This window comes from Vibrio sp. M250220 (assembly GCF_036533795.1).
In the GTDB taxonomy this organism is placed as follows: Bacteria; Pseudomonadota; Gammaproteobacteria; order Enterobacterales; family Vibrionaceae; genus Vibrio.
This window is the reverse complement of record NZ_JATABI010000016.1, coordinates 1-57,482: the sequence shown is the minus strand read 5'-3', so window position 1 is coordinate 57,482 and position 57,482 is coordinate 1. Positions and strand designations below refer to the sequence as shown.

The 57,482-nt window shown below is 46.1% G+C and carries 54 protein-coding genes, 2 pseudogenes and 1 riboswitch (1 of these 57 running past the window's edge); of the genes and pseudogenes, 21 read left to right on the top strand and 35 right to left on the bottom strand.

What is annotated here, in order from left to right; translation table 11 throughout:
- On the bottom strand, positions 1-762 hold the start of the coding sequence (gene speA / locus QTN94_RS08215; RefSeq protein WP_331418257.1) for an arginine decarboxylase. It extends 1,206 nt beyond the left edge of the window; only the first 762 of its 1,968 coding nucleotides appear in the window; the start codon lies at positions 760-762; the stop codon falls past the left edge of the window.
- Between the two features lie 229 nt (positions 763-991).
- Between speA and QTN94_RS08210 the strand changes: the two genes are divergently transcribed.
- On the top strand, positions 992-1,513 hold the full coding sequence (locus QTN94_RS08210) for a DUF2058 domain-containing protein (RefSeq protein WP_138971152.1): 522 nt from the start codon (positions 992-994) through the stop codon (positions 1,511-1,513).
- 84 nt (positions 1,514-1,597) lie between these two features.
- Here QTN94_RS08210 and cspE read toward each other — a convergent pair whose 3' ends face one another.
- The 18 genes from cspE to QTN94_RS08120 form a co-directional block, all read right to left on the bottom strand.
- A complete protein-coding gene (gene cspE / locus QTN94_RS08205) occupies positions 1,598-1,810 on the bottom strand; it encodes a transcription antiterminator/RNA stability regulator CspE (protein ID WP_138971153.1) in 213 nt (70 codons plus the stop codon).
- A 323-nt stretch (positions 1,811-2,133) separates the two neighbouring features.
- On the bottom strand, positions 2,134-3,357 hold the full coding sequence (locus QTN94_RS08200) for a beta-ketoacyl-ACP synthase (protein ID WP_331417248.1): 1,224 nt from the start codon (positions 3,355-3,357) through the stop codon (positions 2,134-2,136).
- The gene (locus tag QTN94_RS08195; protein WP_331427411.1) at positions 3,354-4,079 is read right to left on the bottom strand and encodes a 3-ketoacyl-ACP reductase FabG2; all 726 of its coding nucleotides are present in this window, start codon (positions 4,077-4,079) and stop codon (positions 3,354-3,356) included. Before QTN94_RS08195 ends, QTN94_RS08200 begins: the two co-directional genes overlap by 4 nt.
- Positions 4,076-4,540: a hotdog family protein gene (locus tag QTN94_RS08190; protein WP_331427410.1), complete on the bottom strand. Its 465-nt coding sequence runs from the start codon at positions 4,538-4,540 to the stop codon at positions 4,076-4,078. Before QTN94_RS08190 ends, QTN94_RS08195 begins: the two co-directional genes overlap by 4 nt.
- Complete coding sequence (locus QTN94_RS08185; protein WP_331427409.1) at positions 4,533-5,720, bottom strand: beta-ketoacyl-[acyl-carrier-protein] synthase family protein; 1,188 nt, start codon at positions 5,718-5,720, stop codon at positions 4,533-4,535. The genes QTN94_RS08190 and QTN94_RS08185 overlap by 8 nt, the downstream gene beginning before the upstream one ends.
- Before the next feature lie 5 nt (positions 5,721-5,725).
- A complete protein-coding gene (locus QTN94_RS08180) occupies positions 5,726-6,346 on the bottom strand; it encodes a DUF3261 domain-containing protein (RefSeq protein WP_331427408.1) in 621 nt (206 codons plus the stop codon).
- Positions 6,343-8,688: an MMPL family transporter gene (locus tag QTN94_RS08175; RefSeq protein ID WP_331427407.1), complete on the bottom strand. Its 2,346-nt coding sequence runs from the start codon at positions 8,686-8,688 to the stop codon at positions 6,343-6,345. Before QTN94_RS08175 ends, QTN94_RS08180 begins: the two co-directional genes overlap by 4 nt.
- On the bottom strand, positions 8,660-9,268 hold the full coding sequence (locus tag QTN94_RS08170) for a LolA family protein (protein WP_331427406.1): 609 nt from the start codon (positions 9,266-9,268) through the stop codon (positions 8,660-8,662). The genes QTN94_RS08175 and QTN94_RS08170 overlap by 29 nt, the downstream gene beginning before the upstream one ends.
- A complete protein-coding gene (locus QTN94_RS08165; RefSeq protein ID WP_331427405.1) occupies positions 9,265-9,714 on the bottom strand; it encodes an acyl-CoA thioesterase in 450 nt (149 codons plus the stop codon). The genes QTN94_RS08170 and QTN94_RS08165 overlap by 4 nt, the downstream gene beginning before the upstream one ends.
- Positions 9,714-11,267, bottom strand: a complete 1,554-nt coding sequence (locus tag QTN94_RS08160) for an HAL/PAL/TAL family ammonia-lyase (protein ID WP_331427404.1) — start codon at positions 11,265-11,267, stop codon at positions 9,714-9,716. The genes QTN94_RS08165 and QTN94_RS08160 overlap by 1 nt, the downstream gene beginning before the upstream one ends.
- Positions 11,248-12,960, bottom strand: coding sequence for a glycosyltransferase family 2 protein (locus QTN94_RS08155; RefSeq protein ID WP_331427403.1), 1,713 nt, complete (start codon positions 12,958-12,960; stop codon positions 11,248-11,250). The genes QTN94_RS08160 and QTN94_RS08155 overlap by 20 nt, the downstream gene beginning before the upstream one ends.
- A 1-nt stretch (position 12,961) precedes the next feature.
- Positions 12,962-13,321, bottom strand: a complete 360-nt coding sequence (locus QTN94_RS08150) for an ApeI family dehydratase (RefSeq protein ID WP_331427402.1) — start codon at positions 13,319-13,321, stop codon at positions 12,962-12,964.
- Between the two features lie 15 nt (positions 13,322-13,336).
- Positions 13,337-14,719 carry an AMP-binding protein gene (locus QTN94_RS08145; protein WP_331427401.1) on the bottom strand — a complete coding sequence of 461 codons (1,383 nt, stop codon included), beginning with the start codon at positions 14,717-14,719 and terminating at the stop codon, positions 13,337-13,339.
- A gap of 5 nt (positions 14,720-14,724) precedes the next feature.
- Positions 14,725-15,285, bottom strand: coding sequence for a hypothetical protein (locus QTN94_RS08140; protein WP_331427400.1), 561 nt, complete (start codon positions 15,283-15,285; stop codon positions 14,725-14,727).
- A complete protein-coding gene (locus tag QTN94_RS08135) occupies positions 15,285-15,542 on the bottom strand; it encodes an acyl carrier protein (RefSeq protein ID WP_269375223.1) in 258 nt (85 codons plus the stop codon). The genes QTN94_RS08140 and QTN94_RS08135 overlap by 1 nt, the downstream gene beginning before the upstream one ends.
- Positions 15,543-15,557: 15 nt before the next feature.
- The gene (locus QTN94_RS08130) at positions 15,558-15,818 is read right to left on the bottom strand and encodes a phosphopantetheine-binding protein (RefSeq protein ID WP_006879085.1); all 261 of its coding nucleotides are present in this window, start codon (positions 15,816-15,818) and stop codon (positions 15,558-15,560) included.
- Between the two features lie 6 nt (positions 15,819-15,824).
- The gene (locus QTN94_RS08125) at positions 15,825-16,598 is read right to left on the bottom strand and encodes a lysophospholipid acyltransferase family protein (protein WP_331427399.1); all 774 of its coding nucleotides are present in this window, start codon (positions 16,596-16,598) and stop codon (positions 15,825-15,827) included.
- The gene (locus tag QTN94_RS08120) at positions 16,595-17,323 is read right to left on the bottom strand and encodes a beta-ketoacyl synthase chain length factor (RefSeq protein WP_331427398.1); all 729 of its coding nucleotides are present in this window, start codon (positions 17,321-17,323) and stop codon (positions 16,595-16,597) included. Before QTN94_RS08120 ends, QTN94_RS08125 begins: the two co-directional genes overlap by 4 nt.
- 70 nt (positions 17,324-17,393) lie before the next feature.
- Here QTN94_RS08120 and QTN94_RS08115 point away from each other — a divergent pair, with 70 nt between their 5' ends.
- The 4 genes from QTN94_RS08115 (at position 17,394) to QTN94_RS08100 (ending at position 20,502) form a co-directional block, all read left to right on the top strand.
- Positions 17,394-17,786, top strand: coding sequence for a hypothetical protein (locus QTN94_RS08115; protein WP_331427397.1), 393 nt, complete (start codon positions 17,394-17,396; stop codon positions 17,784-17,786).
- 29 nt (positions 17,787-17,815) lie between these two features.
- Positions 17,816-18,883, top strand: coding sequence for a class I SAM-dependent methyltransferase (locus QTN94_RS08110; protein WP_331417233.1), 1,068 nt, complete (start codon positions 17,816-17,818; stop codon positions 18,881-18,883).
- 37 nt (positions 18,884-18,920) lie between these two features.
- Positions 18,921-20,168, top strand: a complete 1,248-nt coding sequence (locus tag QTN94_RS08105; protein WP_331427412.1) for an NAD(P)/FAD-dependent oxidoreductase — start codon at positions 18,921-18,923, stop codon at positions 20,166-20,168.
- Positions 20,169-20,250: 82 nt separating this feature from the next.
- On the top strand, positions 20,251-20,502 hold the full coding sequence (locus tag QTN94_RS08100; RefSeq protein ID WP_138971154.1) for a DUF3081 domain-containing protein: 252 nt from the start codon (positions 20,251-20,253) through the stop codon (positions 20,500-20,502).
- 44 nt (positions 20,503-20,546) lie between these two features.
- Here QTN94_RS08100 and QTN94_RS08095 read toward each other — a convergent pair whose 3' ends face one another.
- Entirely contained in the window at positions 20,547-20,906 is a 360-nt protein-coding gene (locus tag QTN94_RS08095; RefSeq protein WP_138971155.1) for a DUF413 domain-containing protein, read from the bottom strand.
- A gap of 197 nt (positions 20,907-21,103) precedes the next feature.
- Here QTN94_RS08095 and QTN94_RS08090 point away from each other — a divergent pair, with 197 nt between their 5' ends.
- Complete coding sequence (locus QTN94_RS08090) at positions 21,104-21,997, top strand: LysR family transcriptional regulator (protein ID WP_138971156.1); 894 nt, start codon at positions 21,104-21,106, stop codon at positions 21,995-21,997.
- Between the two features lie 91 nt (positions 21,998-22,088).
- Here QTN94_RS08090 and QTN94_RS08085 read toward each other — a convergent pair whose 3' ends face one another.
- The gene (locus QTN94_RS08085; RefSeq protein WP_138971157.1) at positions 22,089-22,292 is read right to left on the bottom strand and encodes a hypothetical protein; all 204 of its coding nucleotides are present in this window, start codon (positions 22,290-22,292) and stop codon (positions 22,089-22,091) included.
- Between the two features lie 147 nt (positions 22,293-22,439).
- Between QTN94_RS08085 and QTN94_RS08080 the strand changes: the two genes are divergently transcribed.
- From QTN94_RS08080 to QTN94_RS08070, 3 genes are read left to right on the top strand one after another with little or no spacing between them, the layout of a single operon-like run.
- Positions 22,440-23,807 carry a DNA-3-methyladenine glycosylase 2 family protein gene (locus QTN94_RS08080; RefSeq protein ID WP_443088786.1) on the top strand — a complete coding sequence of 456 codons (1,368 nt, stop codon included), beginning with the start codon at positions 22,440-22,442 and terminating at the stop codon, positions 23,805-23,807.
- Positions 23,804-24,280, top strand: coding sequence for a methylated-DNA--[protein]-cysteine S-methyltransferase (locus QTN94_RS08075; protein WP_331427395.1), 477 nt, complete (start codon positions 23,804-23,806; stop codon positions 24,278-24,280). Before QTN94_RS08080 ends, QTN94_RS08075 begins: the two co-directional genes overlap by 4 nt.
- Positions 24,281-24,284: 4 nt before the next feature.
- Positions 24,285-24,689 (top strand): hypothetical protein, encoded by a 405-nt coding sequence (locus tag QTN94_RS08070; protein WP_331427394.1) that lies wholly within the window; start codon positions 24,285-24,287, stop codon positions 24,687-24,689.
- Here the strand turns inward: QTN94_RS08070 and nhaD are convergent.
- Together nhaD and QTN94_RS08060 are read right to left on the bottom strand one after the other, a co-directional pair.
- Complete coding sequence (gene nhaD, locus QTN94_RS08065) at positions 24,682-26,118, bottom strand: sodium:proton antiporter NhaD (protein ID WP_331427393.1); 1,437 nt, start codon at positions 26,116-26,118, stop codon at positions 24,682-24,684. The two genes, QTN94_RS08070 and nhaD, sit on opposite strands and share 8 nt — an antisense overlap.
- 272 nt (positions 26,119-26,390) lie before the next feature.
- Positions 26,391-27,086: pseudogene (locus QTN94_RS08060) on the bottom strand (dicarboxylate/amino acid:cation symporter); the annotation flags it as partial.
- A gap of 481 nt (positions 27,087-27,567) precedes the next feature.
- Here QTN94_RS08060 and QTN94_RS08055 point away from each other — a divergent pair.
- From QTN94_RS08055 to QTN94_RS08040, 4 genes are all read left to right on the top strand, one after another.
- Positions 27,568-28,188 carry a LysE family translocator gene (locus tag QTN94_RS08055; protein ID WP_138970842.1) on the top strand — a complete coding sequence of 207 codons (621 nt, stop codon included), beginning with the start codon at positions 27,568-27,570 and terminating at the stop codon, positions 28,186-28,188.
- A 291-nt stretch (positions 28,189-28,479) separates the two neighbouring features.
- On the top strand, positions 28,480-28,938 hold the full coding sequence (locus tag QTN94_RS08050) for a YaiI/YqxD family protein (protein WP_331417223.1): 459 nt from the start codon (positions 28,480-28,482) through the stop codon (positions 28,936-28,938).
- 9 nt (positions 28,939-28,947) lie between these two features.
- Positions 28,948-29,901 (top strand): LysR family transcriptional regulator, encoded by a 954-nt coding sequence (locus QTN94_RS08045; RefSeq protein WP_331427392.1) that lies wholly within the window; start codon positions 28,948-28,950, stop codon positions 29,899-29,901.
- A 135-nt stretch (positions 29,902-30,036) separates the two neighbouring features.
- Positions 30,037-30,276: a YdcH family protein gene (locus QTN94_RS08040; RefSeq protein WP_138970845.1), complete on the top strand. Its 240-nt coding sequence runs from the start codon at positions 30,037-30,039 to the stop codon at positions 30,274-30,276.
- 143 nt (positions 30,277-30,419) lie between these two features.
- Here the strand turns inward: QTN94_RS08040 and QTN94_RS08035 are convergent, their stop codons facing one another.
- The gene (locus QTN94_RS08035; protein WP_138970846.1) at positions 30,420-31,307 is read right to left on the bottom strand and encodes an AraC family transcriptional regulator; all 888 of its coding nucleotides are present in this window, start codon (positions 31,305-31,307) and stop codon (positions 30,420-30,422) included.
- 177 nt (positions 31,308-31,484) lie between these two features.
- On the opposite strand from QTN94_RS08035, the gene QTN94_RS08030 reads away from it, so the two are divergent.
- Positions 31,485-32,696: a sugar efflux transporter gene (locus QTN94_RS08030; protein ID WP_331427391.1), complete on the top strand. Its 1,212-nt coding sequence runs from the start codon at positions 31,485-31,487 to the stop codon at positions 32,694-32,696.
- Here QTN94_RS08030 and QTN94_RS08025 read toward each other — a convergent pair.
- The 5 genes from QTN94_RS08025 to fdhF form a co-directional block, all read right to left on the bottom strand.
- Complete coding sequence (locus QTN94_RS08025; RefSeq protein ID WP_426950795.1) at positions 32,686-32,829, bottom strand: nucleotidyltransferase family protein; 144 nt, start codon at positions 32,827-32,829, stop codon at positions 32,686-32,688. The two genes, QTN94_RS08030 and QTN94_RS08025, sit on opposite strands and share 11 nt — an antisense overlap.
- Before the next feature lie 84 nt (positions 32,830-32,913).
- Positions 32,914-35,124 (bottom strand): ATP-binding protein, encoded by a 2,211-nt coding sequence (locus tag QTN94_RS08020; protein WP_331427390.1) that lies wholly within the window; start codon positions 35,122-35,124, stop codon positions 32,914-32,916.
- 11 nt (positions 35,125-35,135) lie between these two features.
- Positions 35,136-37,352 carry a GGDEF/EAL domain-containing response regulator gene (locus tag QTN94_RS08015; RefSeq protein ID WP_331427389.1) on the bottom strand — a complete coding sequence of 739 codons (2,217 nt, stop codon included), beginning with the start codon at positions 37,350-37,352 and terminating at the stop codon, positions 35,136-35,138.
- A gap of 158 nt (positions 37,353-37,510) precedes the next feature.
- Entirely contained in the window at positions 37,511-38,167 is a 657-nt protein-coding gene (ribB, locus tag QTN94_RS08010; protein WP_331427388.1) for a 3,4-dihydroxy-2-butanone-4-phosphate synthase, read from the bottom strand.
- Between the two features lie 108 nt (positions 38,168-38,275).
- A riboswitch (FMN riboswitch) is annotated at positions 38,276-38,431 on the bottom strand.
- A gap of 97 nt (positions 38,432-38,528) precedes the next feature.
- Positions 38,529-42,737 (bottom strand): formate dehydrogenase subunit alpha, encoded by a 4,209-nt coding sequence (fdhF, locus tag QTN94_RS08005; RefSeq protein WP_331427387.1) that lies wholly within the window; start codon positions 42,735-42,737, stop codon positions 38,529-38,531.
- 317 nt (positions 42,738-43,054) lie between these two features.
- Between fdhF and napG the strand changes: the two genes are divergently transcribed.
- The 3 genes from napG (at position 43,055) to QTN94_RS07990 (ending at position 46,592) form a co-directional block, all read left to right on the top strand.
- On the top strand, positions 43,055-43,816 hold the full coding sequence (gene napG / locus QTN94_RS08000) for a ferredoxin-type protein NapG (RefSeq protein ID WP_331427386.1): 762 nt from the start codon (positions 43,055-43,057) through the stop codon (positions 43,814-43,816).
- The gene (napH, locus tag QTN94_RS07995) at positions 43,816-44,670 is read left to right on the top strand and encodes a quinol dehydrogenase ferredoxin subunit NapH (RefSeq protein WP_331417194.1); all 855 of its coding nucleotides are present in this window, start codon (positions 43,816-43,818) and stop codon (positions 44,668-44,670) included. Before napG ends, napH begins: the two co-directional genes overlap by 1 nt.
- Before the next feature lie 338 nt (positions 44,671-45,008).
- Positions 45,009-46,592 (top strand): ATP-binding cassette domain-containing protein, encoded by a 1,584-nt coding sequence (locus QTN94_RS07990; RefSeq protein WP_331427385.1) that lies wholly within the window; start codon positions 45,009-45,011, stop codon positions 46,590-46,592.
- Here QTN94_RS07990 and QTN94_RS07985 read toward each other — a convergent pair.
- Entirely contained in the window at positions 46,589-47,539 is a 951-nt protein-coding gene (locus tag QTN94_RS07985) for an endonuclease/exonuclease/phosphatase family protein (RefSeq protein WP_331427384.1), read from the bottom strand. The genes QTN94_RS07990 and QTN94_RS07985 overlap by 4 nt on opposite strands.
- A 4-nt stretch (positions 47,540-47,543) precedes the next feature.
- Positions 47,544-49,454, bottom strand: coding sequence for a tetratricopeptide repeat-containing diguanylate cyclase (locus tag QTN94_RS07980; protein WP_138970855.1), 1,911 nt, complete (start codon positions 49,452-49,454; stop codon positions 47,544-47,546).
- A 291-nt stretch (positions 49,455-49,745) separates the two neighbouring features.
- Here QTN94_RS07980 and gloA2 point away from each other — a divergent pair, with 291 nt between their 5' ends.
- Positions 49,746-50,159 carry an SMU1112c/YaeR family gloxylase I-like metalloprotein gene (gene gloA2, locus QTN94_RS07975; RefSeq protein WP_138970856.1) on the top strand — a complete coding sequence of 138 codons (414 nt, stop codon included), beginning with the start codon at positions 49,746-49,748 and terminating at the stop codon, positions 50,157-50,159.
- Here gloA2 and QTN94_RS07970 read toward each other — a convergent pair.
- Both QTN94_RS07970 and QTN94_RS07965 read right to left on the bottom strand, forming a co-directional pair.
- On the bottom strand, positions 50,134-50,934 hold the full coding sequence (locus tag QTN94_RS07970; RefSeq protein ID WP_331417192.1) for a Cof-type HAD-IIB family hydrolase: 801 nt from the start codon (positions 50,932-50,934) through the stop codon (positions 50,134-50,136). The two genes, gloA2 and QTN94_RS07970, sit on opposite strands and share 26 nt — an antisense overlap.
- A gap of 127 nt (positions 50,935-51,061) precedes the next feature.
- Complete coding sequence (locus QTN94_RS07965) at positions 51,062-52,813, bottom strand: SgrR family transcriptional regulator (protein WP_331427383.1); 1,752 nt, start codon at positions 52,811-52,813, stop codon at positions 51,062-51,064.
- Between the two features lie 189 nt (positions 52,814-53,002).
- Here QTN94_RS07965 and QTN94_RS07960 point away from each other — a divergent pair, with 189 nt between their 5' ends.
- Together QTN94_RS07960 and QTN94_RS07955 are read left to right on the top strand one after the other, a co-directional pair.
- Entirely contained in the window at positions 53,003-53,125 is a 123-nt protein-coding gene (locus QTN94_RS07960) for a hypothetical protein (protein ID WP_331427382.1), read from the top strand.
- A gap of 184 nt (positions 53,126-53,309) precedes the next feature.
- Positions 53,310-54,746, top strand: coding sequence for a coniferyl aldehyde dehydrogenase (locus QTN94_RS07955; protein WP_331427381.1), 1,437 nt, complete (start codon positions 53,310-53,312; stop codon positions 54,744-54,746).
- 185 nt (positions 54,747-54,931) lie between these two features.
- Here QTN94_RS07955 and nagB read toward each other — a convergent pair whose 3' ends face one another.
- Positions 54,932-55,732, bottom strand: coding sequence for a glucosamine-6-phosphate deaminase (gene nagB / locus QTN94_RS07950; protein WP_269375152.1), 801 nt, complete (start codon positions 55,730-55,732; stop codon positions 54,932-54,934).
- A 385-nt stretch (positions 55,733-56,117) separates the two neighbouring features.
- On the opposite strand from nagB, the gene QTN94_RS07945 reads away from it, so the two are divergent.
- Positions 56,118-57,263 carry a tetratricopeptide repeat protein gene (locus tag QTN94_RS07945; protein WP_331427380.1) on the top strand — a complete coding sequence of 382 codons (1,146 nt, stop codon included), beginning with the start codon at positions 56,118-56,120 and terminating at the stop codon, positions 57,261-57,263.
- Positions 57,264-57,341: 78 nt separating this feature from the next.
- Here QTN94_RS07945 and QTN94_RS07940 read toward each other — a convergent pair.
- A pseudogene (locus tag QTN94_RS07940) lies at positions 57,342-57,482 on the bottom strand (IS1595 family transposase); the annotation flags it as partial.

Genomic DNA, 57,482 nt, shown 5'->3' with positions numbered 1-57,482 from the left:
GCGTTCGATAACGGTCAATACTTGAGAAGCGGCTAAGCCGAACTTCGATTTTTCGCCACCGCTTGATTGCCATTTGCCCGCTCCTTGTGAAGCGAGTCGGATGCGGAGACCTAGGCGCGGTTTAACGCCTAAACTTTCAGCTTCTTTTAGTACCAAATCAAGCTCAGAAAGCTTCTCTAGTACGATAAATACTTTGTGACCCAGTTTCTCGCCGATCAGGGCAAGGCGGATGTACTCTCTGTCTTTGTAACCGTTACATACGATCACTGAGCTGGCTTTTTGCGCCAGTGCGAGTACAGCGAGCAATTCAGGCTTACTGCCAGCTTCAAGACCAAGTTGTTTTGTTTCCAACTGAGCCTGACTTTCCAGGATTTCGTCAACAACTTCTTTTTGCTGGTTAACCTTAATTGGATAAACCAACAAATAGTTATTTTGGTATTGGTTTTCTTCAATCGCTTGGTTAAACGCTTGGCAAATACCATGCACGCGTTGGTGCAAAATCTGTGGGAATCGAACTAGTACTGGCAGGTTGAGTTGCTTTTGCTCTAGCTGCGAAACGATGTTACTCAATGGAATTTGGTGCGCGTTATCGCTGCGAGGTGATACATACACCTCACCCTGATTGTCGATACCATAGAAGCCTTGGCTCCAGTAGTGAACATTGTAATCAGCGCGAACACGGTCAAGTTTGGAAATGTTTTCCACATCAAATCTCACAAAGACAGAGATAAAAAAACATGATTCAGAATGGCCTGAAATCATACCTGATACGGGGCTGGATAGGGTTAAAAGCCGTCGTGTCGAGCGCATTAACGGATAAATATTAGCTTGAGTCCAACAAAACAATTTTGTCGCCACGATTGAATATGAACTCTGTGAGTTATATTAGAGCCTTTATCTGGACTTAGTGAAATTCAATCACAAGACTAACCTTTATTTGGCTAGGTTGAACCGCTAAAATGGGCACAAATTGAATAGTGTTGGATGAAACATGGCAAAATTAACACTCCAAGAGCAAATGCTAAAAGCGGGCTTGGTGAACGAGAAAAAGCTTAAAAAAGCGAAGAAAGGTTCTAAAAAATCGCGTGTTCAAGCACGTGAAGTCAAAGCTGCGGTTGAAGAGAATAAACGTCAGCAACAAGAACGTGATAAAGCGCTGAGCAATGAACAGAAAGAGCAACGCTTGAGCAAAGAAATTCAGGCGCAAATTAAACAGCTGATCGAGATGAATAAAATCGATCTTAAAGACGGTGACATCAAGTACAACTTTACCGATGGCACGTTAGTAAAATCTGTTTATGTTGAGTCTTTAGTTCGTGATCAACTGGCAAAAGGGATCTTGTCTATTGCGCGTAGTGAAGAGTCTTACGTTGTGATTCCTAGCAGTGTCGCCAAGAAAATTGCATTGCGTGATGAGAGTGCGATCATTGAGCAGAATGCGCCAGCTGAAGACCTTCCAGCAGAAGATGATCCATACGCTGATTTTGTCGTGCCAGATGATTTGATGTGGTAGAGCAAAATTCCGACAAATAAAAAACCAGCCACTAGGGCTGGTTTTTTTTAATCTTAAATAGATGACGCTAAGGTCAATCTAAAATTAAGCAGCTACAACGTTAGCAGCTTGTGGGCCTTTTTGACCTTGTTCAACTTCGAAAGATACGTGTTGACCTTCTTTCAGAGTTTTGAAACCTTCAGAAGCGATTGCACGGAAGTGTACGAATACGTCAGCGCCGCCGTTTTCAGGAGTGATGAAACCGAAGCCTTTCTCTTCGTTGAACCATTTAACGATACCAGTAGTTTTGTTAGACATAATCTGTCCCTTATATAAATTGAATTAATCTTCGTTTATGCGCTGAAAATTTGAACTATTTAATGTAACAATGAAGCTAAGGGAAACACAGAGGATAACGCCGGTAACGCAGGAATTCTAAGGATTTACTTTTGACTTGCAGTTTCACTAATAACTCTGAATTGCAGAGCGAATAAATCTTACCTTATTCCACACGGTTGTAAAGAGATATTTTGCTAAAGTTGGTTGTTTTTTATTCACATTGATATTAAGGCCCTCATTGAGGGCTTTAATTGAGTAGAACGACAACCTAAGAAAAAATCTTTTTATCACGGAGAGTTAACTTAGATCTTCTTAAAGATGATCGAAGTGTTGATGCCACCAAAGGCGAAGTTGTTACTCATCAGATATTCGACCTCTAACTCTCGACCATTGCCAGTGATGTAATCAAGGTTGCCACACTGCTCGTCAAGAGAGTCTAAGTTCAATGTTGGGCTGAACCAACCAGTGTGCATCATCTCTAGGCTTAACCACGCCTCAATCGCACCACAGGCCCCAAGAGTATGACCAAAATAACTCTTTAGAGAACTGATGGGTACCTTGCCCAGTGCGTTGGCGGTTGCGTTACTCTCTGCGATATCACCACGATCAGTGGCGGTTCCGTGTGCCGAGACATAGTCGATCTGCTCCGCTTTGATGCCTGCATTTTCTAATGCCATCTCCATACAGATTTGCATGGTTTCCATCTGTGGTTGGGTGACATGGGCTGCATCACAGTTGCTGGCAAAGCCAATGATTTCAGCGTAGATTTTAGCACCGCGAGCCTTAGCATGTTCATACTCTTCCAGAATTAAAGTACCAGCACCTTCACCAATCACTAAGCCATCGCGATGAGTGTCATAAGGTCTAGGTGTGCTTTTAGGCGCGTCGTTTTTCAAACTGGTGGCAAAAAGAGTATCAAACACCGCGGATTCAGTCGGGCACAGTTCTTCGCCTCCACCCGCAACCATGACGGTTTGATAACCATGCTTGATTGCTTCATAGGCGTAACCAATGGCTTGACTGCCTGAAGTACACGCACTGCTCGTTGGGATCACTCGTCCTTTCAGGCCGAAGAACAGTCCGACGTTGACCGCGGTTGTATGAGGCATCATTTGTACATAGGTAGTCGCGGTAATTGCCTTGGTCGTTTTGTCATTGAGCATTACGCCAAAGGCACCGATCGCATCGGTACTGCCCGTTGATGAACCGTAGGCAATGCCAGTTTGTCCATTCGTCAGTACTTCTGCACCGATTAGCCCCGCTTGTTGCAGAGCATTTTCAGTCGCAACGGTCGCCAGTTTAGACACACGACCCATTCCGCGAACTTGTTTGCGTTTGTAGTGTTTTGGCAATTCAAAATCGTCTACAGGCGCGGCAAGCTTAGTATTGAGACCTTCGTACTGCTCATAGCTTGGCATGTACTGAGTGGCGTTTTGACAGGCTCTGAGTTTTGGTTCTACGGATTGCCAGTCGTTACCAAAAGCAGTAACACCAGACATGCCCGTTACGACAACGCGACGACTCATACCAGACCTCCGTTAACTGAAATGACTTGGCGAGTAACGTAACCTGCAATATCAGACATTAGATAACTCACCAGACCGGCAACCTCTTGCGGCTCACCCATTCGACGAAGTGGAATTTGCGGCATAGCGTGCTCTTTTACATGCTCATCAACCATACCGGTATCAATTAGACCTGGAGCGACACAGTTCACGGTGATTTTTCGCTTCGCCAGTTCAAGTGCGAGGGATTTTGTTGCGCCGATAACGCCCGCTTTAGCTGCACTGTAGTTAGTTTGGCCACGATTACCCATTAATCCAGAGACAGAAGCAAGTGTAACAATGCGGCCACCTTTGCGTTTTTGAACCATTGGCATTACGCATGGGTGAAGCACGTTATAAAAACTGTCGAGGTTGGTATGGATAACACCGTCCCACTCTTCTTCTGTCATCGCTGGGAACGCTGTATCGCGCGTAATGCCTGCGTTGTTCACCACGCCATAGTAAGCGCCATGCTCTGCGATATCGCTTTCTAGTTTATAACGGCACTCTTCGCGATTACTGATATCAAACTGGATCAGACGACCATTGCCACCATTTTCGATAATAGTGTCTAAGGTTTGCTGAGCACCTTGTTGGTCACCCATGTAATGAACGGCGATGGTGAATCCATCTTTTGCTAACTGAATTGCGATTGCTTGGCCGATGCCTTTACTTGCGCCTGTAACTAAAACTTGACGGGTCATTGGTGACTCCTGATTTTCATTTCTTGTAATTTTTGTTCTGAAGGTACGTATACATTTAACTGGCAACTCGCGACGGTCTGTTGTTCGAACTCGATACGCGCAGAGAAGACCGCCATACCATTATCTTCCATCATTTTCTCGGCATAGATGTCGAGCTGTTGACCATTTTGGAACGCATCACAATGAGAAATGTATCGACGGCTCCCAAGCAAGAAGCCGATAGGGGGTTCTGCGTCTTGTTGAATGGCGTGGTAGCCTGACCAAGCCGCGACGGATTGAGCCATAAACTCAATTCCTACATATGCAGGAAGAGTGCTGGTGTCAGTATTATAAAATGGATTTTTTGCACCTATATCCACCTGACAGTGGATGGTGTCTTGTTGAATGTCTAGCGCACGATCGATAAGGATCATCGGCTCATCATGCGGCAGTAATTGTGCGATAGGAGGATAGCTAGTCATGGATGTAACCAAAGATGAGACTGATATTGTTGCCACCAAATGCAAACGAGTTGCTTAAAATGGCTTTACCCTGCAATTTGGTCGTCGTTTCAACCAGTGAAACTTCGATATCCGCGGCTTTGTCACGGCAATGCTGCATGGGTAGCTCTAAGTCGTAATTCAAAATATGCCACGCAATGGCGGCTTCGGTAGCGCTTGCAGCGCCAAGGGTGTGACCGGTTAGAGGTTTGGTTGAGCTGACCACTACCCGATCGCCAAATAAGCGATGAATCGCTTTGCTTTCCATGCTGTCATTAAGTGGGGTTGCCGTTCCGTGGGCATTGATATAGCCGATGTCACCGACCACTAGTCCTGCGTCATCGAGCGCTTTTTGCATCGCTTGCTCTGCACCATTTCCCTCAGGGTGAGGTGCCGAAATGTGGTGGGCATCAGAACTGTCGCCCGCGCCCAACAGAGCGACCTTAGATGGTTGATAACTCAACAACATCAAGGCGGCTGATTCTCCAATATTGATACCGTCTCTTGCTTGGCTAAATGGCTGGCAAAGTGTATTTGAAAGTGCTTCCAGACCATTAAAACCGTTTAGAGTTAAGCGGCAAAGCGTATCTACGCCGCCGACGATGACTGCATCGACGAGTCCACTACGCAGTAATCGTTGCGCTGTGATAAATACGCGACCACTGGATGAACATGCGGTAGAGATTGCGTAACATGGCCCTGTGATTCCGAAGTAGGCAGCAACAAAGTCACTGGTGTTGCCTAGCTCCTGCTTACGATAGTGGTAGTGTTCAGGGAAGGCTCCGCTCTCAAGTCTCTGTCGATATGCGATCTCGCCATCGGCAATACCAGACGTGCTGGTTCCTATGATAACGGCGACTCTTGAGGGGCCAAACTCATTGATCGCTAAGCGAACCTTATGCTCAATTTGCCTTATTGCCGAGAGAGCCAATTGATTGTTGCGTGTATCAAACTCCGCGAGATGAGAAGGGAGCTCTGGAAGTGGGTCATCAATACGACCTACTACGGTGGAAGTACCCGTATTGAGGATATGGTCATCGACCACCATATTTGAGGCTTGTTGGCCGGACAGGCACAAGTGTATCTGGGATACGTCTGATCCCATCGCGGAATGAAAGCCACAATCTTGAATAAAAATCGGTTTAGAAACGTGTGTCAGCATGATGGCTATCTAGTTGGGGCTGTACTAAATTGCAGCGTTTTTATTTTTACAGTGTAGTTATCGATTAAGTGATTAAAGGTAATTTCACCCACTAGCCTGTCCTTGTTGCTGTAATGGATGTCAATGACCTTTTCACCGACGCTATCGAATATAGCTCTGGAATTGTTTTCGTCAATCATTCGCCACCTTACCTTATTTAGAGGGGCTTCCCAAGCAGAACTCGGCCAGAGCGTGATCATCAGATTAAATAGCACTTGTTCTGGTTGTGGCAAGACGCCTCCAAGACCACTCATCACATCGGTTGAAATGCTATCGTTTTGATAGGTAAGGGACAGAATCCGTGTTCCCCAAGAAGAAAAACCTGCCAGAACGAGCTTATCTTGCGAGACTTGCAATTGTACCGGCAATTGTTCGCTACGAGTTTGCGCTCCGTTTTGCCACTGCGCTTCAATTAATTGGCTAGCCGTCAGTGAATAACCTAGCGACGCAGGGATTGGTAGGTTTACTTGGGTCTGCTTGGCGACCACTACGGTTGGAGTTGTACTTTGCGGAGTGGAACTGCAAGCGCTAAGAACGACCCCAAGCACTATTGAGCACAGTGTTTTCGCCAAAGTAGTGCGCTTCATTGTTTCTCCTCATTAATCGCGAGTGGAGACAGCAGCCAAGCGACAAAAATTCCGCTAAGAACTGTAATTCCAAAGCTATGAATGGCGTGTGTCTGGCTCAGTGACAGTAACCCGAAAGAGAGTAACGTTGTCAGAGCGGATAAAGTGATCGCCAGTAATGTACTTGGACTACGCGCTTTTTCAGCAAAAAATAGTGTGTAGTCGATGCCAATCCCAATTATGAGAATAAGTGCGAGTAAATTGAACAAATTTAGGGTTGAACCGAGCATCGCCGCTGTCGCGATTCCCACAAGACAAGCAATAAGGGAAGGGATGAGTATTAGCACTGCGTGTTTGAGACCATAACGTTTGACCAGTAAACCACTAATCACCACGAGGGCGATGACCAATAGTTCAAGGACTTTGACGCGGTACTCGCCAAACAAAGTAGAGATCTCTTCTGCCTTATTGAGGTAGCTTATATCGGGATGAGCGTGTGCAAACTGCTTGACGATTTCGGCATTGTTGAGCTTAGTGAGTACAACGATCGCGGCCACTTGTTGCTCAATCTGCCCTACATATAAGAAGCGCACAGGCTCAGAGACAATCTGCTGTAAATACTCCTGTAGATTTACTGGCTTAAACGCTTCTGCTAGTAAGGGCACAGACGTGAGCTTAAGTGTATCGCTCAATTTGTCGCCCTGTGATGCGTACAGATTCTCGATTAACTGGTAATCACTCTGTTGGCGTGTGATAGAACCAAGATATTGAGTCAGACTTTGATAACCTTCAATCGAGCCCTCTTGTTGCCATTGGTCTAGGGTCGGATGGAGCGACTCAAGGCGCTGCATTAGCAATTCATCATCATTGGCGGTCACGACTAACATCTGTTGAGAAGATTGCAGCCCACTGATTTCGTTGATCTGCTGCTCCTGCAATTTGAGGCTATCTGGCATAGCCTGAAGTTGACGGATATCGTCATCATAGTGCAGCGCAGTCAGAGGAAGTAAGGTGGCAGCCAAACAGATTGCTGGCATGGTGAGTTTAAAGCTCGGTTTCTCCCATTGCCCCAACCAGCGTTGCCATAGCCAGTTGCCCGGTAAAGGTCGAGACTCGGTGGGGCGTTTGGCTAGAATCGGATACCAAGCGACAACGGTAGCGTAGGCTGCAATTAAACCAATCGACGAGAACAGGGCGAGTTGCTGTAGACCTGGGAAAGGAGCGATCAGCATCCCCAGATATCCAATCAAACTGGTGACCAGTCCCATCGAAATGGCTGCAAGAATATGTTTCAGCCCTTTGCGGCTATCCCAACTGTGTCCAGCAGCAAGGCGTTCCGTTAGGTAATGGAATGCGTAGTCGATGGAGACACCAATCAGACTGGCACCAAACACCAGACTAAACAGATGTACTCGCCCAAGCAGCTCTGTGGTAACAGCAAGGGCCGCGACTAAACCGATGCTGATCGATAGCAGCGCTAGCATCAGTGGCGCGCTACTTCTGAATACGCCTATCACCAAAACGATGACACCGAATAGCGAAAAAAGACCAATGGTGCTGATTTCTGATTTCGCACTCTTAGTTCCAAACTCGGCGTAGAAGAGCACACCCGTGTGGAGCGTCTGAACCTGATACTGCGTGGTCAGTTGCTGCTCTATATCGATGATTTTGGATACACCCTCTTGGGCATTGAGGCTGTAAGGAGAATCTTTCAGTGTTGCCGTGATCAGCACATACTTCTGATTTTGGTGCCGAGTGGTCAGGTATCCGTTGTCGATGCTAAAGGTGGAACTTTGTTGAGTTAACTGGCCAAGATAGTCACGAAACAACAAAAATGGGTCGCTGGCGAGTTCATTGCCAGTGACGCCAGAAAATGGGTTATAGATCGATTGGACGACGTACTGAACTTGAGCCTCCGGTGTTGCCGTGAGACGTTGGCGTTGCTCCGGTGTGAGCTGTTGAAAACGGTGCTGAAAATAGTAACTCGCCCACTGCTGCTGTTGCTCGGCCGGCACTTTTCCAGTGACTTCCTTAAATAGTCCAGTATCGGACAGAGCCTGCTCAAGAGCATTTGCCGCGGCAAAAAGCTGGTCGTCTTTTTGAGTACGAAGAACGAAGACCACTTTATCGCTGAAGTTGTTCGAAACGGTTTCAAACGCTTGCTCAGCAATGGGGTTTTGCAGGTTTTCTGGCAGCAACTTTAAGATGTTGGTCTCAATGGGAGATTGAGCTGACCAAATCCACTGTTTAGCCAGCAGGGCAAGAAAAAGCAATACTAGACCAAGCCAAGCTATTGCTATGTTCTTGCCACCCAAGCTTTGGCGAGTTGCATCGTCAGAAACTGAATTGCTCTTGTTCCGCATCACTTAGGCTCTCTGGCTGATGAGTCTGGTTGGTAAAAAGAATTTCGGTCTTGTCACCACGAATTTCCTGCAATATCAGACCATCGATATCCTGCTTTCCTGTCAGAGTGATAGACTCAAACACGGAGTTTAGGGGGGATTGTTTAGGTGTTAACCTAAGCGTCCATTGCCCTTCGTTGATGGCTAAATTCAGATCAAACTGCTCTTGTAGTGCTTCGGTATCGCCATGGAAAACCGCTAGGAATACATGGCTAAAATAGAACGCCATTGGGTTCTCTTTTGCCGTGATAATCTGAGGCGCTTGTCCAGCAAATGTTTGGCGTAGCTTATCTTGTGTCAGCACCAACTGAACTGGGAATGGTGTAGTTTGCTGCCACAATAACCCTTGTGCTTTGTTTAGCGTGAACTTTCCTTGCGAACTTAACGGTTGCTCAAACAGTTCAAGATGACGAAGTTGAGTAAAGTCGCCGCGAACGGTCGCGCTCTTGGCTAACTCTGTTTGCAGCGAGGAAAGATCCGTGACTTGCGCCCAGCTAAAGGGAGAGAGTGCTAATAAAGCGAGCATTAACCACTTTTTCATTGAGCGACTCTCCCGTGTTGGTGCCAATGCTCAATTTTATCGATAAAGATCTTCGGTGAAGCAAAGCACATTTCCTGTTCTTTGATACTGACTGCTACTTGTGTGGTGTGCGCTTTACACATCCTTGCACCTGTTTCAGCATCGGAGATTAGGTAATCAACACGCAGTCGATTCTCCCACTCAGTCAGTTTGGCAGTTACGCGGATCTGGTGATTGAAAGGAATCGCTTTCACGTACTTAACGCGCGTATCTATGATTGGCCACATGTAGCCAGATTCATTCATCGCGAGATAACCGTAGTCGATCTTCTCCATCATGACGCGGCGGGCTTCTTCAAAAAAGCGAAAGTAGTTGCCGTGGTAAATCACACCCATAGGATCTGCGTCTTGAAACGAGGTGACCAGTGTCACCTCAGATTCGAGTGGAAATTGGATTACTTGCTCCATTAAGCCTCCGGATAGAGTGACCAGTGGCGTTGCTGAATTCGAGAAATAAAGTGGCGAAGGTCGTGTTCAAGTGGACGATCTTCTACGACAAATTCAAATTCATTTAATACCGCATCACGAATCATCTTGAGGTTGTCACTCATATGGTGCTCATCAAGTTCATTATGGCGACGACGAATCTCTACGGCCTGAATACTTGCAAGCAATGACGCCGCAGCGACTTGTTCGGTTAATTGGAGTACACGCAAACAGTCACGAGCTGCAATCGTACCCATACTGACCTTGTCCTGGTTGTGACATTCAGTTGAGCGAGAGAAAACGCTGGCTGGCATGGTGTGCTTCAACGCTTCTGCTGTCCAAGCTGAAATACCTATCTGCACTGCTTTGAAGCCGTGGTTGATCGGTTTACGTTCACCCTCTGCTCCCGTTAGGTTAAAGGGCAAGCCATTGTTGAACTTATAGTCCATTAGTTGTGCCATTTGACGATCGAGCAGATCCGCTAGGTTAGCGATACCCGTCTTGAGGGTATCCATCGCCATAGCAATATGACCGCCATAGAAGTGGCCGCCGTGCAGCACGCGTTCGTTTTCACCGTCAATGATTGGGTTATCGTTAGCGCTGTTCAGTTCATTTTCGATCATTGAACGCAGCCACGGCAGTGAGTCCTGAACAACACCAATCACATGCGGTGCACAACGGAGTGAATAACGATCTTGTAGACGGTCACTGTTGCGTGGAGGACGTTCGGCGTTGAGATCGGCACGCAGCCATGCAGCAACTTGCTGTTGACCAGGGTGAGGTTTCACCGCAAATAGTGCTTCATCAAAGTGAAAGTCATTGCCATGCATGCCGACAGAAACCATCGCGGTGATCTTGGTACATAGTTGAGCAAGATATTCTGCGCGTTTGTATGCCAGACAAGCGAGAGCGGTCATGACCGATGTGCCATTCATCAGGGCGAGGCCCTCTTTAGGTTTAAGATGAATAGGGTTAATGCCTAACTCGGCGTAGACTTCAGCGGTAGGGCGGACTTCACCTTTATAGATGACCTCTCTTTCACCAATCAGAGCGGCAGCAAGATAAGAGAGTGGCGTTAAATCACCGCTTGCACCTACTGAGCCTTCTTGTGGGATACGAGGAGAAATGTCTTGGTTGATAAGAGTAACGATCTGGTTGAGCAAATCGTGTGTTACTCCTGAAACCCCTTGGGCTAATGAACATAATCGAGTGGCGAGCACGGCTCGCGCTTGTTGGTGCGATAGCACTTCTCCTAGACCACAGCCATGGAAGCGGGTGAGGTGAAGCGGAAGTTCATCGACTAGGTTCGGTGGAATCGCAACCGTGCAAGAGTCACCATAACCTGTGGTTACGCCGTAAATGACGCCTTCCTCTTTCAACAAACGTTCAAGAAACTGAACACCTTTGTCTATTTTAGTGGTGAATTGTGGTGAATTATTGAGGCTAGCATTGGCACCTTCGGCAATGGCAACTACATCTTCTATGCTCAGCGCCTGTGCGCCAAACGTAATGGTGTTATCGTTTTGCATCGTCATCTTGCTGATTACTTAATGTCCAAAAGTTGAAAAAATTATACCACTGCAGTGGCGCTTGCAGGGTGTAGTGTTGCAGACGTTGGGCATAGTCTTGCACAACCTGTTGTAATGCTGCTTGTCGCTCTTTGCGTGGCAGCAAGATTTGTTCTCTAAACGGCTCAAAGTAGACGTTAAAGTGTGGCTTATCGCTACTGTCATCGCGAAGTCCAAAGAGTAGATAAACGGGGGCTTTCAAAATAGCCGCCAGCATAAACGGCCCTTGCGGGAAAGGCGCTGGTTTACCGAGAAAATCGGCCCACACCGAACGGCTCTCTTTGCTGGTCGATGTGCGATCACCAACGATCACGATCCATTCACCCTGCTCAATTTTTTGCTGTAAGAGAATCGCCGTATCGGGCCCCATAGAGCTGACCTGAATCAGATTGAGCTCAGAGCTAGGATTAACGGCTTTCATCACGCTGTTAAAGCGTTCCGCATGTTCAGTAAACACCAAGGCATTGATCTTGATATGAGAATGTCGACGCCCAAGCGCACGACACAATTCGATATTACCCAGATGAGAGCCGAGAATAACAACCCCTTGTTTGTTGTCCACCATACGTTGAAAGTTTTCCTGACCATGAATGGTTAGGTTTTCGACACTGAAGTCACCCTTCCAAGCAGCCAATTTATCAAGCATGGTATGACCAAACGACAGCAGGTGATGATAGCTGTCGAGTTTTTCTGGTAACTCGAAAGAGTGCTGCTGTGCGTACGACTTGAGTTGCGAGAGATAGATTTCTGATGCTTGCTTTGCATCCTTACCAACGAGGTGATAATAGCCGATGACCACTTTCAGAATAAGATTAAAGACTTTGCGACCCAGCAAACTGTAGATCGCCAGCAACAGCTTGATACCGAAGATCGTGCCTTGCTCTTGTCGTTTCGACCAGTGTGGCTGATCATCACTGTTGTTTTTTCTGCGCTTACGGGCGATTAGCTGGGGGGCTCGCGGTAGCATACCGAAAAACAGTCGAGTATGCATCCAACTGATTTTGACGTTATCCCAAAGTGCATCAAAATGGGATATTCCCCCTTCAGGATAGATGACGCGAGTTTCAACAAACTCAATATCAACGCCTTCCCAATACATACGCACAAGGATTTCGATGTCGAAGTCCATCCGTGTGCCAATGTCATATTTGTCTAGCACTGCGATGGTCTTGTTAACGGGATAGGCACGAAAGCCGCACATGCTGTCTTTGATGGTCAGAGATAGTGTTTCTATCCAGACCCAAACATGAGTGGCATAGCGACCGTATAGACGAGCCTTTGGAACGCTATCATCATAAATGGGTTGGCCAGAAACCAAACAATCAGGATTGTGTTGTGAGCATGAAATCAGTGCAGGTAAGGCGTCAATGTCATGCTGGCCATCAGCGTCAATCTGAATCGCATGGCTGAAGTTCAGTTGATGCGCGTGGCGGATCCCGGCCATCACAGCACCGCCTTTGCCTTGGTTTTTCGCCAGTGTTACTAAGGTAACATTGTCTTGCTCAGCGACGTCGATAAGAGCCTGTTTGGTGTTCGCATTGCTACCGTCATCAACAATAATAAAAGGTAAATCAAAAGGTTTCAGTGATGACACCACAGCAGCAATAGTGCTTCCATGGTTATAGCAAGGGATAACAAAACAGGGCTGGTAATTGTCCACCTTAGCCCCTTAATTTCATTTTTCCAGATGAGTGGATAACCCGTTGTTCGTTGTGAATTGAGCTGTATTTAAAGGTCAGCTTTTGTTTTTCATCGTCCCAGATCAGCTCTAAGGTAATCTGGGCATCTGGAAGGATAGGCTCTTGAAACTTAATCACTTCCATGCCTTTAAATGTCGGTGGAGTGTTGAGGTACTCAATCGCATAAAAGAGTGCCCAGTCAATCTGACTGACTCCCGGTAAAAGCGGGAAATGGCTAAAGTGACCACGAAAATCCAAGATATCCGCATCAACCTTAGCGCTAAGGGTGGCTTGGTTACCTTGAATGACAACATTTGTGATCGTTGGTTTTCTTTTATCCATGGTGCTACTTAATGTTTATGATTGGAACAATTTTTCAATGTCAGCGACTTGGCGCTTGCCCTGACTATTTAGCGGCACTTCATCGACAACACGGTACTTACGTGGAATCGCGATTGGCTCTAGCCAGTTGCGTAACGCTTGACGAAGAGCAATCCAGAATTTGCCTTTTCCGAGTTGTGTTATCTCCTGTTCACCAGCCGGAGTTAAGACGATAACCGCGCACAGTGCGATGCGATTTCCTTCGCTTTGCGGTATAACCGCACTTTCCTCGATCCAGTCGAGCTGTTCAAGACGTTTCTCGACTTCGACCAGAGAAATCCTTTTTTCTTCTACTTTGACAATACGATCGGTACGCCCTTTCAGCTCAAAACAGACTGTATCATGGAAGTGGCATTCGTCGGCAGTTTGGTACCAGTTATCGCCGTCAATGTGGGGGGCTTTTAATCGCAGACAACGCTCACTGTTAAGTTGCGCTTCGACACTTGGAAACAGTCTCCATGGTGTGGTTGGCACAGCTTGTTTTCGGTGAGCGATTCCCCCAGTCTCTGTGCTGCCAAACACTTCGATTGGAAGTGAACCGAATAGTTCTTGGCTATGCAGGGCAGCACTGTGCGTCAGCGGTCCTCCAGAAGAGAAGATGGCGCGCAGCGGAGCGCTATCGTGTTCTTCACTCAGGCGCTTTAATAACGCAGGACTGCTGATAAGCACGGTGTCATGACTCGCGTGGTGAACGAGCTGCTCAGGAAACTCAAGGTTGTGCACCGCGAACGGACGCCCTGAACATAATGGCCATAACAGGCGAAATAGCAGGCCATAAATATGTTGGTGAGACACAGTGCTCTCAATTCGAGAACCCGTTAGCTGATTGCCCCATAGTGACTCGAGAATGGCGATCTCGTTATCTAGCTGGCGCAGGGTTTTAACTATCGCCTTTGCTTTTCCACTTGAACCCGAGGTAAATAAGGTCAGGGTCACAGCGTCGACATCAAGAGGTGACGATAAATATGGCGTTGGCTCCGACAACGGTTCTGTTGAACGGCTGAGTAACAACGAAGGAACAGACTCAACAACGGGAACCAAGTCATCGTGGAGCAGTAGATCGAAGTGAGAGCTTAATTCACGTACCGCTTCAGGTTGATAATTGCCAGGTAACACCAAACGTTTGTTGGCGTAGCAGACGGCAAAAAAACCAACCGCAAACAGATAGCTGTTTGCGCAACACAACGCGATTTTCTCAGCGCTGTGTTGGTTCAAAAGAGTTTGAAAGCGCTCAATATCGGCTTGGAACTGCATCCAGCTAAAGGTGTTTTGTTCTGCAAATGCGACAGGATAAAGACTTGGGCGCTGGGCACACAGCAGATCAGTGAGCGAGCAAAAGTCAGCTTGGTCAAGGTACATGATGTCTATCGGTCCTTTCGGATAAACTGGCGAACAATCCACTCAACAGCAAACAAGGAACCCGCGAGTAAGTAACTGATCAGACCGTTATATAAGGTCCAAAGTTCCATGGAGTGAAAGCAGGTGTAAAGTGCGAATAGTCCATTTAAGATAAAGAAACCGCACCAAACCGCAGTCACTTTACGTGTGTATTGTACGCCACTCGGAGGTAACTCAGGTTCTTGCAGCCGTGCCAATCTTTCGATGATGGTTTGTGGCTGCTTAAAACTGCTGGCGAACACCACTAACATACACAGGTTGACCACCACAGGATAAAACGTCAGCCAACCATGCTGTTTAAACAACATGCCAATGGCTACCAACGAAATACCGGTTACCGCACTGACTTGAGCTACGTACTTGAGTTCTTTTAATTGGCTGCGTTGGACACTGAGCAGTCGAATTCCCAAGGCGGCGATAAGCAGTATCCCCACCAAGGAAAAGCCATATTTTTCAATGCCGAAGTAGACAGCGAATGGGTAGGCGAGCAGGACAACTGCAGACAGAATTGTCAGCAATTGACGCATTAGGCTTCCTTCAGAAGCTCTGTGACTGCATTGACCACGTCATCAACTGTACGCACGGTACTGAATTCCGCAGGTTTGATTTTCTTGCCAGTTACGTTTTGCAGATGAACCACGAGATCGACAGCATCGATGCTATCAAGGTCGAGATCTTGATACAGATGTGCTTCAGGAACGATATCTGATGCATCGATTTCAAAAAGCTCTTCAAGTGCGTCTTTAACTTGCTCAAATACTTGCTGTTTATTTACGTCAGTCATGAAATTACCTACTCATTACTCACTGATTTGCGAAGAGATATAGTTTGCCAGATTGCTTACAGATGCAAAATGTTCACGAGTATTGGAATCATCTGCGTCAATGACAATGTTGTACTTTTTCTTAATCGCTAAACCGAGTTCGAGGGCATCGATTGAGTCTAAGCCTAGACCATCGCCGAATAGTGGAGCGTCCGTTTCAATCTCTTCGACAGTTAGGTCTTCTAGATTAAGCGCATCAATTATAAGTTGTTTGATTTCGTTATGTAGTTTTTCCACGTGGACCTACTTGTGACTTGGGTTTTCTGGAAAGAGTGTCTCTGATAAATGCTGCTGCAAGCGTCTGGCAGCAAGTGTCGGAGACGTAGTTTGCTCTATAAAGGGCTTAACCTCAACTTTATCCTTAACCTCTACTAGGAAAAAAGGCTTAGTTGGGGGGACTTGATACCACTTTTTCTCTTTTGTGAGAAAGCTCGGAGAAACGGTGATGTGAATGATGCGCAAATCTCGACCTGTGCGGACGGCAATTTGCGCAGCACCACGTTGAAGTTTGGATTCAACGCCAGGTGTTGTTCGCGTGCCTTCAGGAAAAACTAATAAAACATTTCCTTGTTCAAAGCGTTGTTCGCATATTGCCAATAAATCGTCTGGCGTTTCATTTGGAATATAACCCGCCGCTTTGACAATATGCTTCATAAACGGGTTGTCCCATATCGCTGATTTGACGAGGCAATCGCAGCGTTCTAGCTGAGAGGCGATTAAAACGTAATCAATGAGACTTGGATGATTAGCAACAATTAAGCAATTTTTATCATTGTGCAAAGTGTCAGCGCCTAGGATTTTATAATCAATGGCGCCGGTCAACTTCATCAGCTTGCAGAAAAAGTTAAATGATCGCTGTATCGTATTCTGAACTTTATATTCTCTGGCCCTTTTATCACGGTACAATATGCGAATAGTAGGAATAACAATAAAGCTGAGCGCTAATCCACCTAAGCCAAAAACTGAAAAACAGAATCCAGTTGCGAACACACGCCAATATTGACCTAACTTAATCATTTTCGTTGCCAATTCCAGATTTGATTGTTGGCACAAATAGCCCATTCATTTCGCTCAGAAACGAACTGACGAATAAACTCTAACCCTTGAGGTAGAGAATGGGGCTGGCCGCTATCGTTACTCTGTTTGGAGATTTGGTACTGCTTTCCAACCGACAACACCAAGCCCAGTCCATAACCTTGATACTGCTGATGTTCATATTGCTGATAGGCTTCTGGAACCGGTTCATCAAAATCGACAACCAGTACTTTATGATCTGGATGATCATTGAGATAAAGCCAAGCCTCAAGCAAGGCACTTTGAAACGTATTTTCAGCGGCTGCAATTGAGGTTAGAGGAATGGTTTTTTTGGTTGCGATGGTGGCAAGTCCGGCTGCGGTATTGTGCACAGATTGGGAAAAAGCCATTGGAGAGGCTTCTTCGCCACGTAAGATATCACCCACTAAAGCAATACTGCGGTGCAGTTCTCCGTGGCGGCTGGCAAAAACCAGATAATCAATCTCGTGTTCATTTAACAGTTCAATGCTCGTTTGAACCGCTAGTTTGCTTAAATGACTCATTCTACGGCGCATCATCGGTGGTATGGCTGAGCAAATCAGGGTACCGTCTTGCGGCCATTCCAAGTTATTTGCCCAGCTTTCCCAATTTTGAGACGTGGAAAGTCCGTTAGAATGTGCGAGCCATGCATCGATGTTAAATGAGATATTGATTTCTGAATTTGACATAAAAATTTGAATTGTTGTTTTTACAGCGAAATACTATTGCAGACTTACACTTAATTAAGGAAATAATAATATGTCATCATTTAAGTTACTCGGCTCACTTTTGTTAGCGTTATTACTTGTTGGTTGTGGGCGAGTTCAGCCTGTAATGAATGTTGAGGATACTCCAGTTGGATATAATCTTCAAAGCAAACAAGTTAAGATGGCGATAATGCAAGCTGCGACGAATCGCGGTTGGATTGTCGAAGAAGTGAGTCCAACAGAATTGAACGCAAAAATTCATGTTCGTGACCACTACGCTGAGATAAAAATCCCATTTAGCGACAAATTTTACTCAATAATTTATCTCAACTCAGAAAACCTAAAAGAGAAAGGTGGCAAAATTCACCGTAACTACAACCGTTGGATAAACAATCTAAACGTAGATATTAAGCGTCAGTTAGCGTTAACGGCTTCTGGTCAGTAATTAATTAGCAACTAATAGTTAGGTTTTTCGTGGTAAACAAAATTAAAGATCCATTCAACGCACTAGAGGCGAAGACAGAAGCTCAAAAGCTTTCATTTGCACCGATTGTATTTCACACGGCGCGTACTTTGCGTGACTTAGGTATTTTAACTGTACTTGACGATGCAGGCAGTGAAGGCTTAGATGCTGCCGCGATTGCACAAAAAACCGACGTTTCAGAGTATGGCGTAAAAGTGCTACTCGATATGGCCATCAGTGCAAACATTGTTTTATGGCAAAAACCTAACTATTCATTAGCCAATCTAGGCTTTTTTATTCTCCACGATGGCATGACCAACGCCAACATGGATTTCACCGCAGACGTTTGTTATGCGGCGATGATGCACTTAACTGAATCGATAGTGGAAGGTAAGCCCGCAGGACTGAAAGAGTTGGGTGAATGGGAGACGATTTATCAAGGCCTCTCACAATTGCCAGAAAGAGCGAAGCAAAGCTGGTTTAAATTTGATCACTTCTACTCCGATCGTTCTTTCCCTGTTTTACTTCAAGAAGTCTTCAAATCACAGCCAAAGCAGATCGTTGATATCGGTGGTAACACTGGTAAATGGGCGATGCAGTGCTGTGGATATGACAGTGAGGTTCAGGTCACCATTGTCGACCTACCTCAGCAATTGGAAATGGCTATGGCCAATGCAGTGCAGCACGGTTTTGAACAGCGTGTTACGCCTTTCCCAGCCAATATGCTCGACAAACAGCAAACTCTGCCCCCTCAAGCAGATATCTGGTGGATGAGCCAGTTCCTAGACTGTTTCTCTCCGATGGAGATCTTGAGTATCTTGAAACGTGTGAAGCAACAACTTCGTCCTGGCGATGCCGTCTATATTCTAGAGCTGTTTTGGGATGCACAGAAATATGATGCCGCATCGTATAGTCTAAACGCGACCTCGCTATACTTCACCTGTTTAGCCAATGGCAATAGCCGCTTTTATCGTAGCGACGATTTTCTGGAGATTGTCGAAGAGGCGGGCTTAGCCGTGATTGAGAGAACGGATGATATCGGACTCGGTCACACCTTATTAAAGTTGACGTCAAAATAGTCACTTTATCTGAACATGAGCAATATAAAAAATAATGATGAATAAAGAATTTACTCAAGTTGTTGTTGTCGGTGCCGGGCCCTCTGGTTCTACCGTTTCTGCGCTGCTTAATGCGCAAAATATCAAAGTCATTGTAATTGAAAAGGCCGAGTTCCCTCGCTTTTCGATTGGAGAAAGTTTGTTGCCAGCGTGTATGGAAGTGGTTGAGCAGGCTGGAATGCTAGAGGCCGTAAACGCATACGGCTTCCAATATAAAGATGGCGCCGCATTTAGACGCAATGGTGTCTATACCCAATTCAACTTTACTGAAAAGTTTAGCAGTGGCCCGGGAACCACATACCAAGTTCAGCGTGGTAACTTTGACAAGGTACTTGCCGACAGTGCTGCACAACAAGGTGTCGAAATTCGTTACAAACATGAACTGACGGCACTCGAGTTCATTGACCAGCGCTCGCTGCTTACGATCACGGATCATCAAGGTAATCCCTATCAGATAGAAGCCGACTATGTGCTCGATGCCAGTGGCTTTGGACGTGTTCTACCAAGAATGCTCGATCTTGAAGAGCCATCGTGTCTTCCACCACGTAAAGCGATTTTCACTCATATCGTTGGCAACATCGACGTTGAAGATATGGAGTATGACCGCAATAAGATTCTGATCTCTGTCCATCCTGATAATCATGATGTTTGGTACTGGCTAATTCCTTTTTCCAATGGCGTGTGCTCATTTGGTATTGTTGGTGAGCCTGAGTTCTTCGACAAGTACCCACAAGACAAGATAGAGGCAATTGAACAGCTGGCTAGTGAGGAGCCGGGTTTAGCTCGCTTGTTGGCGAATGCTGAGTATCCTAACCCTGCTGGCGAACTCGGTGGTTATTCAGCCAACGTTAAACATCTTGCGACATCGCACTACGCTTTGCTTGGTAACGCGGGCGAATTTCTTGACCCAGTGTTCTCTTCTGGCGTGACTATTGCGATGAAATCGGCACACTTTGCGGCAGATTGTATTGTTCGTCAGCTCAGTGGACAGGCCGTGGATTGGCAAAAAGAGTATGCGGAGCCTTTGATGGTTGGCGTTAACACCTTCAGAACCTACGTAGAAGGTTGGTATAACGGCACACTACAAGATGTGATCTTCTATCAGCGCCCAAACCCGCGTATTAAAGAGATGATTAGCTCAATCTTGGCTGGATATGCTTGGGATACTGATAACCCATATGTCAAAAATAGCCAGCAACGATTAGCGACCTTGGCGGAATTGGTTAGAGAAGACAAAAACGTCTAGATTTTGATACGGCTCAAGGTTCGGATTGGCTAAATAGGCCATTTCTGCTCATACTTTCAGTGTGAAATAAAGGAGGTTGGGGATGAAAAACGAACTTGATCCGAGCAAAATTCTTATGGCATATGAAACCGTTATGGCGAATGGAACGCCAACTGAGCACGGTAAAATATATGAGGGGGTGGAGGCATTCTCCGACTATGATGGCTATAACGTTTATATGCGGGGGAATGGCGTCGAGTTAAAAGTTGGTTTTCACAACACCTACCACCTCGACTATGACCAAGAACATCTGCGTGACAGCTTTCTTAAGAAAGTGGCGATGCTCGCTAAATAGACAAAGCCCTGAACGTATTGCGCTCAGGGCTTTTAATTTGGTGCTTAATCTTCTTCTACTAAGCTTGCGTCTTCTGAGTAGTCATCAGCGCCTGCTTCAGGTTTATTGCGACCATTTAGAGTATGGAAACGCTTGCGGCCACGAGCTAACTGAACATATTTAAGCCATACACGCTCAAGTTTTGATTTCGCTTTGCCTGGATGGACTAATACTTTGACAAAATGTTTCTCTTCGGCGTTTTCAGGCGTTAAATCACCAGACTCTAAGCCAAGCATAGTGTCGCCATAAAGCGTTAGAATTTCTTCCTCAGCAAGCGTAAAATCGCCAGACTTAGCGAATCCTCGTGGGAACTTAGTATTGTCGTAAAAACGTTTTTTGCCATGACGAAATTCGGTGTCAGACATTTTGTTAGCCTCTAATTGATCCTAAATGGGTGACCTAGAGCGAAAGTTAGGCGTAAAATTAACAAAAGAAAAACAAAACCTTTTTATCATTACTATTGAATAGTTTTATTAAATTTAGATAACACTTTAGTGACCTGAAGATTATAAGAATTCATCGAACTTGCTAACATTGCAAGATTGTCGGTAGAGGAAAACCAATGGACGTAAAAGTCTTTAGAACGTTTTTAGAACTGGCTCAAGTCAGACATTTTGGCAAAGCGGCAGAGAATCTGTACATCACCCAAGCGGCTGTTAGTGCCCGCATTAAACAACTTGAAAGCTACTTTGACACCCAGCTATTTATTCGAGACCGAAACAACATCAAGTTGACCTCTTCTGGTGAACGACTCATCGGTTATGCCGAAGTCATGGTGAGTACCTTACAACAGGCTAAACTGGAACTTTCGTTGGAAAGTGGCAAAGCCCTGCAATTAACTTTAGGTGGTACTGCCAATGTGTGGGATGCCTATCTTCAGAACTGTCTCAGCCTAGTGACCGATGAATTTGAAGGTTATGGCTTTATGGCTGAGATCTTGGGTCGCGAAGCATTAACTCGTCAATTGCAAGAACGCACCCTCGATATGGCTTTCGCCTTTGATCAAATTAAAGCAGATGAACTTCACTGTAAAAAAGTCGCCGATGTCGTGCTTGTGCTGGTCTCGACTAAGCAAGATGCGTTAGATACGGTATTTGAAGATAAGTATGTCTATGTTGACTGGGGGACGAAGTTTGCCTCTGAGCACGCGGAGCGTCACGCTAGAATCGCAGCGCCTTACTTACGTACATCTACAGCCAGAATTGCTTTGGAATTCATCCTTGAAAAAGGTGGAAGTGCTTACTTACCAATCTCCCTCGTCGAGCCCTTCTTAGCAAGTGGACAGCTGTTCAAAGTTCAGGGAGTTGAGGATTGGTATCGTCCTATCTACCTCAGCTATCGTAAAGCGAGCAGTTCGGTAGATGCGATTAAGCAAGTGGAAGAGTTGGTGAAAACGATTGACCCAGTCACTGCATATAGCTTGCAGCAGATGGCAGATTTTTCCGTCGCTGAATAACTCGCTTTAAATCAAAGCCTCGCTAATGCGAGGCTTTATTGTATCCATGTTGGACAAGATAGCTGCTAACGCTACCTTGCGACTACTGCTTTTAAAGGCTCATTAAGCTCTCAATTGACTCCTCAATCGTTAATTCATGATAGCGACGTATCGACTGACCATCGAAGGCATCAATTAAAATTTTGTCGATATTGATGGGGCCGTGTTGGTCAATAATGCCTAAGATTTGTTCAACATTATCGCATGTCATAGTGAGATCGCTTTTAAGCACAACAGTGCAAGAGTGTAGATGCATAGCCAACTTCCTTATTATTTTTTAAGGTTTCATCTATAACTTTAGATGAGGAAAATGGCTTCGCAATCTCATTGAGTGCCGAAAATGGCTAGTATTTATTGTTATCCGATTTAGAATTTAAATAACAGTTTGAAGCGTATCGGAAAAATGATGGCTCAGGGAATGACATTTTTGACAAAAAAAGATTGCCATAACGCGAGAATGGCAAGAGACAGCCGTTTTGATGGGTGTTTTTACGTGGCAGTGAAAACCACAGGAATCTTTTGTCGACCGATTTGCCCAGCAAATCTACCCAAGGAAGAAAACGTCGAGTACTTTTTTGATAAGGCCCTCGCATTGCAGGCGGGTTATCGACCTTGTTTACGCTGCCGCCCAGATAGTGCGCCAAGTTCTTGGGCATGGAAAGGCGTCGAGGCGACATTTCAGCGTGCGGTTAAGTTAATTGAACAAGGCGCTTTGCAACACGCTTCTCTAGTCGAACTCTCTGAGCGACTCGGGATCTCAGACCGCTATCTACGTAAGTTGTTCAGCCACTATATTGGTATGTCCCCCAAGCAATACGCGCTGTGTTATCAATTGATGTTCGCGAAGCAGTTGCTGCATACCAGCCGTCTCTCCGTGACAGAGGTTGCTTTGGCGAGTGGATTCAATAGTCTTCGTCGTTTTAATGATGCGTTCAAGCAGCAGCTGAAATTGACACCGTCCCAGATAAAGAAGGATTTGGTGGCTTGTGCAGAGATGAATCATATCGATCTTGCTTACCGAGGCCCCTTTGATTGGCAGCACATGCTCGATTTCTATCGTTTGAGAGCGATCAACGGATTGGAACGGGTGGGGGCAGACGACTATCAACGTTGCTTCGAGTTGGAAGGGCAAGCCGGTTGGTTTTCTGTATCAAACCCCAAAACGGGCATTGTAAGATTGCAGTTTAAACTCGATGACATTTCGTGCCTGAGGTCGTTGGTTAATCAGGTTCGGCGTATGTTCGATCTCGACAGTGACTTGTTACTGATCGAGAAACATTTACATGACATCGAGCCAAAGCTAATCAAGCAATCGGGTATTCGTATCCCTGGGGTTTGGAGTCCTTGGGAAGCGGGGGTCAGGGCAATTCTTGGTCAACAGGTCTCTATCAAAGCTGCCATTGGGCAATTGAACTTGCTGGCAACCACTTTGCAGCCAGATGGCGTCACGCATTTCCCCACTCCGAGTGAAGTGAACGGTGCAGATTTATCATTCTTGCGGATGCCTCAAAGCCGCAAGGATACGCTGGCAAGATTTGCTGCCTACATGACCTGTCACCCTGATGCACCACCGGAGTCCTGGCTTGAAATAAAGGGAATCGGACCATGGACGATGAACTATGCGCGTTTACGAGGCGCTTCAGAACCTAACTGTTTTTTGGAGAGTGACCTAGTGGTGAAAAAAGCACTCAAGGCTTTCCCCAACCTCACTACGAATACAGTTTCTCCTTGGGGAAGCTACGCAACCTTTCATTGTTGGAGTCACGCATGACAAACTACTACACCACATTTCAATCACCATTAGGTGTCATGACGCTGCAAGCGAACCAAGAGGGGCTAGTCGGTGCTTGGTTTGAAACTCAAACGACTCAGCCAGGCAGTTTGGGGATCTACACGGAAGACAACCCCATTCTTTGCCAAGCGGTTGTCCAATTGACTGAGTATTTCTCTGGCTCTCGCACCAATTTTGATCTTCCTGTTGCAGCCAAAGGCACCGTATTTCAGACTCAAGTTTGGAAGGCGCTAGCCACTATTCCATATGGAGAAACCTGGAGCTATCAGGATCTTGCTAATGCGATTGGTAACCCCAAGGCCGTTAGAGCCGTAGGGTTAGCGAATGGCAAAAATCCTGTTTCTGTGATTGTACCGTGTCACAGGGTGATTGGAAAAAGTGGTAAGCTAACAGGGTACGCAGGAGGCGTAGAACGCAAAGCGCAGCTATTGCAGTTAGAGCAATCGGAGTGATGGAATGGTAACACGGGTAAAAAGCACTGCGTTGTTGGTGTGTGGTTTATTGCCAGTCGCCCTAATGGGGTGTTCAGAAGAGAAGACAGAACGCATTCTCAACAAGCAAACGTATTCATTTGAAGGGGTCTTCGAAAACCAGTACAACGGTGATCTGCTGGAATTTAAAGACGCTCAAGTGACTTTTATCAAGGAGAACCATCTGGATGTGACAAAAACGTTTGAAGTGAAAGATAACTACCTGACCATCCAGATGCGCAATAGCTCGAAGGAGAAGCGTGAAGACATCGTAATGCGAATTCACGGCAATAACGAGTTACTGACGTGCAACGTGTGTGCGAAATACCAGTTGGCCAGTACGTGGCAAAAGAGAGATTTCTCTCCTTTGCCCGCTGAAGTGATTAAGTAAAGAGAGCACCATTTAGCAATAGATGGGCAGCAATACTAGCCACGTAGCCCATCGCGATGACTGGCAGCCATTTCAAGTGACCAAAGAAGGTGTATTTTCCATGCGCCGCTCCCATCAATGCTACACCTGCTGCTGAGCCTATCGACAATAAGCTTCCTCCCACACCAGCAGTAAGAGTGACCAATAACCAGTTGCCCATACTCATGACTGGCTCCATGGTCAATACCGCAAACATCACTGGGATATTATCGACAATGGCAGAAAGTATTCCGACCATCACGTTCGCTAGCACCGGATCCCATTGGGTATACATGACTTCAGAGATCATACCTAAATAGCCTAGAAGGTTCAGGCCGCCAACGCACATCACGACGCCATAGAAAAATAACAACGTGTCCCATTCTGCATGAGAGACGCGTCGGAACACGTCAAAAGGCACCACTGAGCCTAAACGTTTTAACGCATGATCATCTCGATTTTCTATTGCCCGCGCTGCTTTTTTATGTAGAGAAGCTTTAAGGGTTTTGCGCAAGAAGAATCCGAAAAATTGCAGATAGGCGAGCCCCATCATCATACCGACCACGGGTGGAAAGTGCAGGACAGCATGAAAAGCAACCGCTGTTGCTATGGTAAGAACAAACAAAAAGACGATGCGCCTAGCTCCTCGTTTTAGCTCGACATGTTGGTGGACGACATCTGGGCGAGTCTTAGGAATGAAGAACGACATAATAAACGCTGGCACAAGGTAGTTGATGACGGAGGGTACAAACAAGGGCATGAACTCTCCAAACGAGACGTGCCCTGCCTGCCAAACCATTAGAGTGGTGATATCACCAAATGGACTGAAGGCACCTCCGGCATTGGCCGCGATAACGATGTTGATACAGGCTAGATTAATGAATTTGGTATTATCGCCTGCAACTTTCATCACGACTGCGCACATTAGCAGTGCGGTGGTCAGGTTATCGGCGATCGGTGAAATAAAGAAGGCGAGAATACCAGTTAGCCAAAAGAGTGATTTAAAGTTAAATCCTTTGCCGACCATCCAAGCCTGAAGTGCATCGAACAGCCGCCTCTCTTCCATTGCGCTGATGTAGGTCATCGCGACTAACAAAAACAGCAATAACTCCGCATACTCAAGCAGGTTATGTTCCAACGCAGCCTTAGCAACTTCAACCTGATCGTATTGGGAATAGACGTAACCAATCATTGCCCAGATTAAGCCTGCGGCAAGTAATACAGGTTTTGATTTCCTTAGCTGCAGGTACTCCTCTAGCATCACCAAGGTATAGGCGATAGCGAAGATGATGAGCGATGCATAACCAATGGTGGATTGGGTTAATGGTAAAACTTGTGTGTTCGAGGAAGCAGCAAATGTTGAAAAAGGTAGCAAAAAGAGGGTGACAAAAAGGGACCACTGCAATTTCATACTTTCACTCCTTGGAAAGCTGATTGTTGTTATCGTAAAACTATTCTAGAGAGGATTTAGCTGTGGTTATGTGAGATAAGTTGGATCCGATTGTATTCATTAAACATTTGTGATCTAAATGTTTGTTTTTTTGGTGGCGATAACAAGTAGAGTCATTGCTTATAGAGGAATAGATCCCCCCCTGACATTAGAGTCAGGGGGGATCTTTTTGTCGTGAGAGCTATTTGGCGACCTTGCTGAAATTGGCTTCTAAGCCAACTGCTATGATCAAATTAAGCTTCTGAACGTTTGAGATGAACTTCTTCTTCAGCCGCACCTGCCATTGGGTCGTTGAAGCGAGATTCATCAAGCGCACCTTCAGATTTAGCAACAATGATGGTGACTGCACTGTCACCAGTGATGTTAACAGCAGTACGAATCATATCGAGTAGACGGTCAACACCCATGATCAGTGCGATACCTTCCAGCGGTAGACCTACTTGGTTTAGTACCATTGCTAGCATAACTAGACCAACGCCTGGAACACCTGCCGTGCCGATAGAGGCTAGGGTTGCTGTGAGGATAACCATCAGGTAATCACCCATCGTCAGGTCAATGTTGAACGCCTGTGCGATAAATGCAGTCGCAACACCTTGCATGATTGCAGTACCGTCCATGTTCACCGTTGCACCTAATGGTACGGTAAACGATGACACACGGTTCTCTACACCCATGCGGTTCTTAGCCGTTTCCATTGTCACTGGAATCGTTGCATTTGAAGACGCCGTCGAGAAAGCGAACATAATTGCGTCTTCCATCTTCTTAAGGAAGGTGATAGGGCTTAGACCAGTAAAGCCTTTTAGCATCAAGCTGTAGGTGACCAAACCATGCAAAAGTAGCGTGCCAGCCAGTACGAGGAAGTACTCTGCCAAGTTAACAATTGCACTCAGACCAAGACCTGTGAACAGTTTCGCCATCAAGAATAACACGGCTGGTTAACGACATTGGCTTCTTGGTATTCATAGAGAACACTCCTTATAGTTATGCACCCTGAGTTCATTTCAAGGCGAGCAGGAGGTTAGCAGGCGAATGAAAAAATAAGAAAGCAAAATAGTGGAGGGGATGTGTAGATGTGACCGCTGTCACTGCTTTTTTGTGGTATTTAACGGCGTGTTAACTAAATTTTGCAAAGTTATTATCTATAAAATCGCAAAATTAACACTGAAAATCCTAGCTGTTAAAATAGAAGCCTTTCTCATTACGTGAGAATCCAAATGCATATAGTCATAGGGTTGGTCGAAAAGTGCATATATAGTCAGGAGTTATTCAGTTAGAGTCGTAATTTTCGATACGTCGCTTCTCGTACTGATAGGGACATTCTGTGCCTCTATTGCTTATGTCGGTGTATGGTGTTTGGCTGTACATTGCATTATGTTAGATCGCATTACTACTCCTCACGATCTAGGTTCTATGAATACTGCTTTGCTGGGAATGTTTATTCCGACTTTTTTCTTTGTCTCCATTACTCCGGGGATGTGCATGACGCTTGCTTTAACACTAGGTATGAGTATCGGTTACCGACGAGCCTTGTGGATGATGGCGGGTGAACTGGTGGGTGTTGGATTAGTGGCGATAGCGGCGGTGGTCGGTATTGCTGCGGTTATGCTCAACTATCCTTGGTTGTTCGTTGCACTGAAATTTATTGGTGGTGGGTATCTACTTTATCTTGGCATCCAGATGTGGCGTTCAAGAGGCAAACTCGCGATCAATCTGGAACAGCAGGCTGCGGTACCACAAAGTGATTGGGACTTGGTGATTCAAGGATTTGTCACTGCTATTGCGAATCCCAAAGGTTGGGCTTTTATGATCTCTCTTCTACCACCATTTATCGATCAAAAAGCCGATCTCATGCCACAACTTGTGGTACTCGTCTCGATTATCTTAGTGTTTGAATTTATCTGCATGACGCTATATGCCACGGGTGGAAAAGGATTGAAACGCTTACTGGGTCACTCTCAAAATGTCCGTTTAATGAACAGAATTGCCGGAACATTGATGATGGGAGTTGGCGTGTGGTTGTTTGTCAGTTAACGATGCGTCTTTTACCACTTAGGTGAATACGAGTGAACCTGTTACCAGCCCCTGAGTAGCCCCCTCTCTCAGGGGCTTTTTACATTGAGCGTATTGGCGTGTTTGTGGGTCAACTCGCGCGAAACGCAATGGGGTTGTTTGCCTGTCGGGCTTTCTAGTCAAAAAGATTTGCAGGGAGTAAGGTTAGTTTCGATACTGGAACTGCTGTACGCTTTAAATAACGCTATTATGCTTCAACAAATTGCGGTCTAATGATTGCGTTAATTAGAGAAGATTAAGGAATCGAGTTTGATGAAGATTTGGGTAGATGCAGATGCGTGTCCGGTCGTGGTTCGTGATGTTTTATTTCGAGCCTCTCAGAGGACTGGTGTCGAGGTGACTTTAGTTGCCAACCAATTTATCCGCACCCCAGCGTCGCCGAAAGTGACTATGTTGCAAGTACAACCTGGTTTTGATGTCGCAGACAACGAAATTGTTAAGCGCTGCCAAGTCGGTGACTTAGTGATCACCAGCGATATTCCTCTCGCAGACGAGATTATTACCAAAGGTGGTCATGCATTGAGTTCTCGCGGTGAAATGTTTACCAAAGAGAACATAAAGTCACGCCTTAATATTCGCGACTTTATGGAAACCATGCGTAGCAGTGGTATTCAGACGGGAGGCCCTGCGCCGCTTAGTCAGGCTGATCGCCAGCAGTTCGCTAACCATTTGGACAAGTGGTTAGTGCAATGGCAACGTTCGCAAAAGTAAGGCGCTGAGATGGCACTGGTTAATCAACTCTCTCTGTTTATTGATGTCGTGCAGCAGGGCTCGTTTGCTAAGGCTGCGGCGTTGAATGATATGGATAACTCATCACTATCCAAACAAATCAAGAAACTAGAGACAGAACTGGGTGTGCAGTTGCTCAATCGTTCGACACGCTCTTTCTCACTGACTCCTGCGGGTGAAGAGATCTTAGAGCAAGCACGGAGTTTGGTTGGCACGTTGCATCACGTACAGTCGATAGCGGATTCTTACCATGCACAACCAAAGGGACGCATTCGCGTAACGGCTCCTCTCCATATTGGACAGAACCATCTTCAACCTGTGATTACCCAGTTTCTTAAAAATTATCCTGATGTTGAGATAGAGCTGCTGCTTGATGATAAGCGTTCCGACATTATTTCTGACCATTTTGATGTCGCATTTCGTTTAGGAAGATTGGATGACTCGAGCCTGATTGCGAGGAAAATTGCTGATATCAGAGCGGTTATCTTAGCATCAGATACGTTTATTGAACGTTATGGGGAGCCGAAAACTCCGGATGAATTGGTTAAGCTACCCTCTGTTGTTTACAGTAATCGTTCATTGATCGTTGATACGATGAGACTCAGTGAACAGCCGGGTGGGGAAACATTTCTCAACTACAAGATGAAGGGAAACTGTAAGGTAAATGACGTGGCAACTCTCATAGCGGCGGTACAGGATGGATTAGGGTATGCGACCATATCGTCTTCCAACCTCAATCGGTCGATTGTCGAGATGAAGCTACGCCCTCTCCTCACACAGTATACGCTGTGCAATGGAGATCTCGCTTTGTATGCCCTCTATCCTCACCGTAAACAAACGGCATTGGTCAAAGCATTTATCTCGGCAGTTGAAGCCCATATAGGAAAACCGCCAATATGGGAGCAGTATATTCCTAACTTTGCTCACTTTTATCAAAAGCAATGAGGTTAGTAGGGGGCGGCATTGAGCCAGACCATTTTTCCTGCTACTCAGTGCGGGAGATCGCATAAATCAATTCCATTAACTGCTATGGTTAAAAAATAACCAGTTGTTTTATTCTCGAAAAAGGAGGTGTTATCTATGCTCGGTGAAGATCACTCACTACTTAAGGAATTTCCACAACATAAGCAAACAATACAAGCATTAGCAAAAGAGAGTCTGGAGTTCGCAGAATTGATGAGAGAATACAATGCTCTCGACAAAGATATTCGAAAGCTGGAGATGCGTGACTCGCCCATTAGTGATGAAGAGATGCATCTCATGAAGCACAACCGAGCTGAGATGAAAGATCGCCTTCATCAATACCTAATAAATCAGTGACATAATGAATGCTTATAACAAAGGCCCTTATCGGGCCTTTGTGGTTATTGAATTCTGTTATGTTTCAATGGAGTCGCCTTGACGAATTATTCGTTGTGCATGCAATTCATCTTTTATTTGTGGCGAGAAGAGAGGGGATAGAATTAGTTAAAACGCGCTCTGAACTGCGATGGAGTCATCTGTTTTACCATGCGAAATTGGCGATTGAAGTTCGATAGGTTTTGAAATCCTGTCTTCTCTGCGACTAAGGCAATTGGGGTGGAAGAGCTGGCGAGGAGTTCACACGCTTTACCAACGCGATACTGTTTTAGGTGGTCAGAAAAACTCACTCCATAGTGCTTCTCAAACAAACGATAGGCTGAACTTTCACTAATATGCAGTTCCTTACAGAGGTCGGAAATACGTACTGCGTGTTGATAGTTGCGTTCAATAAACTGTGTCGCCATAGCGACTCGTTTGTGTGCGTCGTTATCGCCAGATAACTCTTTGAGTCGATAAGGAGTTACAGACAGTTTTTCGGACTGTTTGTCATCAGCGAGATGGATCAATACCTCCATCACTTTAAGCGCTTGTAGGTGCCTTTCACTGCTTTCAATTCCACTTAATAGTGCAGACACTTTTTCGGCAGTTTGCGCACTGAATTTTAGACCAAAGGCGGCATTTTCCAGCAAGCGTTTGATATTGCGAGCCTCAGGGATCGCCGCTTGAAGTTTCTCTATCCAATGATGTTTAAGCCAGACGATAATCGAGCTGTGTGGCTTCTCGTCACTGCCTGCCAGCTGTCCGGTAATCATATGGGGTAGCCCAGGCCCATAGAGTAGGAGAGTGTTGTGATTCACTTGCCCGATGGCATCGCCAGCAAAGTAGTTACCGTTAAACACATGCTGAGGGTCGAGATAAAGAACCAGTTCATATTCGGCGTGGTAATGCCATGAGCAGGCGAATTGCTCATTTTTAACACGACAGTGATACTCCCTTACCAGCCAGTCATAACTGGGCGAGTTAAGGACATTTTCTATAAACGGCTTCATCTGACATCCTCCAATAACGGCAGTTAGAGTAATCGATGTGTTGTTTTTCTGTCAAAGATATAACTGTTGTTGAAGGATTTGTATTAGATGTGGCTCGAATACCATCATTGAATCTCGATAACTTTGTATAGACTAACGCCATTCAATATGAGTGGTTGGCTATAGGAGCGTTTGGGTATGTATCGAGACAAAACGGCAATATTGTTTATTTTTACAGCGTTCGTTTCAGGCTTGTGCGGTGCGTTCTTTTATCCGCTATCAAGCTTGTTTATCGTTGAGCAGTTAGGCGCATCCCCAATGATGCTGAGCATGTACATGGTGCTTGCGGTAGTAAGCTCTGTGATTGTCTCACAGTTGATTGCGACTCAGTCGGATAAAAACTGGCAGCGTAAAACGATTCTTATCGTCGCGTTATCTTGTTATCTGATCACTGTGCTGAGCTTTGTTTTTGTTCGTGATTATTGGCTGGCAGTCACTATAGCAACGGTGTTTGGTAGTGTTAGCGGTGCCTCATTTGGTCAGCTGTTTGCGATGGGAAGAGAGTATGCGGACAAGAATGTCGAAGATAGTACGACGTTTCTGTCAACGATGCGTGCTGGTATCGCCATCGCTTGGGTATTTGGCCCTCCTGCTGCCTTTATGCTCAAAGCGAGCTTCGGTTTCAGCGCGGCGTTTATGGTCTCAGCATCGATCGTTTCCATTGCCATTCTGGTGATCACAACCTCATTGCCATCTTGTGAAGTTACTGCGCCTTCTGGTGAATCATCGCAAGATAAACCATCCAGCCGAGGTGTTAACCAACTGGTTGCGCTCTATTGTGTTGCGATGGTATTCGCCTTTGCGGCGAACAACCTCTATATCACGAGTATGCCGCTATATCTCTCTCAGGAGCTGAAAGTCGATGGAAACTGGCTTGGTTTTCTATTTGGTGCGGCGGCATTGTGTGAGATCCCAGTGATGCTATGGGCGGGACGTTTGGCGCAAAAGGTCGGTGCGATTAAGTTGATGATGCTGGGTGTGGCGACGGGAATTGTGTTCTATATGGTGATGTTAACAAGCCAAACCTTTGTCACTATGCTGGCGGCGCAAATTTTAAATGGCTTCTTTATCGGCGTATGTGCGACGCTCGGAATGGTTGTATTGCAGGATATGATGCGTGATCGTTTGGGAACTGCTTCGACCTTGTTCTCAAGCACGTTGAGTATCAGTATGCTGCTGGCCAGTCTCTCTGTCGGCGTTGTGGGAGAGTTGTATAACTACTATTCGACCTTATATGTCTCATTTGCAGGTGTGATTGTAGCTGTGATTCTGTTGTGGTTGTTTACCTACAAAGTCCGTCAGCAACAAACCGTCTTACCAACAACGGTTCCATCGATTTCTAGTCACTAACCACGGTCAGTTTTGGCCAGCGATTCAACCAACCTTTTCTTGATACTCGCTGGTCAAATACGGTTTTACATCGCTTGGGATTGTGAGTGAGTTTGAGCTCAAACAGCGACTGATAACCAAATGCCGCGCACACCGTAACGCTTCAACCCTGATAGGATCTTGTGTAATTAACTCAATAATTCTCTTCATAAGTGTAAGGCACAATGGGTGATTGAACTTAGGACTCGAGAGTATCACTTTTTGGTGCATTGAGCGGTAGCGTCAGTGTAAAACAACTGCCTTTTCCCGGTTCACTGCTCACTTGAATATTGCCGTTAAGTAGTCCGGTCACAAGGTTGTAGACGATATTTAGCCCCAGACCTGACCCACCTTGACCCAAACGGGTAGTAAAGAAAGGGTCAAAGATTTTGCTTTGATGCTCAATCGCTATGCCATGGCCATTGTCGGTAACTGTGATAATGGCATTGTGACCTTCAGAATGGCAGCGAATGGTTATCATCCTATGCTCTTGATCTGAGAATGCATGAACCAAAGCGTTTGAGAGTAGGTTCATCAGAACCTGCGTCAGAGGACCGGGATAGCTGTCCATTTTAATTGATTCTTCACATTCGGTTTCGAGCTGTATTTGTTGACGTGAAAGGCTTGGCAGCATAGTAACTTTTAGTTCATGAGCGATCTCTTGCAAATCAAACACGCGTCTTTGATAACTCGATTGGTCAACTGCCACTTGCTTGAAACTGGAAATCAGTTCAGAAGCTCTGCGCAAGTTGCGCTCGATACTTTCGGATGACTCGGTACTTTTGCTGATATAGCTATCGAGTGCTGAACGTCTTAATCCCTGCTGAATGGATTCGACAAACTGTTGATTAAAATCTTTTAGGCTGCTGGCGACGATCATCGCATTGCCAATAGGAGTATTGAGTTCATGGGCGACACCAGCGACCAGAGAACCAAGCCCTGAGAGTTTTTCTGAACGGACTAACTCTTCTTGAGTCGCCTTCAAGGTTTCCAGCGTATGCTCCAGTTCTATGGTTCGTTCATTCACTCGACGTTCGAGATCTTGTGTTTGTTGCTCGATGGTTTCTAAGTAGCGGCGTCGATCCTGTTCCCTGTTTGCGGCGCGTTTAAACCAATTTTGCCAGCGAGAAGGTACATCTGGAATAACAGGGGTCTCTTGACTGGGCAAATCTTCAACGAATTGCGCTAAGCGCAGTGCTGGCTGACTAAAGTTCCAATGCTGGTAGAGTACGACGAACAACAAGAGCGCAGTAAAGGTTGAGGCGAGCATTAAGTTGGGTAACAGACTATCGAAGACATATTGGTTTATTTCGCTGTTGGTCAGTTCTAAAACAAGTCGCCAAGGAGTGTCGGGTAGTATGAAAGAGACCCAATAACCTTCGGAGACGTTTTGCAACTCGCCATGGATCACTCGATGGGCTTCGCCAATGGACATCAACGTCAGAATTCCGTGTTGAGACTGACTTTCTGTTTTGTCTGTCAAGGCTCCATCACTGTCGCCAATTACTAAGCCTTTGTCATCGACAATCACTAAACGACCGAGGTCGAGTGGTCGTTTAGTGAGAATTTTATCTAGGACGGAAAGAGTGATATCCGTACCGACAGCACCAATAAAGTCCTCTTTGTGATAAACAGGAGCCAGCAGTGAAACCATCATGCCTTTTCCCCCCGCATCCATATAGGGCGTTGTCCAAACTTTCTGCTTCGTCGGGTTTGATCTAGGGTTAATGAGTTTAAGTGGAAAGGTTCCTCCGGCCTGAAAGATGATATCCAGGGTGTCGTCCATATTGTTGGTTTCTGTCGCTGCCATAAGATCACGGTAGCTTAACCAAGGATATAGGTAAGTGAGTACTTCATTGGCATCGTAATAATAGCTCCACTGAAAATCACTGTATTGCTGATGGGTTGAAACGACTTCGCTGGTCATTGTGAGCAATGCACTGACGTCGAAGGTGTAATCTCTAGGATTTGAGCGAACATAAAGTTGCCCCAATTTAAGTCTCACGTCTGGGGGCAAGTTTTCCCACGGCGCGTTTTGAGGCGAGTCTTGAGTTATCTGCTTGAGGTACTCAAGAGCGCCATCTCGAGGGATAAGCTCGGGATACAAATAGGCGGTTTCCAGTGCTCCACGCATGCGGTCGATATGGTTAAGAGAAACAGAGAGTGTCTTGTTGAGAGACAACATTGACTCCATTCCTTTTTGCGTCTGTTGTGTGAGGAGCTGTGATTTGAGCTGGTTACTAAGATAAAACGTGTTGCCTAGAGTGAGCAGTACAATCAGAATCAGGCCACCGTAAATCATAGCGCGATAACGACGAATCAAGGCTGCGGATCGAGTGTGAACTCTGGCAATAGCATCGTCAGTTGATTGACCAGAGTTGGATGCTGGTGGGATGTCCGGATTATTCATTGCTGGCTCACTTATTGTTTGTCGTCCGGTTGAGAGACGAAGGTTATCAACTGTTCCATTTCCATCGCTTTGGCAAACAACCATCCTTGCCCTTCTTCACAGTGAAATGCTTTCAGTTTGTCGTGTTGAAAAGAGGTCTCAATCCCTTCCGCTGTGATCTGCAAACCTAACGTTTGACCGAGGTTGACGATCATCTTCGCGATGCTGCAATCTTCTTCCATCGCATCGACAAATGAACGATCTATTTTCAGACGCGTTGCAGGTAATTTATGCAGAATACTGAGTGAAGAGAAACCTGTGCCAAAATCGTCTATTGCGATCTTACAACCCAACTCACGCACTTGATTAAGCACGTCGCACAATGCAGATAGGTTTTTAGCAGCAATGGTTTCCGTGATTTCTAACTCAATTTGCTGCGGTGCAATGGCATGCTGTTTGAGACTGGATTCGAGTAGATGGACGAACTCTGGCTCATCAAGTTGGGCTGGAGATATGTTGATCGCCATGGTTATCTGAGTGCCGACACTATTGAGCAGTTGGTTAAACTGTTGACAGGCTCGTTCGATAACAAACGCGCCAATATTCACCATCATCCCAGACTGTTCTGCGAGGGGAATAAACTGATCCGGTGGAACAAGATCACCATGTTTATTGCGCCAGCGAAGCAAGGCCTCGATGCCAGTTAACTCGAGTGTGTTGAGGTTGTACTTTGGCTGATACATCAGAAAAAGGGCATTCTCTTCCAGTGCCTGTTTAAGTTCGATAAGAAGTTGCATCCTGTCGCGAGCATTTTGCCCCATGTTCTGTGAAAAGGTCATGGCAGCACCGCGATGATGCATTTTGGCCTGTTTCAGCGCGACTTGGGCATCTTTGTAACGTTCGGAGAGTTCTTCGCCTTGGCAGAGTTCAACCAGCCCGATGCTTGCCATGACCTTGAAAGGTTGGTCATCAACCGTGAAGTTACATTGGAAAACGTTGCTGATGGTCAAGTCGGTGACCTCTTTTTGCGAACCAATGATGGCGAATACATCACTGCCAACTCTTGATAGAAAACAGTTTGGAAAAGCGTGGCTAAGTCGTTCGGAAACTGCGATGAGTAGATCATCTCCTAGTTTGTGACCGAAACTGTCGTTGAAAACGGAAAAGTCATCAATGTCAATCAGAGCCATGACTTGTGAATGCTCCGATTGAGAGGAGGAAAGTTGATACTGCAATAGGCTGTTTAGGTTGGGTATGTTGAGCAGAGGATCGGTGAATGCTTGCTGCTCAAGACGGTTATAAAGCAAGACATTGTCAAAACCAACCGACAGATTCGCGCACAACACTTCGAGAAGATGCTGATCCACACTTTCTAAAGGGCGATTCACATCCACATAAGCGGCCAATTTTCTGCCATGTTCTGTGGAAAAATAGAGAGTTAGCCCATCTTCAAGTTGATTTTCACGTTTTTCAAGGCAAGTTAGGATTCGGTCGCGGATGTTGTGTGAGTCCAGTTGCTCTATTGGAGACTGAACATACGGTTGGTAGCGGCCAGCTGCTGCGATGATCTGCGCGGAAGATGAAGCGCAATCCGATAGACTTTCCTGAACGCAAATTAAGCCATCGGGTTCTATCTGAATGATAGCACTGATCTGTTTTACTGCCCCTTCTGCAAACATACGCATGCCATGATAGTGGGCGAGTTCAGTGCTCGCTTTGACCACCTTCTCTAAGCCTTGGCGCATGGTATGTTGATTACAAATCTGTTGATAGGCTCTGATGGCGCTGGTCAGAATGGTAAAGAGGCGGATTCGAGTCAGTTCAGGCTTGGTGCGATAGTCGTTGATGTCATAACGCTGAATGGTCTCCATTTCAGGAGCATAGCCTGGCTGACCTGTACGAAGAATGATCCTTAACGCGCTTAAATGCAGTTTTTCTCTAATGGTTTCGACCAACTCAAGCCCTGCGAGGTCGGTTTCCATGACGACATCAAGCAGTATCACACCGATATCCGTTTCATGACTCAGTACCTGTTCTGCTTCCGCAGCGGAATAGGCGTGAAGGAACTCGATTGGGCGGTTTTCGATGATGATGTCTTTTAGAGATAACGTCGTCGCATGATGGAGATCAGGATCATCGTCAACGATCAGTACTCGCCAAGTTAGTTTCGGAGACGTTGTGTCAAGCGTAGCTGGCTCATCTTCAATAATGACCAGCAAATCATCGTTTGAGTTTTGTTCCTCGTCCATTCGACCCTCTATCCTTTGAGATATCACTAAGATAAAAGTTTAGTCCTAGAAGTATAGAGATGCGAAATTTGACTGATTTTAGAAAAGATAGCGGCTGAGGGTTTTGGCGATAAGACTTTTGTAAGCCAAGCCCAAACGATGGGCTTGGCAATCAGATTTTATGCAAGCTTTAGGTCGAACTGTTGGCGGTACATCACCATATCTTCGATGGTCAGAACAGGCATATCATGCTGTTTACCAAAGGCAACGATCTCGGCTGTTTTGGCCATTGTTCCATCAGGATTGGTGACTTCGCAAAGCACACCAGCAGGCTGGAGCCCTGCCATTTGCATCAAGTCAATAGTACCTTCTGTGTGTCCACGACGGACCAAAACGCCACCTTTGCGTGCACGCAGAGGGAACACATGGCCTGGACGTGCCAAATCCGATGGTTTTGCCAGAGGGTTTGCAGCCGTTTTAATCGTCGTTACGCGATCTTGAGCAGAAACGCCAGTGGTGACACCGACTTTTGCTTCGATTGAAACCGTGAAGGCGGTTTGGTTGGCACTGTTGTTATTGCTGACCATTGGGGTTAGCTCTAAGCGATCCGCTTGCTCTTCTGGCAGGCAAAGACAGACAATCCCGCTACACTCGCGAATCATCAATGCCATTTGTGCAGTGGTAAGAGATTCGACGGAATAGATAATATCGCCTTCATTTTCACGGTCTTCATCGTCAAGCAGCAGTACACCTCGGCCTTGTTTGAGGGCAATGAGTGCTTGTTCAACGCGTGTGATTGGGTCGCCGAATTCGGCTAGTAGTGATGACTGATTCATGGTTAACTCCTAAATATCACCAGAATCAGGGCATGCATGAGTACTGCGACATTAAAAGTCACAGCCAAAAAGAAATGCACCACAGCAGCAAGGGCTAGCGTGGTGTGTTTTCATTCTCTCTCATCCGGACTATAACCGTCGGCTCTGGGTTTTCACCAGATCTGCTGACCTCGACTTATCGAGCGCTCGCGGGCTCACCCCAATGTCAAAATTGGCTAGGGGAATACCGCCGGTGGGGAATTTCGCCCCGCCCTGAGAATAAATTAAACGTTTGCTAATATAGCGAATCAATACAGTAGCTCAAGGGGCAAGAATAATAAAGCCAACGAGGATTCGTTGGCTTTATTCTCTTTATCAACCTTTAAACGGCGGCTTCAAAAGGCAGGGGTTCCACTTTCACTGCTGCGACTTTGAATTCTGGTATCTTGGCATGGGGGTCGGTTGCTGTGGTCGTAAGCCTATTGACTGGCGACTCAACAAAATGGAAAGGAATAAAGATAACGCCTTTTTGGATACGTTTTGTCACGAATGCATCTATCTCAATCTCTCCTCGACGGGTCGAGACTTTAAGTCGCTGACCGTTAGAAACACCTAATGCTTCTGCATCCTGAACACTGATCATGGCACGTGGCCCCGCGAGATTATCTAACCCTTTGGTTTTACGCGTCATGGTACCGGTATGGAACTGTTCTAGAACACGTCCCGTGGTAAGTACCAATGGAAACTCCTCGTCAGGCAATTCTGCCGCATAGCGGAATGGTACGCCCACCATCTGACCTTTGCCGCGAGTGAACTGTGTCTGATGCATAATGCGAGTACCATTCGGATTGTTTTTGTTGCTCGGCCATTGAACGCCTTCAGGGGTAATCGCATCCCAGCGCAGTCCGGCATATTGAGGGGTAACACGTGCAATCTCGGCGGTAATATCAGAGACGTGTTGATAGTGCCAGTCACTTCCCATCGCGTTAGCAATTTGTTGGATGATCCACCAATCCTCTTTGGCTTCTCCTGGTGCTTTGACGGCAGCATTGATACGCTGTACGCGACGTTCAGTGTTGGTAAAGTGGCCTGATTTTTCCGCAAATGAGCATGAAGGTAGAACCACATCCGCGTAGTGAGCGGTTTCTGTTAAGAAGATGTCTTGAACAACCAAGAAATCCAGCGCCTCCAAACCTTCGATAACATGCGCTTGATTTGGGTCACTAAGGACGGGGTTTTCCCCCATGATATAGAGACCTCGAACCGTACGCTGGCATGCACCATCAATGATTTCAGTGAGAGTTAACCCCGGTTCTGACGGTAAGTAATTGGCATTCCATTCAATAGCGAACTTCTGGCGAATCATTGGGTTGTAGACTTTCTGATACCCTGGGTAGCTGTTGGGCAGCGCGCCCATGTCACAGGCTCCTTGTACGTTAGACTGACCACGGAGTGGGTTAATACCGCCGCCTTCAATACCGATGTTGCCGCACAGTAGCTGCAAGTTGGCGATAGAGCGAACGTTGTCATGGCCTGTGGTGTGTTGTGTAATCCCCATCGAGTAGTAAACAGCGGTTCGTTTGGCTGTTCCTATCATTCTCGCCATAGCAAAAATGTCTTCACCGCTGACGCCTGTCACTAGCTCAACTTTATCCAGAGCATAAGCAGGTGACATCACTTCTTGAAGCAAGGTATCAAAGCCATCAACACGCTCTTCTATATACTCTTGGTCGTACCAACCATTTTTGATGATTTGCTGCATGATGCCGTTAAGCAGCATGACATCTGTCCCTGGGCGATGCGCGAGATAGAGCTGAGCATGATCGGCCATATCGATACGTTTGGGATCGGCAACGATCAGACGAGCACCGTGGTGGCGGATAGCTTGCTTGATATGGGAAGCGATAATCGGGTGAGCAGAGGTGGTGTCTGAACCGATAATAAAAATAACATCCGAGTGTTTGATACTTGGAATGTCGTTGGTCATCGCGCCACTACCGAGCGAGGCTTCTAGTCCGGTGACACTCGACGCATGGCAGAGACGAGCACAGTGATCAACGTTGTTTGTCCCTAGTTCGCGACGAATAAATTTCTGGAAGGCATAGTTGTCTTCGTTGGTGGTTTTGGCTGATGAGAATCCTGCCAGTGCATTGCCACCAAAATCTTGCTTGAGAGCGGTAAATTTACTGGCAATCAGAGTAATAGCTTCATCCCAGCTTGCGGGTTGTAACCATCCGTCTTTACGGATAAGCGGCGTCGTTAAGCGAGCTTGATCACCGATGAAATCGAAACCAAAACGTCCTTTGACACAGAGCATGCCTTGGTTCACTGGAGAATTGGCACCGGTTATGCGGCGAATTCGGTTGGCTTTCTCGTCAACATGCATGGTTAACTTGCACCCCACACCACAGTAGGTACAAATGGTGTCGACATGTTTGAGCGACTCTTCGCGACCCTGTGAGCGATCTCGACTGTCAACCATAGCGCCCGTCGGACAGGCCTGAATACAAGCACCACATTGAACGCAGTTCGAGTCCCCCATCAAGATTCGACCATGGCGGCTGGAACCGAAGTGCGGTCTGTCATCTGGTCTCAGTGCGGGACGACCATTTTGGTCGTGAACAAAGTTGAGAATGCCATGCACCGCTTGTTCACTGCATGCCTGAATACATTGACCACAACTGATACATCGGTTGGCATCAAACTCGATAAACTCTGAACTACGATCAACTGTAAACTTATGTCGTGTGTCTTTGTGACGGAGATTGAGCCAATCTTGGTGTGTTTTTACTTCAACTGGAAACGAAAAGTTCTGTTGCGCACCATATTCGGTTGAGTAATCCCGCAAATCACAACTGGTATTGGCTTGGCAGCCGCACTCTAGGCAACGAGCCGCCTCTTTCATTGCTTCATCATTGTCAAAACCGAGTTCGACCTCATCAAAGCTTTGCTCACGTTGAGCGGGTGTCAGCTCGGGCATAATGCTGCGCGCGACTTTCTGCAAGTTTTCAAAGTGGAGAGGATCGACCTGAGCGAGCTTTTCTTCTTTGCGTGAGTTAAAGGCAGGTTTTGGCATGTCAGCCATATCACCATTGAGAAATAGGTCGATGGCTTTGGCTGCTATTCGACCGTCACCAACCGCTTCAACCGCGGTTGCAGGCCCACGCCGAAAATCACCTATGCTAAAGATATTGCCCGTGCCAGTGTGCATGGTTTGGTCGTCAGACTGAGAAGTATTCCAGCGCGTTAGTGGGATTGAAAGTGAATCGTCGTCGAGGAAACTTAAGTCTGGTTTTTGCGATACAGCGGCGATTACGGTGTCAAATTCTTGGGTGAAAAACTCTCCTGTCGCCTCTGGTCTCCGGCGGCCAGACGAATCGGGCGCGCCTAATGCCATACGTTCCAACTGGACTTTTTCTACTCGTCCATCTGAGCCTGCAATATTTTGAGCTGGATTCGTTAAGAACAGAAATTGTACGCCTTCGTGTTCAGCCTCTTCGATTTCATACTCTTCAGCGGGCATCTCTTCACGAGTTCGGCGGTAGATAATCGTGGTTTCAGCCCCCGTTCTGCGAGCGGTTCGCGCACAGTCAATCGCAGTGTTACCCCCACCGATGACCGCGACCTTATTCCCGGTAGTGTAGTGTTGTTCTGTGACATAATCTTTCAGGTAGTCGACGCCGAGATAACAGCCTGCTAAGTCACTGCCCGGATAGTTCATCTCAACCGCCAATGACGCACCAACAGCCAAACAGACTGCATCATACTCGTCGCTTAGCTGAGATAAGGTAAAATCGACGCCGAGTTTTTTACGGGTTTGAATCTGCATGCCGTTGCGGCACATGAGTTCGATCTCTTTATCTAAGATCGCTTTTGGCAATCGGTATTCTGGGATCCCGTAGCGCAACCATCCGCCCGCCTTTGGCATCGACTCAAACACCGTCACATCATAGCCTTCATTGGAGAGATAGTAGCCAGCAGTCAAACCGCCAGGGCCACTGCCCACCACAGCAATAGAGAGTCCTTTGGCTAGTTTTTTCTCCGGTACATAGGATTCTTGCGCAGCAAGGTCTGCATCTGCGGCATGTCGTTTTAGTTGGCGGATTGCAATCGAGTCGTCGACCAAAGAGCGGCGACATTCACTTTCACAGAAAGCAGGACACACACGGCCAATAGAGAGTGGCATTGGCAGGGTGCGTTTGATGACCTCAATCGCTTTTTGATGGTCGTTCTGGGCAATGAAGTAGAGATAAGATTGAATATCGACACCAGCAGGACAAGCGGTTTTGCATGGCGCTTCGCAGTCAGCGTAGTGGTCTTGCATTATGGTGTTAAGCGCTTTACGCCGGTGAGCACTGAGCTGATCTGATTGGGTTTTTACGTTGAGACCGCGATAAACTTTGAGTTCGCACGCCCGTTGAGTGCCGCCACTTTCCACTTCGACGACACACAGGTCGCAAGGCACCTTGGCCTTGGATTTGTTTAATCCACATAATGAAGGTATGTCGACGCCACACACTTTTGCTGCTTCCAGAAGAGTAGAACCCTCTTCCACAATCCGGAACTTTCCGTCAATTACGATTTCTATCATAAGACCCTCACAGCGTAATTTTTAAAGCCTTACATTTTATAAGGATAACACCTAGCAAGGAAACAACGTGTGACAAAAAACGCATTGTGTGGCGTTTTTTTGAACAAAAGTCATCATTGTGCTTCCGTGCTAATTGATCAATATGCGCTGTCGCTCTCCTCAGTTAGTTGATTCTTATCAATAGATGTTTGATACACCCCTTTAGGGTTATATATAACCCTACGAACTGTGTTGAAAATGCAGCTATTATCTTCAGGATTGCTATGGTTACGAAGAGTGTTGAGCCTAGCTAAACCGCTGGTGTGAGGAAGTGAATCATGAGTGGGTTTAAATCAAAAACATCAGAGAGCCGACGTCGGTTTTTGCGTGATGCTGTTCGGACAGCAGCCGGTGTTGGGGCTGCGGCAAGTGTATTGGGGTTGCAGTCAATGCAAAGTCAGGCAAGAGATGGCACAGGTGTTCCGATTCGTCCGCCAGGTGCTTTGCCAAAGGGTGAGTTTGAAAAAGCGTGTGTTCGCTGTGGATTGTGTGTTCAGGCTTGCCCTTATGAGACATTGAAACTGGCCACTCTGTTATCTCCTGTAGAGTCAGGAACACCCTATTTTACCGCTCGTAGCATTCCATGTGAGATGTGTGAAGACATTCCTTGTGTGCCGGTTTGTCCGACGGGTGCCCTCGATCCTAATTTGACCAACATCGATGATGCAAGAATGGGTACCGCGGTAATCATTGACCACGAAAGTTGCCTCAACTGGCAAGGTTTACGTTGTGATGTCTGCTATCGAGTTTGCCCGCTTGTTGATGAGGCGATAACGCTTGAACACGTGCGCAATGAACGAACCGGTTATCATGCCAAGTTGATTCCAACCGTTCATTCAGACAAATGTACAGGCTGCGGAAAATGCGAAGAAGCTTGCGTCACTGAGATTGCTGCAATCAAGATCATTCCCACTGAACTGGCAAAAGGCAAGATGGGAGCTCACTACCAATTGGGATGGGAAGAGATCAACAAAACACTTGAAAACAGTGCGCCCGAGGTGCCAAACGAAGCCCTCGAAACCTTGGGGGGTAAGTTGTAATGGCTAAGAACCTAGCAAAGAACGCCGGTAAAGAAGCTGTACGAAAACTTGGCTGGTGGCAAGCTCACCGCTTTTTAATTCTGCGTCGATGTTGCCAACTGCTTATTGTGGCTCTGTTTATGGCGGGGTCTACTCTAGGAGTGCTCAAAGGAAACCTGTCATCCAGCATTTTATTTGACGTGGTGCCAATGAGTGATCCACTCATCATGATGCAGACGATAGCTGCCGGTCATTTACCTGAGGCAACCGCCTTAATCGGCGTTTTGGTTGTGGTCGCTTTTTATGCGGCTTTGAGTCCACGTGCATTTTGTGGCTGGGTCTGCCCTTTGAACATAGTGACCGACTTCGCCGCTTTTTTGCGCCGTAAGCTGAATCTTAAATCCAGCTTTCGCTGGTCATCGACCATTCGTTACTGGTTGATCCCAGTATTACTTATTGGCAGTGCACTTTCGGGCAGCGTACTTTGGGCCTGGATTGACCCTGTCGCCGCTTTGCATCGTGGTCTGGTGTTCGGTTTTGGTGCGGGTTGGGTCTTGATTGGCTTGGTTTTCGTACTCGATCTTCTGTTAGTTGAACATGGTTGGTGTGGTCATCTTTGCCCGCTTGGTGCAACTTATGGCTCGATTGGCCGAAAAAGCTTATTGCGTGTCGTGGCGGTCAAGCGAGAACAGTGTACCAAGTGTATGGATTGTTATTACGTTTGCCCTGAACCAGATGTATTACGTCAGCCATTAAAAGAAGGGGATCGCCGAGTGATGGATCAAAACTGTATCAGTTGTGGCCGTTGCATCGATGTTTGCGCGGAGAAGGTCTTTGAGTTTAAAAATCGCATTTCTATCAAGCAACTCGATTGAAAGTAACGGCGACCCAGTTAACGGTGCTCGCCCAATGCACAGCGGCCTAGCCTTAGTCTGCTGTGCAACTGTGCACGCTTGTGGTTGCTCAGTGAGCAAAAAGTGTTCTATAATCGCGCCATCATTTCTTTAGGAGATTACGCCAATATGAATAACTAACACCTGTTATCCACTGTTTACATTATTTTCGGATTTCACAGGGTTAGTCGGCGTAGCTCGTCACTGCTTATTCTCAAGCATACTTCTCTAAACACAATTGAATATAAGGTTCCTTAGCATATCGGGATCGATCTATCCAAACTTTGCTACGCCTAATCCTGTTGCTCAGGAGGCAAAGTATGCCAGTAATACAAGCAAATAAAATCAGTTACCAGTTTGACAACGGTGATCGTCTTTTTAGTGACATTTCATGTTCATTGTCCGATAAAAGGGTTGGTCTGGTCGGTCGAAATGGGGTGGGTAAGTCACTCCTAGCGGGTATGTTGACCAAAAAACATCGGCCAACATCAGGGAGTGTTGTGATTAATGCGACACACGATACTTATAGTCAACAGCCGTCGCAATGGCTTATGAACTCAACAACCGTAGCAGACTATTTAGGGGTCACAGATAAAATCATAGCCTTACAACATATTGAAAAGGGCGATTGTGATGACAAGTGGTTTGAAATGCTCGCTGATGACTGGACGATTAAGCAGAGACTAAGTCAGCAACTGGCGGAGTTGGGGTTGCCACGCGAGGTGAATTTTCCTTGTAGTAAGCTCAGTGGTGGACAGTTGGCACGACTCCAATTGTGGCGACTGTTTAATAGCGAGGTTGATCTTTTGGTGCTGGATGAGCCGTCGAACCATCTTGATGGAGAAGCCAAGGCTTGGCTGATTGAGAAAATGGCACAATTTTCGGGGCATATTTTGCTCATTAGTCATGACAGACAATTATTGCGCCAGATGGATCAAATTTGGGAACTGAGCCAGTTGGGGTTGGTTCAGTATGGTGGCAATTATGATGTCTATTCTGAGCAGAAACAACGAGAGCGTAACGCGCTTGAACGTCAGATTGAAGCGGTACGAGGAGAGCAGAAAAAGCTCGAAGTTCAGGCTCAGAGAAACCATGAAAAAGCCCAGCAAAGAGAGGCGCAAGGCAATAAATTACGTAAGTCGGGCAGTCAGTCAAAACTGATATTGGACGGTATGAAAGACAGCGCGACGGCATCACTGTCCAATCGGTTAAAAAATGACAACAACCGGAGGACGATGCTGGCACAGAAACATCATGCTCTGAGCGGTCGTTATGAGCAAATAACGCCGCAAAAGATCTATCTTGAACAAGGCGAAGCTAGCCGAGCAAAGCGACTCAATATTGTCAGTGGCATACTGCCTTTCGGCAGCCGAGAGACGATCAATCTGATCCTTGAAGGGAATAGTCGACTGCATCTTTGTGGTGGCAATGGCAGTGGCAAATCGACCTTGCTGAAGGTCCTGCGGGGCGATATTTGTCTAGAGTCGGGGGAGTTAAAGATCAATCATCCGGTCTGTTATTTGGATCAGCATTTTGGTTTGATCAACGAATCACACTCGATATTGGACAACCTAATGGAGTATTGCTCTGGGATAATTGAAAGTGATGCACGAACCTTACTGGCAGGTATTGGTTTCCGTCGTGACACTGTCTATCGACAGGCCAGTTTGCTCAGTGGTGGTGAAAAGATGAAATTGGCCATGTTGATCGCCAGTCACCAGCCTCTATCGCCAATACTGTTACTTGATGAACCAGATAACCATCTCGATTTAGACTCAAAACAGTTGCTGGCTGAGGCGTTACGAAGCTATCAGGGCGCTTTCATTCTGGTTAGTCACGATGATGATTTTGTTAATGAGAGCGGTGTTACGCAGCGATATACGCTCGTAGGAGAGGGGGGCTAAAGGATAAACCTGACCGTTGTGGCGACAAAGGCGTGATCGCTGGCCTGCTTATCAAGCTCGAAGTGTGGGTTGGTTAGATGCTTGTCTAGGACCAAATAGTCCGTTACGTCTGCAAGAGAGTAGGGACTGTGAGGTTGAAACTCCTGTGACAAAAGAATGTAGTCGAGTACATTGCCGTTGGCAAAGTGGTAGTGCGTGGCTTTTCGTTCTGCATTGGGACGGGTTAAGTTGAACAGTTGCCAGCTATCTTCAAGTGTCAGAGCGCTGTCTGGTTGCTCAACTTGCTCTGTGAGCAGCCCAGTAATATCACTGGATATGGCTTGATTAAAGTCACCTAACAACACCGTTGGTCGAGGGCTGTGCTGATACTCGCGTTGCATAAACAGGCGAAGCATCAGCGCTTCCCAACCTCGCTGCTGACTGGAAAGCCAGCGACCGACTAAGGGCAGATCTCGTTCAGGAGAGCGGCTTTCCGTCGCACGCTGCGATTTTAGATGGCAGACGTAGACTGCGATGTCTCCAATCTCCGGCACGTGGATAATGGTTTGAACCGGCTGACGGCTAAAACTCGGAATCTGGGTCTGATAATCCAATGCAATTTCGCTGATAGGACTGACTGGATTAACCTGAGTGATGGGGTATTTTGACGCAATAGCGACAACGGGTTTGGAATAGATATAGTCTTGTTCCACTGTAGGGGTTTCCACCGTCGCAAAATAGGAGTAGCCGAGCTGTTCCATCATCTGTTGCGCCGCAGCGATACTAAATATTTCTTGTAGCCCGACTATGTCAGCATTGAGTTGAGTTAACTGATGCTGCGTCCAGCGTTTTTTCTCACGCCACGCTTGGTGCTCATAGATGTTTTCAAAATCATAAAATGCGTTCGGGGGCTCAACAAAGTTGAACAAGTTGGCGGTGGCGAAGGTGATTTTTTTGTCTGCAAACAATGCGTTATCCAACCGATGTATATTCAGGGTCGATGGAGTATTGGTTGCGTCCACCATTTTTAGCGCGATAGAGCGCCGAGTCAGCTTTGGCGAAGATCGATTCCCAGTCAGACTGGATGTTTTCTGCATCGCTAATAGACGCGCCCAAAGAGATTGTCACTTTAAACGTGTGTTGCTGGTACAGAAACTCGTGTTGTTCGATGGTTGTTCTCAGGCGCTCTAAAGTATCATTGACCATATTGGTACTCTCTAGTGGCATGATGAGGATAAACTCTTCTCCTCCCCAGCGAACCAGTAAGTCGTCTTTTCTGAGTTTAGCCTGTAACACGCGCACCGTTTCGCGCAATACCGAGTCCCCAACCTCATGACCGAATTGATCATTGAAGTTTTTGAAATGGTCGATATCGATAATGCTGACGAGATATTGAGTTTTGCTTTTCAGTGCTGACTGTTGTTCAAGCCACTCATCAAGAAAACGTCGGTTGAAAGCGCCAGTGAGAGAGTCGGTGGTATTCTGGCTCTTTAGCACTGCGTTTGCTTTTCTGAGACGAAGGATGCCACGTAGAGAAAAGTAAGCCAAAATGCCAAACAGAGTAAGGTAAAGGATCTCTCGCGCACGTTGCTCTTTTAACGTGATGTCTTGCAATTCATTCTGTGCTTCTAACAGTTCCACTTCACGGCTATTGAGTTGGCGTTCTAGCGCACTTTTTTCACTCAATATCTCTTCGCTGTAGGTCTCACGATAGAAAATTTGTCGCACCAAGGATTCGCGCTTCATATAATTGAGCGCTTGTTGGTAGTCCCCCTGAGCTTCGTATGCTTGAACGAGCTTACCTAGAATGTCCATCTCCCACACGACTTCATCGCTTTCTGAGTCACTCAGTATATCCAGTACCTTTTGTGCATAGTGGATGGCTTGAGAGTAGTTCTTCTCGGCCAAAAATGCAGTCGCAAACGCTTCATAGCAGTTAGCTAACATGTGGTCAGTGTTGCCGGATTCTTGAGATACATCGACACAACGCTGCGCCATGTCTAAGGCTTCGGTCGTCTGACCAACCTTTGCATACTGCATGGAAATATCAGCAAGAGTAGATAGTTTTATGCGACTTGAGCCCGTCTGATCGGCGTCGGTAAGCGCCATTTCCATATAGGTTGTCGCTTTGGAATGTTCACCGAGCGCGAAGTAAGTCGTGCTCGAATTGGCGTAAAGAATCGCTTCAAACAAACTGTTGTCGTAATGGTTGATTTTGTAGAGATCGAGTGCCCGTTTAAGGTAGTTATGCGCTTTGTGCCACTGGCCCGCCATCATATAGACGGTAGCGATATTGTTAAGCGTCATCGTTGTCTGGAAATTGTCACCAATTTCTGTGATCAACTCGAACGCCATTTTGTAGTACTTTAAGCTCGCTTTTACATCCGATTGCTGCACATTAACGTTGCCCAGCCAGCGATAAGTTCGCGCAAGTAGGCGTTTATAGCCGATATCTGCCGCTACAGGGACAATTTCATGAAGCAGCGATTCACCCTCAATAAGTAAATCGGAGTCAATCAGTTTGATGGCTGTGATTAGCTTGGCTTCTGCGCTAATCCATTCAATCTTTGATTCGATACCAAGCGCTAACATATCCGGACCATTAGGCACGGCGATGCCTTCGTATCTACTTAGATTATGCAGGCCAAAGTAGTACAACGCTTGGGCCTGAGGCGAAGCGTTATCAGGCAAGGAAATATCTTTGAGATCAACGAGCCCCGGCTGACACAAGGAGGAATAGTAAAATGTCAGCATCGAACGCTCCTTAACGGAGATATTCGAATGGAGAAAATCATGCTCTGACTCTATGTTACAAGCCGCTTGTGCGTGAGCAACACTGCCGATAGCGAATAGAATGGTTAAAAGAGACCAAAGATGCTTCATTAAAACTTATACAGCTCACTAAAAAGACAATTAGACTTAAAGTTTACCATTTTATCAATATCCTGCACTTTATTGCGGTAAATAAAAGTTACCTGTTGACCTGCTTGACGAACAATCGGCAAAGGGTTAACGCGCACGCGATTTCAGTGCGTTCTGAAACGGCTCTTGTGAGATTGCAATAGCACTAGAAAAGTGCACTATGTAAGTCGCTTACGGTGACTGCTGGCAATTCAATCCAGATGGTTCACTCGTGACTGACTGAAGGTTTAGATACAAATAAGGATGCCTACATTGCAATTAAAAGGTATACACCATGTCGCCATCATCTGCTCTGATTACCAAAGATCTAAACAGTTTTATGTCGATGTACTCAAATTGGCCGTGATTGCGGAAAACTATCGCGCAGAACGAAACTCTTATAAGCTTGATCTTGCTTTGCCAGACGGTAGTCAAATTGAGTTATTTTCATTTCCAAATCCACCGTCAAGGCCTTCGAGACCAGAAGCTCAGGGACTCAGACATTTGGCGTTTCGGGTTGAGTCGGTAGAGGGTTACGTCGATTACCTAGCGGCACAGGGTGTTGAATGTGAACCGATCCGGATAGATGAATTTACTGGTAAATCGTTTACCTTCTTCAACGATCCGGATGGCTTACCACTGGAGCTTTACCAAGACTCGCTTAGTCAAGCAGCTCACGTTGTATAACCGTTAATACACCAGCCTCACGGTTAGATGGTGCAGCAAAGCGGGCAATTTGCTTGATTCTAGGATGCGCGTTGTCCATTGCGTAAGAATGGTAGCTGGCTTCTAGCATCTCTAGGTCATTGAGGTAATCACCAAAACTCATGGTTTGCTGGTGAGTAAAGCCTAGGGTTTGCTGTAAGTGTTCAATCGCAGCCCCTTTCGATGCTTGTGCATTCATCACATCCAGCCAGATTTTTGCACTGACAACGACTTGGTGGCTGTTGCCGAATGCTTGGTCGAAGGTTGGAAATACCAACTCTTCCGTTCCGTCGAAATGACAAATTGCCACTTTGATAAAGTCGTCATCAACAAGCAGCAGATCGGGAACATACTGGCAGCGGTGATAGTATTTTGCGAACTCTTCTAGTGCGCGGGGATCGTTGGTTTCAATATAGGCCGATTGCTTCCCACACAGCACGATGTGCGCTCCTGAAATAGCTCGAGCTTGCTTAATGATGGCGGCTATAGATGGTTTGTCTATCTCACAGCTGTAAAGCTCCTGACCTTGATGCATGACCAAAGTGCCGTTTTCAGCGATGAACATCATACGATCTTTGATTGGAGCGAAGGTTTCTATCAGGCTGTAATACTGACGGCCTGATGCTGCGGCAAAGATGATCTCTTTATCTTCAAGCTGTTGGTATATATCGTAAAATTTTGGGTTTAGTTGGCTATTTTCATCAAGGAGTGTGCCATCCATATCGGCGGCAACAAATCTAATGTTTGGCTTTTGCATAATTAAGGTTTGTAGTGTGTGCTCTTAGGCAAGACAGAACCGTTAACTTACATCAGTTTGTCTACTAGACAAGTGATTTTAGTCAATCGGCAGAGATTCTTTTGTGTTGTGATCCGGCGTTTTCAGATTAGTCTGCGGACCAAACATTTTTTATATCTGGCCAGCCCCAGTTTGTTAGCGCCACATCTTTCAAAACCCCCTGAAAACGTAATGTTTGGCGATGGTGGAAGAGCGGTGATAGCCAGTATTGGTTGATGAGGGCTGATGCGATAGGTTCGAGTGCGTTTAGGTACTCATCTAACGCCGTTTGACAACGAAGTTCGTTCAGGCTTTCGACTAACCAACGTTTTGATTGTTCTCCAATGCAACGCTGAATAATGGGGTTATGGTACAAGCTGTTAAAGGCTGACGCATGTCGGTTGTCGTCAAGGTTAATGTTGGTCACTATGATGGATTCAGAAAGTTGACCTGACGTAGAAAGTGCCGTTAGTTGGCGGTAACTATAGGTGTTAATAGTGACCTCAATCCCTTTCAGTTTGAGTAAGTGTTGAATGGCCAAGGCACAATTTTTCAATGAGCTGTAATCATAGATAGCGATGGTGAGCTTATCTGGTAAAGCCACTTCAGCCGTCGCTGGGCGAGTGATTTTGTGCCACATAGGCAGTAAGTTATGTGCGATTTCGCAGCCGAATAAACGCTCGCTTTGCTTGAGATAGTCGTGCACTTTATCTGGCGTTAGATAGCTAGAAAGGAAGCGACGCTGGCTATCGTTAAGCACTGTATCAGCACATTGGTTGAAGAGAATAAACATGCATCCGTCTTCTGTACGGCTCTGTTTTACATCCCTTTCTACGGTTTGGCTCACTGCATGGGATACGTAGTAGTTACAATGCTGATCAGATTGCGCTCCGGGCTGATTGGTTTGTATCTGTTTATTGGACAGTTCGCTCTCATCCAGATGCCATATCGTGACATTATCTGTAAGTGCACGGCATGCGTAGTAGCGCTCGAATGCTTGTAAACTTAGACGAGTATCAGAGTGTTCGATCACTTCAAAAGGGCCGGAACCGATAATCATTTTATTGGTAGCGTTATTGACCTGTTCGCTCGGTTGGATAGAGTATTTTACACCGGAAACTAAACCACCGAATCCCTGATCTGGAGTGGTCAGCTTAAACACGATTTTGTTGTTTCCAGCACAGGACACACTCTCTAAATGGCTCAACTCGCTACGGTAGTCTTCAAGTTGTCTGAGTTTATTAAACAGCTCAACGACGGTTTTTCCATCAATCGGCGTTCCGTTGTGGAAAGTGAGGCTAGGTCTGAGATAAAAAGACCATTCCAGTGTCTGCTCGTTGTATTGCCAGTGATGAGCCAGTTGCGGTTCTAGTACCCCGTCAGCGGTACTCGCGACTAAACAACAGTATATTTGTCGCAATAAGTAACGTTCACTTGAGCGTTGTAACTGATGAGGAACCAATCGTTCAAATGGACGTTTATAGGTGAGCTGGATATGTAACTGCCCTTGACGAAACGATGCTCCAGAGGTGCTTTGTAGCAGTCGACCGAAGGCGGTTTGATCGTCATCTAGTATTGCCAGAGCCTTCTCATATTTTCCTGCCAATATTCTTTTTATCGCCAACTGATTTTTGAGTTCGTCTACTGAGAGATTAAGAATCAATGTCGAACGTTGATTTCGACCAACTTTAGGTGCCCAAGTTAACCAAGTTAGCTGCTGCATATTATTCAGGAGATTTCGTGCATGCCTAGGACTGGTGTATAGAGCCTCTGCTATCGCAGGCAAAGCGGTTTTGATTTCGACGCCGACGCCAAGGGGCGTCAGGCGCTGGTAGTAGCGAAGTAGGTTCAGATCGGACACAAGTGGCTCTCAAACAAGATAACAAGCAATTTGTATGGTTATTTTGTTCCCTATTTAGTCTGTAATCCACAGATATTTGATTTTATTTGCTGTTCTTGAGTATTAATAGGAAAAAATAAACTAAATATAAGCTCTTTTTGTTTTCCCTATTAAGCAGCAAACTTAATGGGTCAACCGAGAGGGATATCTATGAACCATGAATCAGAGGCTGGACCTCTATTGGCGTTTTATCAGCAGCGATTGAACCGTTGCTCAAGGACGATAGAGAGACTTGCGCTGTTATCGCTACTCGCTCTAATGAGTGGTAGTTAGTTAAGTTTAAGCAGCATTACGATGAACATGCTCCTGACCCCCACGAAGAGTTCCGTGATGCTGCTTGTTTTCTCACCAATGACTCAATGTTGATAAGGCAAAAAAGTGCTTCAGTACGGGACATTATGGTCAAAACTGACTAATATTAAGCCAGAAATCATGATAATACCTGTTGGCTACTAATATGGAAAAAGTCGTAGACCTTAATCGTTGGCATAAGGAACATGTCAAAACGGAGCAGGAACTGCAGCACCTGTTTGCGGAAGTTCAAGCGCATTACTCTACCAACCCTTATCCAGAACTTGAGCAAAGGCTGGACATTCTAAAGAGTATCAAGTCAGAGTTACTCAACAACAAGCGAGCTCTGGTTGATGCCTTACATCAAGATTATGGCTATCGCAGTGATTTTGATTCGTTAATTTGTGACCTGTTACCTGCAGTTGGACACATTAACTATACGATTCGGTATCTTAAAAAATGGCTTAAACCAAGTAAACGTCATTCAGGCTTGCTGCTAATGCCTTCAAAAGTGCGTGTCGAATACCAGCCTCTTGGTGTTGTTGGTGTAATAGTGCCGTGGAATTTTCCTATCGTGCTAAGTATTGCACCAATTATCACTGCTTTGGCGGCAGGTAACCGAGTGTTAGTTAAGCTAAGTGAACACACGCCGCATACCAATCAAGTATTAAGTGAGATTTTTGCTCAGTTTGGTGAATACGTTCGACCAGTAGAAGGTGGCGCTGATATTGCTCAGTATTTTTCGTCTCTGCCGTTTGATTACCTTATTTTTACTGGCTCAACCAAGGTCGGTAAATTGGTTGCAGCTTCAGCCGCTCGTAATTTGACACCGGTGACATTAGAACTGGGAGGAAAATCTCCCGCAATAATTGCCGATGATGCAGATATGAGTAAAGCGGTCGATGCTGTCATTTTAGGCAAATCGATTAACGCTGGGCAAATCTGTGTCGCTCCAGACTATGTAATGGTGCCTCAAGGGAAAGAACTCTCGTTTATCGAGTGCTATCTGGAGAGATATTCTCAGCTCTATGTCCGCAAAGGTCGATTGGATTCGGCAACACAAATCATCAATGAGACGCAATGGTTACGTTTACAAAGCTATGTTCAAGATGCAAAAAATTTAGGGGCATCCGTACACTCGATTGATGGTGTTGAGTTAGAGAAGCATCAGATGTTGCCTCAATTGGTCACCGGTGTGACACCAGAGATGCTGGTGATGCAGGAGGAAATTTTTGGTCCCATACTGCCTGTGATCGGTTATCGCCATTTAAGCGAAGTCTTTGCCTTTATCAATGCAAAACCTCGCCCCCTCGCTCTCTATCTGATGTCTAACGATAAGGTGCTTCAACAGCAAGTTATCGAGCAGACACATAGCGGTGGAGTGGCAATTAACGATACGCTACTTCATGTTGCGGCTGATGATGCCCCCTTTGGTGGCATTGGTGAGTCAGGTATTGGCCAATATCATGGGGAGGAAGGCTTCAGGACTTTCTCCAAGGCGAAAACCGTACTCTCTACGCCAACATGGTTACCGCGTAATGTGATCATATTGAAGTATCGAGGACTGGCTGTAAAAGTGTTGTCACGGCTTTTTCTCCGCTAAACAACCCCAGAAGCAAAACGGGCAATTCGATAGACTTGTGTGATGAAACCTTTGACCCAAATGAGCATTGGACCGCAAGTGCCGATCTAGGTGCGAAAGGTGAGTTTCCCGAGAGCTAATCAACACTAATAAAAAATCCGAGCTATGCTCGGATTTTTTGTGTTAGTCACAGCATGAAAAATGCGTTAGAAACCTTTAATGTTTTCAGCTTCTAGTTCAGTGAAGTATTTCACTGTTTTCACTTTTAGTTCTTGAGTTGCTGGCTCGTCACAAACAATCACCGATTTAGGGTGTAGCTGTAGAGCAGATACTGTCCATAGGTGGTTAACACAACCTTCAACTGCTGCTTCAAGTGCTAGTGCTTTGTTGTGGCCAGTAACAAGAATCATGATCTCTTCTGAATCTAGCAGTGTACCTACGCCGATAGTAAGTGCGTACTTAGGTACTTGGTTGATATCGCCATCAAAGAAGCGCGAGTTTGCAATACGGGTATCTTCAGTTAGCGTTTTTATACGTGTGCGTGAAGAGAGAGAAGATGCAGGTTCGTTAAAGGCAATGTGACCATCGTTACCCACGCCACCCATGAATAGGTTGATACGGCCGTAAGACTTGATCTTGTCTTCGTAGCGCTTGCACTCTGCTTCGTTATCCGCAGCGTTGCCATCAAGCAGGTTGATGTTTTCGTCTTGGATATCGATGTGGTTAAAGAAGTTGTTGTACATGAAAGAGCGGTAAGACTCTGGGTGATCGGCAGGGATACCAATGTACTCATCCATATTAAATGTAACAACGTGCTTAAAGCTTACTTCACCAGCGTTGTAAAGTTCGATAAGTGCTTTATATGTCGCAAGAGGAGTGCCACCAGTTGGTAGGCCTAATACGAATGGACGCTCAGCTGTTGGTTTGAAATCGTTGATGCGTTTCACGATGTGTGCTGCTGCCCACTTACCGACTTGTGCTGCTTTGTTTAACGGGATAAGTCTCATTTTGTGCCCCTAATATTGGAATTTATGATGCCCTGAAACATTAATTCGCATTATAAAATAAGTTTCTACCTTCTGCTATTGTTTTTGGTCAATTTTTCTCGAATTGGTCAGTTTAGGTGTAGAGATCTTAGCTTGTATTCGTTTGCTTAGTATAAAAAAACACCAAAAAAGAGGTTCAACGAATGAAAATTTCAAGGCTAAAACTAAGGTAGTATCAACTGGGTTAATAGCGACACGTATCACGTTGTGATGCAAATGAAATGCTTTACGCCAAGGTAACTTATGCGAGTATTTAGTTATTCAGGTATGATGGTAAAGTTCAAATAATTGAGCTCACTGCCGATACAGTGTTTATTAGAAATATAAAGACAACAAAGAAGACTAAATGAATATTATAGGGATCGCGATTGGTGCGACCGGGCTTTTGTTGCTAGGCATGTTTATGTGGATGCTCGCCTTGTCCATCCGCAAGAAACGCTTAGAACAAGAGCGTAGAGAACGGGAAGTTGCTCATCGTAAAGCGATGGATAAGCATCGAAAGCAGGAACACGAAGAGCGAATAATGAGGGCTGAGGGAGGACATATCCCTACGATTCTTTATTTGGCGAAAGAGGCTGAGCGGACTCGGACGAAAGAAGCGATCTACTGGTACACCAAAGCCGCGAAACTGGACAGCGTAACAGGCATGTACGGCGTTGTGCGCATAAGCAATAAAATGAAGCAAGACGTGATTCTTCGTGAGCAGTCTAAATTTTGGCAAATTTGTATCGCCGCGAGTGAAGGTAGCTTAGAGCATAAATATGAAATGGCTCAGTCGCTGTTTTATGGGCGAGGTACCGAAGAGAATCGACCAAAAGCGGTAGACATATTGGAATCCGCTGCACAGCAAAACCATATTGGTTCCATGCTGTTTCTCGGTGATTGGTGCCTTGCTGAAAGTAACCCACAAAAGAGTCGATCTCGTTCAACGGGCTACTATCGTCGAGCGGCTGAATTGAAAAGCAATGAAGGCCGTATGAAGTTGGGAATGAACTACATACGAGGTTACGGTGTTGCAAGTAACTTCAATTTAGGCGTTTATTGGTTGGAACGCGCGGCAGAAAAAGGTCACTTGGAAGCCATGTATAAGGCTGGCGAGACATGGATGGATCAACGTCCCAATGGAAATGCGATTGCCTATATTTGGCTGTTTCTTGCGGGTCAATTAGGCCACGACTCGGCGCGTGTACTGCGTGATCAAGTGGCACTTAATATTGGTGTGGATACTGTCGTCGGGCTGCAGAGCCTTGCCAAGCCGATGATTAAGAAGATTCGTGATAACAAAGTGAACAAGCACTCTGTCATCAAGGCTCTTAACAAACTGTATAAGCGTTCGATTCCTATCAGTGAACAAGGTTCACCACCCGTTACAGCCACATTTGATGCAGAGAGTGTCGAGCAAGTTGACGAAACGAACCTCACCGAACAACCAGATGCAGAACCACCACAAGAGCGGTTGGATTACTCACAGTCACCAATGGATAAGCAATAAAAATGGCCTCTTTATGAGGCCATTTTTTGTATCGCGAAGAGGCGCTTAGTTATTTAAGTGCTTCTTTTTGTTTCCTGATTACCACCGACTCTCAGCTAGCTTGAGAAGCTTTTCTGGCATAGGTGGTGCGCATACCGATGCCCTTAAAAGTGCAAGGGTCATGTCCTCAAGGTTAAAGCGATGATTGAATCTAAAGCAGAATTCTCCAAGATATCTCGG

What these genes read in the sequence shown, in the direction of transcription:
- QTN94_RS08210 (WP_138971152.1), top strand. Translation starts at nt 992, where the DNA reads ATGGCAAAATTAACACTCCAAGAGCAAATGCTAAAAGCGGGCTTGGTG.
- cspE (WP_138971153.1), bottom strand. Translation starts at nt 1,810, where the DNA reads ATGTCTAACAAAACTACTGGTATCGTTAAATGGTTCAACGAAGAGAAA.
- QTN94_RS08200 (WP_331417248.1), bottom strand. Translation starts at nt 3,357, where the DNA reads ATGAGTCGTCGCGTTGTCGTAACGGGCATGTCTGGTGTTACTGCTTTT.
- QTN94_RS08195 (WP_331427411.1), bottom strand. Translation starts at nt 4,079, where the DNA reads ATGACCCGTCAAGTTTTAGTTACAGGCGCAAGTAAAGGCATCGGCCAA.
- QTN94_RS08190 (WP_331427410.1), bottom strand. Translation starts at nt 4,540, where the DNA reads ATGACTAGCTATCCTCCTATCGCACAATTACTGCCGCATGATGAGCCG.
- QTN94_RS08185 (WP_331427409.1), bottom strand. Translation starts at nt 5,720, where the DNA reads ATGCTGACACACGTTTCTAAACCGATTTTTATTCAAGATTGTGGCTTT.
- QTN94_RS08180 (WP_331427408.1), bottom strand. Translation starts at nt 6,346, where the DNA reads ATGAAGCGCACTACTTTGGCGAAAACACTGTGCTCAATAGTGCTTGGG.
- QTN94_RS08175 (WP_331427407.1), bottom strand. Translation starts at nt 8,688, where the DNA reads ATGCGGAACAAGAGCAATTCAGTTTCTGACGATGCAACTCGCCAAAGC.
- QTN94_RS08170 (WP_331427406.1), bottom strand. Translation starts at nt 9,268, where the DNA reads ATGAAAAAGTGGTTAATGCTCGCTTTATTAGCACTCTCTCCCTTTAGC.
- QTN94_RS08165 (WP_331427405.1), bottom strand. Translation starts at nt 9,714, where the DNA reads ATGGAGCAAGTAATCCAATTTCCACTCGAATCTGAGGTGACACTGGTC.
- QTN94_RS08160 (WP_331427404.1), bottom strand. Translation starts at nt 11,267, where the DNA reads ATGACGATGCAAAACGATAACACCATTACGTTTGGCGCACAGGCGCTG.
- QTN94_RS08150 (WP_331427402.1), bottom strand. Translation starts at nt 13,321, where the DNA reads ATGGATAAAAGAAAACCAACGATCACAAATGTTGTCATTCAAGGTAAC.
- QTN94_RS08145 (WP_331427401.1), bottom strand. Translation starts at nt 14,719, where the DNA reads ATGTACCTTGACCAAGCTGACTTTTGCTCGCTCACTGATCTGCTGTGT.
- QTN94_RS08140 (WP_331427400.1), bottom strand. Translation starts at nt 15,285, where the DNA reads ATGCGTCAATTGCTGACAATTCTGTCTGCAGTTGTCCTGCTCGCCTAC.
- QTN94_RS08135 (WP_269375223.1), bottom strand. Translation starts at nt 15,542, where the DNA reads ATGACTGACGTAAATAAACAGCAAGTATTTGAGCAAGTTAAAGACGCA.
- QTN94_RS08125 (WP_331427399.1), bottom strand. Translation starts at nt 16,598, where the DNA reads ATGATTAAGTTAGGTCAATATTGGCGTGTGTTCGCAACTGGATTCTGT.
- QTN94_RS08120 (WP_331427398.1), bottom strand. Translation starts at nt 17,323, where the DNA reads ATGTCAAATTCAGAAATCAATATCTCATTTAACATCGATGCATGGCTC.
- QTN94_RS08115 (WP_331427397.1), top strand. Translation starts at nt 17,394, where the DNA reads ATGTCATCATTTAAGTTACTCGGCTCACTTTTGTTAGCGTTATTACTT.
- QTN94_RS08105 (WP_331427412.1), top strand. Translation starts at nt 18,921, where the DNA reads ATGAATAAAGAATTTACTCAAGTTGTTGTTGTCGGTGCCGGGCCCTCT.
- QTN94_RS08100 (WP_138971154.1), top strand. Translation starts at nt 20,251, where the DNA reads ATGAAAAACGAACTTGATCCGAGCAAAATTCTTATGGCATATGAAACC.
- QTN94_RS08095 (WP_138971155.1), bottom strand. Translation starts at nt 20,906, where the DNA reads ATGTCTGACACCGAATTTCGTCATGGCAAAAAACGTTTTTACGACAAT.
- QTN94_RS08090 (WP_138971156.1), top strand. Translation starts at nt 21,104, where the DNA reads ATGGACGTAAAAGTCTTTAGAACGTTTTTAGAACTGGCTCAAGTCAGA.
- QTN94_RS08085 (WP_138971157.1), bottom strand. Translation starts at nt 22,292, where the DNA reads ATGCATCTACACTCTTGCACTGTTGTGCTTAAAAGCGATCTCACTATG.
- QTN94_RS08080 (WP_443088786.1), top strand. Translation starts at nt 22,440, where the DNA reads ATGATGGCTCAGGGAATGACATTTTTGACAAAAAAAGATTGCCATAAC.
- QTN94_RS08075 (WP_331427395.1), top strand. Translation starts at nt 23,804, where the DNA reads ATGACAAACTACTACACCACATTTCAATCACCATTAGGTGTCATGACG.
- QTN94_RS08070 (WP_331427394.1), top strand. Translation starts at nt 24,285, where the DNA reads ATGGTAACACGGGTAAAAAGCACTGCGTTGTTGGTGTGTGGTTTATTG.
- nhaD (WP_331427393.1), bottom strand. Translation starts at nt 26,118, where the DNA reads ATGAAATTGCAGTGGTCCCTTTTTGTCACCCTCTTTTTGCTACCTTTT.
- QTN94_RS08055 (WP_138970842.1), top strand. Translation starts at nt 27,568, where the DNA reads ATGAATACTGCTTTGCTGGGAATGTTTATTCCGACTTTTTTCTTTGTC.
- QTN94_RS08050 (WP_331417223.1), top strand. Translation starts at nt 28,480, where the DNA reads ATGAAGATTTGGGTAGATGCAGATGCGTGTCCGGTCGTGGTTCGTGAT.
- QTN94_RS08045 (WP_331427392.1), top strand. Translation starts at nt 28,948, where the DNA reads ATGGCACTGGTTAATCAACTCTCTCTGTTTATTGATGTCGTGCAGCAG.
- QTN94_RS08040 (WP_138970845.1), top strand. Translation starts at nt 30,037, where the DNA reads ATGCTCGGTGAAGATCACTCACTACTTAAGGAATTTCCACAACATAAG.
- QTN94_RS08035 (WP_138970846.1), bottom strand. Translation starts at nt 31,307, where the DNA reads ATGAAGCCGTTTATAGAAAATGTCCTTAACTCGCCCAGTTATGACTGG.
- QTN94_RS08030 (WP_331427391.1), top strand. Translation starts at nt 31,485, where the DNA reads ATGTATCGAGACAAAACGGCAATATTGTTTATTTTTACAGCGTTCGTT.
- QTN94_RS08020 (WP_331427390.1), bottom strand. Translation starts at nt 35,124, where the DNA reads ATGAATAATCCGGACATCCCACCAGCATCCAACTCTGGTCAATCAACT.
- QTN94_RS08015 (WP_331427389.1), bottom strand. Translation starts at nt 37,352, where the DNA reads ATGGACGAGGAACAAAACTCAAACGATGATTTGCTGGTCATTATTGAA.
- ribB (WP_331427388.1), bottom strand. Translation starts at nt 38,167, where the DNA reads ATGAATCAGTCATCACTACTAGCCGAATTCGGCGACCCAATCACACGC.
- fdhF (WP_331427387.1), bottom strand. Translation starts at nt 42,737, where the DNA reads ATGATAGAAATCGTAATTGACGGAAAGTTCCGGATTGTGGAAGAGGGT.
- napG (WP_331427386.1), top strand. Translation starts at nt 43,055, where the DNA reads ATGAGTGGGTTTAAATCAAAAACATCAGAGAGCCGACGTCGGTTTTTG.
- napH (WP_331417194.1), top strand. Translation starts at nt 43,816, where the DNA reads ATGGCTAAGAACCTAGCAAAGAACGCCGGTAAAGAAGCTGTACGAAAA.
- QTN94_RS07990 (WP_331427385.1), top strand. Translation starts at nt 45,009, where the DNA reads ATGCCAGTAATACAAGCAAATAAAATCAGTTACCAGTTTGACAACGGT.
- QTN94_RS07980 (WP_138970855.1), bottom strand. Translation starts at nt 49,454, where the DNA reads ATGAAGCATCTTTGGTCTCTTTTAACCATTCTATTCGCTATCGGCAGT.
- QTN94_RS07970 (WP_331417192.1), bottom strand. Translation starts at nt 50,934, where the DNA reads ATGCAAAAGCCAAACATTAGATTTGTTGCCGCCGATATGGATGGCACA.
- QTN94_RS07960 (WP_331427382.1), top strand. Translation starts at nt 53,003, where the DNA reads ATGAACCATGAATCAGAGGCTGGACCTCTATTGGCGTTTTATCAGCAG.
- QTN94_RS07955 (WP_331427381.1), top strand. Translation starts at nt 53,310, where the DNA reads ATGGAAAAAGTCGTAGACCTTAATCGTTGGCATAAGGAACATGTCAAA.
- nagB (WP_269375152.1), bottom strand. Translation starts at nt 55,732, where the DNA reads ATGAGACTTATCCCGTTAAACAAAGCAGCACAAGTCGGTAAGTGGGCA.
- QTN94_RS07945 (WP_331427380.1), top strand. Translation starts at nt 56,118, where the DNA reads ATGAATATTATAGGGATCGCGATTGGTGCGACCGGGCTTTTGTTGCTA.